Here is a 56,298-nt window from a genome sequence, read left to right on the forward strand (position 1 = left end):
CAGACCGCGCCAGAGCTGACGAATGGCCCGCCCACCAGCCCGGGCAGCGCCGGCGACGAAGCCGGCGAGGGCGGCGACGGTCTTGACCGCGGCACGGCCCGCGTCGCCAAGGTGCTGGCGCGTGACCGGAGACTTCGGCATCGACCACGACCGCGGCTGGGCCGGCGACGTGACCGGAGCCTCTGGTGCGGCCTCGGACGGGAGTTCGGCCTTGGCCGCATCGTTCGCGACGGGTGGGTCGGCCGGCGCCGCAGCCTCAGTTTCCGCTTCAGTCACATTTGTCTCAGCAGTCACACTGGCATCATCGCGCACCTGCGGCCGATACTCACCCTGGCGCGCCGACGCCCAGGGCCGTTCTCGCACCCATCGCCCACCCGACTACAGCTTCTGACGGCGGACACCCGAGCGACTACCATCGAGAACGATAGTTCTCGTCGAAGGAGACAGGCGTGGCTGACGAAACAGACAAGAGTCGGGTACTCGCCGCGGCGACCGAACTGTTCAACGAACGCGGCGTCCAAGCGGTGGGGATGGACGCGATCCGCGACGCCGCCGGGATCCCGCTGAAACGGCTCTACTCCTACTTCCCATCCAAGGCCGCGCTCATCTCCGCGGTGCTGAAGCAGCGCGACCGCGCGACGCAACAGGCGATGGCCAACTTCGTCGAACAGCGCACCGACGACCCACGAGAACGGATCCTCGCGGTCTTCGACTATCTCGGCAGCTGGTTCGCCGAAACCGACTTCCGGGGCTGCATGTTCATCAACTCCGTTGGGGAGCTCGGCGGCACGTCGCCTGAGGTCCGACGGATCGCCCGGGCCAACAAGGTGGCGCTGCGCGACTACCTCGCCGACCTGGTGGCCGCAGCCGGACTGCCCTCCGCATACGCCGACGAGCTGGCCATCTTGGCCAACGGAGCGATTGTTGCCGCGACGATCTACGGCGACGGTCCAGAGGCGGCCGGCTCGGCCCGACACGCCGCGACGACGATCCTGGCGTCCGCCTAGCACTTGCGCGAAGAACGATCGTTCTCTACGCTTGGCTCCACGCCGTAGAACGATCGTTCTCGGGCATTCAGGAGGAGCAGACGTGACGGTTTTCGACACCCGGTACAAGACAACAACGGTCGACGGTTGGGAGGTGTTCTACCGCGAAGCGGGCGATCCCGATAATCCGACGTTGGTGCTGCTGCACGGGTTCCCGAGCAGCTCGCACATGTACCGCAACCTCATCGCCGAACTGTCGGACACCTATCACCTGATCGCGCCCGACTATCTGGGCTTCGGGAACTCGGCAGCGCCTTCGGTCGAAGAATTCGAGTACAGCTTCGACGCGCTGGCCACCATCGTGACGGGATTGCTCGACCAACTGGGCGCGGACCGGTTCGCCATCTACGTCCAGGACTATGGCTCACCGATCGGACTGCGCATCGCCACCCGAGTCCCGGAGCGGGTGACCGCGCTGATCACCCAGAACGGCAACGCCTATGTCGAGGGGTTCACGCCCTTCTGGGACGTCCTGTTCGCCCACGCCAAGGATCGCGCCGCCAATGCCGCTGCCGCGCGGGAATTCTTGCAGCCGAAAGCGACTCACTGGCAATACACCCATGGCGTCCCTGCGCACCGGCTGGACCGCATCGCGCCGGAAACGTGGCGACTCGACCAGACCGGGCTGGACCGGCCCGGTAATGCGGACATCCAATTGCAGCTCTTCTGGGACTACCAGTTCAATGTCGAAGCCTATCCAGCGTTCCAGCAGTACTTCCGCGACCATCAGCCACCGACCCTGGTGGTGTGGGGACGCAATGACGAGATCTTCGCCCCAGCAGGCGCCGAGGCCTTTCAACGCGATCTCCCCAATGCCCAGATCCACCTGCTCGATGCCGGGCACTTCGCGCTCGAAACACACGGCCCGGAGATCGCGGCGCTGATCCGTTCGTTCCTCGGCGAGTTGACCGCCTGACTGATGATGGACCTTACTTCGCAGCCGTGATTGCGCAGCTGACGACAGGCCCAAGCTGGTCACCGCTTGACGGTGGCCTCACCGCGCCAGATGTCGCCCTCCAGCGGACCGGGCAGGCCGGCATCCTCGGCGACGAAGACCGGGTCGAGTCCCGCTTCAGTCTGGCGGTGGAAGTCCTTGATCGCAGCGAACGCCCACTTGCCGAGCAACACAATCGCCACCAGGTTTACCAGCGCCATCAGCCCCATCGCCACGTCCGCCAGCGCCCACACCGCCGTCAACTGCGAGACACCGCCCACCCCGATCGCCATCAGAACGAACACTCGGAACACGTTGATCGACTTGCGGCCGGCGCCCAGGAAGAACAGGTTGATCTCGGCGTAGACATAGTTTCCGAGGACCGAGGAGAACGCGAAGACGAACACCAGCAGCGTCATCAGCCACACCGTCCAGGTGCCCAGGCTGTCGGCGATCGCCGCCTGAGTCAGCGTGGCGCCTTCCACCCGCGTGGGTGTAGATGGATCGTAGATGGTGGGGCCGGAGACCATGATGATGAATGCGGTCGCGGTGCAGATCACCATCGTGTCGACGAACACGGCTACCGATTGAATGAGTCCCTGTTTCACCGGATGTGAAACAGTCGCCGTCGCCGCGACGTTCGGCACGCTGCCCATGCCGGCCTCGTTGGAGAACAACCCGCGTTTGACGCCGTTGAGCAGCGCTGCGGCGATACCGCCGGTGAATCCGCCGGCGAGTTCGGTCAAACCGAAGGCGCCGCCGATGATCTGGGTCAGCACCTCGGGCAGGTAGTCGATGTTGAGCGCGACGATCACCAGCGCCAGCAGTCCGTAAACAATCGCCATCAGCGGCAACACCACTTCGGCGACGCGTGCGACCCGCCGCACACCGCCGAACAGCACGGGCGCGGCCAGGATGACCAGTCCGGCAGTGATCCACCGGACGTCCACGGCATACGCACCGTTGACGACATCACTGATCGCGTTGGCCTGCACCATGTTGAACGCGATACCGAAAGTGAAAATCAGCAGGATCGCAAAGACGATGCCGCCCGCACGCGACCCCAGGCCGCGCTGGATGTAGAAGGCTGGGCCGCCGCGGAACGAACCATCGTCAGCGCGGACCTTGAAGATCTGACCCAGTGTCGCCTCGATCAGTGCGGTGGCCATCCCGATAGCGGCGACCACCCACATCCAGAAGATCGCCCCCGGCCCGCCGATGGTCAGCGCGATCGCCACGCCAGCGATATTGCCGGTACCGACCCGGGAGGCCAGCCCGACGCAGAACGCCTGGAACGGAGACACGCCGTCGCAGTGGGTTCGGGAGTGGGTGAGTTGCTTGATCATCCGGGTGAAGTAGCGCACTTGGATGAAGCGGGTGCGGACCGTGAAGTAGATGCCCACGCCCACCAGCAGGTAGACCAGGATGTAGCTGTACAGCAGTTCGCTGACGGGGTCGATCAGGTGCTGCTGGATGAACTCCACAACAACTCCCGGTTTCTCGTCGGTGACAATGGTCGTGCGTCATCGTGTCACTGTCACGCCGACGGCGCGCGCCAATGCCGATAGTCCGCAGGGTCGCTAGGGCGGGCCGGGCGGGACCAGAGGGTCAGACTGCGGACACCCCAGGAGGAAGCCCTGGCCGTACTCGATGCCTAGCCGCGTCAACGTCTCGAGCTCGTCGGTTGTCTCCACAGCTTCGGCCACGACCGTGGCACCTAACTCAGCACCCAAGGCGTTCAACGCCGTGACAAACGCTCGTTTGACGGGATCCTGGTCGATGCCTTCGATCAACTCACCGTCGATCTTGATGATGTCGGGGCGTAGACGCATCAGCTGAGTGAAGCTGGCATACCCGGCGCCCGCATCATCGATGGCCACCGATGCACCGCTACTGCGAAGCGGAGCGAGATCAGCGGTGAGGGACTCCGGAAATGGTTCGTGCTCAGTAATTTCCACGATCAGCGGACGGACCTGGCTGATCAGCAACTCTTGAATCGAGTGATCCCGCACTGCGCTGGGGCTCAAGTTGACCGCCACCGGATATCCGTCGGGGATGTGGCACGCAGCGGCAAGGACTGCCCGCACAGCGGCGTGCTCGAAGGCGACACCCTGGCCCAGGCGCCGGGCGGTAGTGAACCATTGCTTCGGAGTCAGCGCCGAGGTGACGGGAAAGCGCGACAACCCCTCGTAGGCGATAGGCCTGCCGGTGGCCAGATGGACAATCGGCTGGAACACCACGCTGGGAACATCCGCCGCAGCGAGCAACCCATTCAGTTCGGCTTGGAGTCCTTCTACTTCGGCAGCCTCGGGCAGCATCACCGAGGCGACGAATCGCGCCGTGAGGGCGCGTTGTCCGCGCTCATCACTGTCTGTCAGCACTTGGGTCAACAACGTCGAGATCTGCGCGCTGGCGCCGATCAGGGCGGAGATGAACTCGCTGATCGCAAGCATAGGTTCGACATCCGCGTCGGTGAACGCACCAGATTCCTTCGCGGCCAGCAGTAGTGAACCGATATCGCAATCGTTGTACTCCAGGGGAATAGCCGCCCAGGAACGAGTGCCCCACTGCTTATTCATGGCGCGCACAAGCGGAGACAGGCGTTGGTCCGCCAACGCGTCGTCTATCAGCTTCGGCCGCTTCTCCTTGGCCGCCATGCCTTGAAAGCTGGTCTCCTTGGGTACCACGAAGCCGACAGCAGTGGAGAGCACACCGCACGCAGAAATGGTCACGTATGCGTTGTCCGAGGCGCGCAGCAGCGTCACGGCCGCACCATCGGCATTCTGTGTGAACGCACATGCCTGTTCGGCGATGCGGCCCATCAATGACACCGGTTCCATCGATTTGACCAGTGCCTGAACTAGCCTCTCCACCCTCCCCCCGTCCTTCGGTCGATCGACCGACTGCGGCGCTCAGGCAACTTCGTCGCCATGGTGACGCGATGTGCTCATCGGCGCCGACAGGTTCGCGGGCATTACGCTACCCAATCTCCAGGCGCGACGGGCGAACTTCATGGGCAACTCGCCGGTGCGGCGGGCACCACTGAACCTGCCGCTTTCGAACGAATCGGACCGAGTGATTGCTCAGCGTGTCGGCTCGAATCGAAAGTCTTTACAGGACTTGGCTGCGCAGATGTCGTATCAGCCCATCAGAAATCGCACCACGCACTTCGAGTATCGCTCTCGAACACGTGTGCCCTGGCTCAGAGGTTGCCGATGCCAACGAACCTGCAGGCATGGCATGGAAACTGCATTACCGTTGCCAGCGGCCCATCGGACCGTGAAAGGAATGCCATGCGAGTGCCGCGGAGAGTCGCGGAATTCAACAGACGAGTCACCAATCCACTGGCCCGCTCGGCCACACCCTGGCTGCCCGGATTGGGGACGCTCGAGCACGTCGGACGCAAATCGGGTAGGCGGTACCGAACGCCCCTTCTTGTCTTCAGGACCCAAGACGGCTTCGCCATCCTCATCGGCTACGGACTCGAAACGGATTGGCTGAAGAACGTCCTTGCCGGTGGACCCACGGTGCTCCACAAGCGTGGCCAGGCCATCGCGCTGTCGAATCCCGAAGTGATGACCAAGGCCGAGGCCGAACCCCTCGTCACGGCCCGTTCCAAGCTGTTCTACCGCCTGTTTCCCTATAACGAGGCAGCCCTGATCCTCACACGGGTGCATTAGGCACGCTGAGATGCGAAACATCGCATTGCCCGCGGTGACGGTGGCAGGTCGTCACTGGCATGGCACGCTAAATCTGTTCTGGTGCAACGGTTATCGGAGAGCGCTCTCGGCAGGGCTATTGTGAATAAATGGCGCGCATCCTGCGGCCGGTGATCATGGCCGCGATAGTGGGACTGGCCTCCACCACCCTGGGGGTCGGACCGGCAGCGGCTGCACCCGAGCAGAACCCTCCGGGCCCTCCGGCAATCCCGGCACCGGCCCTTCCGGCGCTACCGCTGCCGGTCCTACCCTTCCCGGCCGGGCTGCCGCCATTCCCCTATCCCGCTGACGTCCCGGTCGTCGAGCTCCCGGCGGACATTCCCAGGATCGAGTTCCCGTCCACGGTGCCGCCGGTGTCCTTTCCCGCCCCCATCCCCGAGGTCCGCTTGCCTGCCGACATTCCCCCGATCCAGCTGCCGGCGCCGATCCCACGCGGCTTGCTGTAGTCGGGCCGGCAGCGGTCGTCACCACGGTGGTCTCGCAAGCCGCGATGGTGGCGGCCACGTACCGTTGAGGGCATGGTGCTGTCGCGGGAAGTGGCTGCGATCAGGAGCGGCTTGGGTCGCGCAGTGTTCGGGATGGTCGCGGGCCCGGACGGGCCGGACAACCGCGCCCGGATTCATGGCACACCGGGTCCTCGGTGGTTCGCCGAGGACCGCCCGATCCGGCGCGTCCACGCCGACGCGTCGATGTTCGTCGGAGGATTGCGCGCGTTGTTGCTGCAGTCCTTGCATCCCTTGGCGATGGCAGGGGTCGCCGCCCACTCTGACTACCGCGCCGATCCGTGGGGACGCCTGCAACGCACCAGCACTTTTCTCGCGGTGACGACCTTCGGAGCCGACGCCGACGCGCAACGGGCCGTCGACAGGGTCCGCGGCATCCACCGCCGGGTGCGCGGGGTGGCGCCGGACGGCACCCCGTATGACGCGGACGATCCCCACCTTCTCGAATGGGTGCACATCGCCGAGATCGACAGCTTCCTCCTGGCACACCAGCTCTACGGGGCCCGGCCGCTGGATCAGGCCGGCCGCGACGCCTACGTCGCCGACGCCGCCCGCGTCGCAACCGCCCTGGGCGTGCTGGACCCACCCCGCACCGAGGATGAATTGCGCGTGCGGATCAACGAATACCGACCGGAGCTGCGCGGCACCGCTGCCGCCCGCGACGCCGCGCGATTCTTGCTGTTGACGCCGCCGTTGCCGTTAGCCGCACGCGCACCGTACGGGGTGCTGGCTGCCAGCGCGGTGGCGATGCTGCCTGGGTGGGCGCGAAAGCCTCTGTGGCTACCGTATTTGCCGCCCCTGGAAGCCACCGCAGTGCGGGCGGCGGGACGAGTGCTCATCGGTGGGATCCGGTGGGTCATGACGGCCCGTCACGATGAACACGCCCCGGAGAGTCCGGCTTCAGCAGCTCGGTGAAGTGATCGCGCGTCCGGATCCGGGCAGTGACGTTGGGCGAAGGCGGCGTCTCGGAATCGTCAGGCGGCTCGACCGTCCGGTGGCGCGGGTCCGCCAGGTTCGTGGGGCTCGTCGTTGGGGAGGACGGGCGACTTTTCGGCGTGGTCGAACCCATCCTGTTCTGCATCGGCAACCGCTCCAACACTTTGGTCGCCTTGTGGAAGTGGCTCGTCGTCGGGTGGTCTGAGGAGCCGTTCGGGTCGGTGGTAGTAGTTGATGCGAGCTTGTCCGGTGTCCAGGCCGGGCGGCGGGATCCATTCGACCTCGCCGCGTTCGTTCATCCTGGTGGTCCATCCGTCGGTCCCCACGCTGCGGTTGTCGGGTCCGCAGGCCAGGCCGAGCTCGTCAACATTGGTGTTGCCACCGTCGGCCCAATCGGCGGTGACATGATGCACCTGGGAGCCATAGGCGCCGACGGTGCAGCAGGGTTTGGTGCAGCCGCCGTCGCGTGCGATCAACATGATCCGCTGCGCCGGCGACGCGATTCGCTTGGCGCGGAACAGCTCCAGCGCCGAACCGGTGGCTCGGTCGAACACAGCCAGGTAGTGATTGGCGTGGGCAGCCATCCTGATCACCTCAGCGATCGGTATCACCGTCCCCGCGCCGCTGACGCCGACACCGGCGCGGGACTCCAGATCCTGCAGGGTGGTACGAATGATCACCGACACCGGCAACCCGTTGAGCTTCCCGAGCTCACCACTCATCAGCGCGATCCGGCCGGCGGCGAGCAGGGCGTCATGCTGACGCTGACCCAAGCTACGTCCGTCGTTGTCAATCTGGGCCTGGGACGGGGTTCCTGAGGTGCAGGGGTGAGGATCGTCGGGATTACACATCCCGGGCGCAGCGAATCTGGCCAGGATCGGTTCCCACACCGCCCAGGCCTCCGGCGTCAGCGTGGCGCGCAGATCGATCATTCCGTCAGAGCGCTGTCTGCTCGCCAATACCGAGCGTTTACGGGCGCGTTCGGTGTCATCCGGTTCCGGACCGTCCTGATCGAGCAAAAACAGCGTCCGCTCGGCGCAGTCTTTGAGTTCTCGGGGACCGTGCTTGACTGCGGTACCGACCAACTGGATCTCGAACTGTTCCCGGGTAACGGGGTCGACGAAACCCGGCAGATTGTCGACGGCTTTGCGGATGACCGCGACGTGCTCGTCATTGATCACCCCGAGAGCCTGGGCGGACGCGGTGGCGGATAACGCGGGCGGCAACGGAGATCCGGTCAATGCCTGCCGGGGCGCCAACAGGGAGGCTTCGGTCAACCGACGATGGGCCTCGCCGGCCGAGATCCGCCACCGCACCGAGAGCACCTGTTTCCAGGACTTGGCGCCCATCTCCTTCGGTGTCGCCTCCTTCTGCAACCGGGCCAACATCCGGTTCCTGACCGAAGGCATCTGGCACCACAGGGTTTCGAGCTCATCGAGCGCACCGACGAGATCTGTACGGGTTAGTAGATCCACATCGCAGCCAGCCAATTCATCGAAGGCAGCGCGTACCGCCGCAACCGCGGCCTGCACTCCACCTGTCGACATACTTCGAACATACATTCGACCACCGACAAGTTGTTGCGACCATCACCTCCGGGCGCCGACCCCTCCGAGATCCGCACGAAATCCCGGATACGTTGACCAACTCGTTTTTTGGGCCATCGCGGAGCCGCACGGGAAGTCGAGCCTGCGGGGCCCTCTGAGTTGCATTCTTAGAGGGTTCGTGCTGACTCCGTCAGCGGTCTTCCCTTCCGCATTGCGTGCGCCGCTGCCCCCGTCAGCGGACCCCTTCTTGTTTTCTCCCCTGGCGGTCGCCCATCTCCTCGAACTTGCACTTCAAGGTTGCGCGAACGACCTCATTCTGCCGCCAACATCGAGGGACGGACGACTTCGTTGCCCCCACTTCGACACGCGGCTGCCTGGGCTACACCGAGGCGGCGGCGACTACGGTTTCGCCGACTCTGCGCTGGAGGCCACCGCGACCGACTCACGCGCGCCCATGTCGAGCCGCAACGGTGGGTATTCGTCGCACATCAACGAGGTGTAGGCCTGCACCCGGACGGACCATCGGTGGACGCCGACGATGAGGTCGAACAGCCCGCGCGGATAGCGGGCGGTGAACAGCAACGCCACCGCAGCGATGATCAGGAGGATCGCCATCAACGACAGCATCAGGCCGCCCTGACCGTCGTCCGCACCCAACTGCACGGACGCGAAGAACGCCATGAGGACAAGATAGTGCGGAATTGCCAAGAGCCACCACTTGATCAGAACCAGTCCGCGATGCAGGCGCTGCGGGTAATCGACCTCCATGTCGGCCGGGTAAGTGGGATCGCTGTCGAGGCTGAACGGCGGGTACTTGTCGGTGCCGAGGACTCCGAATGCGTAGAAGGTCACGCGCCAGCGCCACCGCAGGACACCGACATTGAATTCGAACAACCCCCGCGGGTAGTTGCCGGTGAAGAGGATCGAGAAGAACGCGATGACCGTGACGACTACGTAGGCGAGGTGCAGGAAAACCAAGACGATGTAATGCGGTATTGCGAGAAACCACTTCACCATCCACTGCCAGCGGGAAAGCTGGGGGTCGAGGTCACCACGGAGGCGTACCGGATAGCGCCGAGTGTCTTCGTTGCGATACACGGTTGTTCCCGACGTCGGGTTTTCCGCGGAGGGTGCGGTACTCATCGGATGCTCGACTCCTGCGGCTCGGCGTTCGCCTTGATCGTCTCGAGAGTGGCGCGCATGATGTGGCCGACGAACGGTCTGATCAGCCACCAATAGAGCAGGAACCGTTGTCGCGATGCCGGATCGGTGATGACGGTGCGGCATTCGTAGCTGAGCAGTGTCGAGCGTTCCCCGTACGGGGTCACGGTGAAGTTGGCGGCGATCTTGCCCCACCCCGGTTCGTCGAAAGCGCCGAAGTCTTCGACCGGGACATCACGCCACCGGATGGTGGGCTGCCAGAACGTACCCACAGCGCCGAATGCGATCTCGCGCTCTGGCCGCTCACCGAGCAGAAGCCACCCGGGAAGACCCATTTCGGGCACGAGGGTCAGGCGCTGCGGTGGCGCGGCGCGCCGGCGGTGCCAGCGCTCCGGCAGGCCCCGGATCCACATCGAAAGCGTCAGCAGCGGCGTACGAACGGTGAGAAAGTCAAGCGCCCGTGCGGCGCCGAAGGTGGCGGCCGGGTCAGCGTCGACCACGACGTGTTCGACCATACGAACGTCGAAGTCAGGCATCACCGTCTCGATAAGCATGCGAACGCCTCGTGCACGAGTTTCGTCGGCCAGTGGTATCGCTGGGTCGGCCTGCTCCGAAACGCCAGCCATGTGGGTCCTTTCGACGGACTGAGTTCTCCTGAACGCTAATGTGCGGCGCCTGCGTGCAACAGGGACCAAGGTCCCTGTTCCCCTCTTCGGACGCGGCCGCCTGTCAGCGCTCCAGAACTGATTGACGCAGCGTCCGCCCGACGGGATACCGGTCTCCGTGAAGCTCGAGTGGATGTCCTTCATCGGAAGTCATCGCCCGTCCCGTGACGCGGGACGGGAGGCTTTCATGAGCAGCACTGAGCATCCTCAATGATCGCGGTCACGCGTACACGAAACGCCCGCTACGGTCGTCCCCGGCCCGATAAAACGCCTCTACCCGGAGATATGTGGTCCCCCAGTCGGACTCGAACCGATTTCGACGTGCACGTCAGAGCGTCGAAACCCCCTCTGAAATGGGAATTAACCTCTGCGGATCTACCCAAATCGACCTGTTTCTACAGAAAATGTGCCCAAATGTGCCCAAGGTGAATGCCCGCTCAGTCGGCGATGCCGAACCCGTGCGCGGCCAGTGCCGCAGGGTCGTCACCGTCGACCTCGACCAACGTCCACCAGCAGGCGATCTAGACCGGATGCCCCTCCGGCCTCGACAGACGAACTCGACTCCTGTGGCTATCAGGCCCACTCAGATCGCCTTCGGTGCGGGCCAGTGCTTTCGCGCAAGGTACTTCGCCGACTTCAACGTTCGATTCTGATTGAGAGCGACCTTGACTCGCTCAGCAGGAATCCCCAACTGTTGCAACAGATTGAGGATTACCACAGCATTTGTGGTGGTGACGATAGCGCTGAGCAGTGGAACATCGCGGGTCATGTCCTGACCGCCATGCGCCACCGCATTGCGCTCATCCTTGGCCGCCTTAGCCCACGCCCCAGGATCGGGCAAAATCTCAGCCATAATCTCTGGATACGGGATGTTTGCGAGGTCCATTAGCCGCTGCCGAAGTACGTGCTCGTTCGTGCCGAGTTTTCGGTGAAGCCATTCACGCTGATCTTTCGGCGTGCAGTCCATCAAACGCTTCCGCCGTTGGACGAACTCTTCGTCGGGGATGGGAGGGTCGAGCTTCAGCGCCGCGTGCAGCGACTCGGCCGCAGCCACTGCCGTGATCAACTCCGTCTGCAAGTAGCCGCCCTTTACATACTTCATTCCGAAAAGCATGTCGCAGGTCGTTCGGAAGTCGACATGGATCCGCAGCCACTCGGAGACAATCCTGGCGAAGTCCACGCCCTCGGATCCGAGCGTGAACAGCGCTTTGCGGTTCTCCGCACCATCGACATCGCGCTCACCTAGGAGGATATGCTCTCCGAAGACATCAATCATTTTCCGCGCTCGTGCCGATTCGCTCTCCAGCAACGGCGCGGACGCAATCAGCGACTCGCTCAGCATTGCGCACGGAGCGTCCATGGCGAGAGTGATCAGATCCTGGAATGCTTTCGTGACCTCAAACCATTCATCCATCGACCTTGGTGCCGACGCGTTGATGCTGAGATAGGTGAAGGTCGAAACTGTGGCGTCCACACGATCCCTGCGCAAATCAAATCTCGGCTGCCGATACTGCCGTACAAGCTTGATCGTCAGTTCCCCGACCGATGCACTGAGCGGCTGCAGCGGGTTGACGTGTACACGCCAGTTCTCGCGGCGCGGCGAGTCCTCGGAGGGATCAAAGAAGATCGTCATCTCATCATGGCGATCCCACTCGGTTAGATTCTCTACTTCGATGCAAACACCCGAGAAGACCGGACTATCAGCGCGACTGAGGAGAACACCAGTCAGCACCCGATCCGCCGAGATGTCTTGATTCCGAATGCCGCCTGTCGGAAACCCCGACTGCTGGCGTACAACTTGGCAGTCAACAAGCGTTACGGCGGTAGCCGCACCGTCGACAGCACCGTGAATGAGGGGGAAACGACGGGAACCTGAAGTCACCCGGTACCCCGTCGGCGACGTTGCGGTTATCGTCCGATCATCGAACCCCGACACGAACTTGAGCGTGACGCCGTCGTTGGGTTCGTAGGTCAAGAACCCTTCCAACACCTCATCGGGTTTATCGGGAAGCCAAAAGGTGCCGCGCCAAGCCTGCTTGCTCGTGAGGTCATCGCTGCTCAAGAAACACACCCCCGTGGCTCGTTTCCACGCCGGAACGACCAGCCGAAGTCACCGACGAGATCAGCTTTCCACCCGGCGCATGCTTCCGCTTTGAGTTCGACGCGGTGTTGCATTCAGCCGGGCTGTCGCGGCGCCCGGCCACTTCGACGAGCGTCGTTCCGATCGCCTCAGCCCACGGTTGCCTTCCGGTTCAGCTCGGCAGTGGTCATCGACCCCAGCGACTGGCCCGCGGCGTCGACAACATCGACGCGCTGCACGGTTTGGCGAAGCCATACGCCATCGTCGTCGTTGAACGCCGCTGGGGTACCGAAAAGCTCGGCGTAGTTGTCGAACGGGCTCAGCTCTAGCAGCACGGGGTCGGCGTCCATCGTCACCGTGACCACACCGTCAGCTGAGGTGACTGATGTGACCGCCTCTGCCAGCATCACGCCAGCTGCGGCGCGTTCATCGACGTAGGCCTGGAACGCTTCGACCACCTCGGCATCGGTCGGCGCGGGACGAGCATCCGGTTCCGGTTCAGGTGACGCGGCCGGCGCCGCGGTGGTGGTAGTGGTTGTGGTCGTCACGGCCGCGGTTTCCTCGTCGGAAGTGCCGCACGCGCCTGTCAGAGCAAGCAGCGGCGCGACCGCGACCGCAGCGATGCCCGACCTCCGCCTGTGTGCCTGTGCCGTCCCCATTCGTGATCCTCCTTGTCGACCGTCGATGTCCCCGATGAAGTTATCGGGCGGCGACCTTGATTGGGAGCAATTCAGGAGCCGGAAAGCACAGGGTGTGCAGGTTGTCCTCCGTGGACATTCCTCCCCGGGATACGGGGATGATGTGATCCACTTCGAGCAAGAGATGGGGCTCGGCCGCGAGCGAGACTTTGCAGTACCGGCAGGTGTGTTTGTCCCGTGCCTTGATGAAGTTGCGGAGCCTGGTGGTCATCAAAGCTCGCTGGCCTGCAGCGCTCTTCTTCCAGCGGATCTTTTGGGACAAAGTCTCGACCAGTGCGTCGATCGTCGGGGTGTTCAAGGTTAATGTCGTTCGCTGCGAGCTGTTCCCGCCCGCACTGACGTACTCGAAAATGTAGACGGGGTACGGAACGGTGATCGGCGACAGCTCGACGCCAACCTGCTTCATGAAATCCTTTGCGAAGAATTTCAGAATGAACGCAGGCGGATTAACCGCCGCGGTAATGCTTGCCTCGCGTTGCTGGAAGTTACTGATGGCTTCCTCTAAGCGGCCAATGCTCTCGCCGAGATCTTCCACGTTGGCGAGATGAGCCTCGTCGGCTTTGATGCCGAAATACTTCATTACGTACTTGATGGGGTCTGCGCTGGCGTTGCGAACCACCTGCAGTGAGCAATTGTGCACATTCGGGGCTTGGTAGTTGGCGACGTTGCGGTCCCGGCGATAGTTCCAATGGCTGGTGTTCTGAAACGATGCAAGATGCACTTGACCGCCCGCGGCTGACGCACCTAGTTCGAACGTCCCACGGCTGCGGATCTCTGCCACGTAGCCGGCGATCGCGTTGTGTTCGGCATCGAACGATGCGATCGCTTTCTTGTGGGCTAGGAACTCATCGCTGGCGAAGTAGCGCACCTGGAGGATGTAAGGATGGCGCAAGCCAAGCCGGGGCCAACGTGAAGGCGTTCAGCGGATGCTCGGGCACGCCAGCGCGGCGATGACGCTGGACACCTACGCCGACCTGTTCGACACCGACGCCGACGCCGTGGCCGATGTCATGGGCGCGATGTGGGAGAAACGTGCCCAAAGTGTGCCCACGGGTGCTGAAAAAGCCGAGCAATAACGCCTCGACCTGCATCGATGCTCGTGCCCCCAGTCGGACTCGAACCGATTTCGCCGTGCTGCTAGAGCACTCGAATACCGATCTACCTGCACAAATACATGACAGTGATTCACCGGAGTTATCTGTAACTGTGGGCAGAATGTGGGCAATTTGGGGGCGGTCCGGCGCAGGATGCCGCTCGGGAGGTCTCCGTCGTGGTGGCACCTTGCCCAGGAGATACCAGTGCCGTAAAGCGCGTCGGGTTTGACGCCGGACCGCCCTGGTTTTACTGAGCCCGCACCCGGTACCGGTTTAGGACGATCTGCTCGGCGAGGGTCCACCCGAACGTGCCGCGCAGGGTGTACTCGTATTCGACGTCGTCGACCTTTTTGCGGGCGAGTTGTTCGCCGTTGACGGCCAGTCGTGCCGCAGCGGTGGCGATGACGGCGGCGATCTCGTCGTTGGGTTCACCGGCGTCGAATCCTCGGCCCCTGGTGTAGGCGCGGGCCATGGTGGTGACTATGGGCACGACCGTGGTCACGTCCCCCGCGGCGAGGGACGTGACCGTGGCCGGGTTGACGTCAGCCACTAGCTTCCGGCTTCGGTGAGCAGGGTGACGGCCTCGGGCTGCAGCAGGGCGGTATCCCAGCGGGACACGACCCTGATTCCGATGGAGTCGTAGTCTCCCCAGGTCTGGTCGAGGATCTTGACTTCGGCGTCGACGTCGCGGGCCACGACGACCTTGGACATGTCGACCAGGGCGACGCGGGCGGCCGCCTCGTCGGGGATGTTGTCGGTGATCACAACAGGCAGGCCGAGCAGTCGGAACGTGGTGCCGTTCTGGATGGTCTGCGGGTCGATCACGTAACGGCGGTCCCCGGTACCCACCTTGACCTTACGGATCTCGGCGAACGACGCGGAGGTCATCACCCAATGGGTCGGGTTGACCTTGTTTCCCTGGGCGAGGGCCAGGCCATCGATCAGGGAGTCGGGGTCGGCGAGGTCGAGGTCGCCGGTGGCGATGCCCGACTGACGGAGGATGCCCTTGATGGTGTTGCTGGTGCCGGTGCCGTCCCAGAGGGCGGCGTCGAGGGCGTGGGCGACGTCGGTGACGAGGCGGGTCCGCAGCACGGACTCCAGCCCGACCACGCTGGTGCGGATCAACTCGTTTGAGAGCTTCACCAGAACCTTGAGGCCCTTGAGGGTCGACGGGAGCAAGGTCACCTCATCGAATGCGACGTCCCCGTCACTGATCTGGGCCCCCTCGGCGACGAACCCGGCAGTGACGCCGCTGGCGACGCGGGGCACCCGGACGGGGCTGGAGGAGTCCAGTACGACGGGGCCGGCAGCCAGGAACGTCGATGCCTGTTCGAGGGGCTGAACGAGCAGGTTGGCTACCTGCGACTGAATGAGGGTGGAATTAGCGGAGGTGACTTCGATGGCCACGATTGAGTCCTAACGTTGTGTCGTTGATGGGGTTTCGACACGTCGCCAGGACGTCAATCGGGGGTGCTACCGGGCGCCAGGCCCTCGTTGTGCGAGTTTACCGCCTATGTGCGCTCTTTCAGAAGACCAAGCAGGCTGAACGGTTCCGAGGTTGAGCCGCGGTTACCTTGCCCAATGTCTCCGGTGGGGCGGCGGCTGGCCAAATGCGGCTTGCGGTCGAGGAGTTCGTCGATCGCTGCGGTGAGGGCTTCGGGGTCGTCGAGGTGGTCCTCGGCGAACTCCAGATCGGTGGGGTCGGCCAATCGGCCTGTGGCCCGGACCAACTCGGTGTGCAGGCGGCGGGCCACCTTCTGGGCGCGCTGGCGGTGCTTGCCGTTCTCGCGGCGCAGTTCCTCGACGACCTCGCGGGGGAACACGTCGGGGTCGGATTCCGAATCTGACCCTTCCGGGTTTCCCGATTCCAAATCGGACTCGTCAGGGGTACGCATTGTTTCGTCTCCCTTCTCCTGCGATGGCAGAGAAGGATCCTCTGCCTCGGCCGCGTTGGTGGGTTCGGTTGTCTCGGTGGTGGTGTTGTCGGTCATTGTTGGTTCTCCTGTGCTCTGAGTCGGCTTACTGCGTCGGCTAGGTCGGTGGCGAGTGCGATGGCCTCGGCGGGGGTCATCATGTAGGTCAATGCGCCGGTGCGCATTCGAATGGGGCGGCCAGTCTCGGGTGCCACGGTCACGGACGGGTCGAGGTCACGTGCGGCCAGGCGCATCACGCCACCTGCCGGGCCGGGGTGGCTGCGCTGATCTTGGCGATCTCGTCGTCGGAGTATCCGAGCTTGCCCAACGCGTAGGCGGCAGGCAGTAGACCGGCCTGGTAGAGCTTGACCACGGCGTCGGCTTCCTGGGCGACGGATCGGGTCGCGGCGTCGGCCCAGTGGATGCGGATGTCGTCGATCAGGTTGGGGTCACGGCCATCCCGTACCGCGATCATCAGTCGGGCGACCTGTTCCCAAGCCCTGCCGAAGGTGGCTTGTCGCGCCTCGGCCCGCGCGGTCAGTGATGCCTCGGCGGCCCGGAGCGCGTCGGCGGATGCCGGGTTGTCGCTGAACACCCCGACGTAGTGCGCCGGCAAGGTGGACACGGCCATGATCTGTCCGAGGATGACCCGAACCGACGCCTCGTAGCCCGACAGGTCAGCGGCATTCAACTGCCCGAACTTCGCTTCGCTGCTTTCCGAGATCATCGCCCGGTGCCCTTCCGGGATCGGGTTGACTTCCCGCATCACAGGCTGGTTGTCGTCGTCGAGGACCGGGTTGCCGTCGCCGTCGAGGACGGGTTCCTCGGTGAGTTCGATTCCGGTGGCCCAGCGGCGCGGCCGGCCCACGTACTCGCTCGTGACCATCATGTCGGCCAGCGACTTGTTCAAAGCGTCGACCAACGGCTTGAGGTCGTCGATTTCGGAGTTCCCGAAGTCGCCGAGGATGTAGTCGGTGTTGCGCAGGTTCACCACCGGGACGACACCGAGCGGATTGCTGATTGTGTCGACGGGGGTGAATCCGGTGACGGCTCCGACCTGTTGGGCGGTCAGTTTGGTGATCTTGTCGGGCTGGTAGAGCACCGCGTGAGTGGTGTTGCGGTCCTTGTCTTCCCACCTCTTGATGGCAGCGATGGTTTCCCGGCTTCCGGGGTCGGTGAGCACGGCGACCTGCTTGGCGGACTCCACGGTGACCTGGGGGCGGCCGAAGCGGTCAGCCCACACGATCACATACGAGTCACCGAGCAGCAGGGCCTCCCGGTGCGCCACACCCGAGGTTTGGTCGAGGTCGTTGCGAATCCAGTCGGCCCACAGGCCGGCGTCTCCGGTGAACCCGGTGATCCGTAGCCGCTCCGCCAGCGCCGTGACGGCCAGGCGGGGAATGTTGGAGGCCATCACACCGAACCTGTTGCCCAGAGCGGTTTTCGCTTCCGGGGACAGGAACGCCAGCGGTTGCTTGCCGTCGTAGTAGCGGCCCAGATCGGCGTAGCGGGCCAATGGTTCGTTGAGTCGGCGGATCAGCAGGGTTAGCAGTTCATCTTGTGTCATGAGGCAAAGCTCCTTACTCGTTTACGGTTTCGTTGTTGATGCCAGGCCGCCCGGTCGTAGGCGACGATGGCGGCCACGGCGGCGTCGATCTTGCGGGGTGACCCGCGCTTGTCCTTGGAGACGAGGTCCCCTTGCGGGGTGGACTTGGCCACGCAGTGCGCGACATGGTTGGCCATCCTCGAATCCCCGTCATGGGTCACGGCGTTCGTGACGACGGCTTGATACAGGCGGTCGGTGGCCGGGGCCATCCGGGCGGCGTGGGCGGTGTTCCACTCGACGACCCGGCGCTCCCCGTGCCGTTTTGCCCAGTCCTCGATCTCGGACCGCCATCCCCACGGGTCGCACGCCAGCTCGGCGACGTCGTACTTGGTGAACGCCACATCCACGGCGCGGGTCACGTCTTCCCGCGGGACACGCCAGCCACGATCGCCGGGGTTCTCCCAGATCCCTTCCAGCCAGATATGCCCGTCGAGGGTGCAACCCACCAAGGCGGTGGAGTCACCCGAGGCGGACCCGTCGAAGGCTAGGACGACCCGCTCACGAGGTCGCACGACCCGATCTGTCGCGCAGTCCGCCCAGGCGCCCCACGGCAGCCACGCCTCCACGCCGGTGACCCACTGGCCCAACCGGAGCTGGCGGAACACCGGCTCCCGCAACGTCCGGCGGGCAGCCTCGAGTCCATCCTCGGCGAGGAATGGCTCCTCGCACGCCAACGCCGGGTTGGCCTGCCGCCACGCGTCCCGATCATCGGTCGGGCAGCCATCCGGGGCGGCGAACTCCTTGAGGTAGAACGCCGGATCGTCGCCGTCACGACCGTGTTCGACGAGCCGCCACATGATGCAGTCCGGTGATGACGAGGGCGTCGAGATCGCCAGTGTCAGCGACTCTGGGCGTTTCCCCGACACGCTGGTGACCGCTTCCCAGGTGGCCTCGGTGACGACGTGCAGCTCGTCGACGATCAGCAGCGAAGGATCATGCCCGTGCAGCGCACCCGGCTCCGCGGGCAGCGGCAACAGCAGGCTGTCGTTGTGCGGGACCACGATCCGATCCGCGAAGATCTGCGCCCGCTTCTCCAGCTCCGGGTTCAGCTCGATCATCCGCTTGGCCATCCGCAACGTGATGTTCGCCTGCCGCTGATCCGACGCCACGACCAACACCTCGGCGGAAGCGTCCCCGACGAACAACTCAGCGACCGCCAGCATCGCCGCCAACCCGGTCTTGCCGTTAGCACGGGCCACCGACACCAAACCGGTGCGGATGCCCGGCGCGAACGCCCCTTCGATTATCTCCGTCTGGAATGGCCTCAGCCGCACCGGCTCCCCCGCCCCGACACCCTTCGGAACCACCAGGTACTCCGCGATGAACGCCAGCCGGCGGCCCGCACGGTCCCCAGGCAGCGCGGAGAAGTCCAGCGGCGCGGCCTTGATTTGGCCCTTCGGTCCGGCCTTCATGGGAGACTCCGAGGGTGTCTATAGAGGTCAAACTCACGGAAGACAGCTCCTCGCAACTTCTTAGTGACGAGGGCGATTGGTACGACTTCCTCCCCAGTGGGGTGCTTGCGTTGCACTTCGGCAACGGCATCCAAGCGCCGCAGTACTACTCCCCACATGCCTGGGAGTACGTCTCCTCGGAGCAACCGCCCGGACAGCCCGGAAGTCCGCAGGTCTACTGACTTCAAGCCGCACCTCGCGGTGTGAGACGCAAACTTTGCCTGGCCCGGGGTCTGGGAGGGGTCGCGGTGGGGTCCATCCCCCTGGTGGCTGATGGGCCGCGTGCGGCTCCTCGGGCGATGTTGCAGGGTCCGCAGACGACGTCGACCATGGTGAGCTTGATGGGCTTGCCAGCGGCCTTGGCGGCCCATGCCTCGGGCAGGTGGTCGGCCTGCAATCCCTCGGTGGCTCCGCAGTCGGTGCAGAAGGGTTGGAGTCGTCGGGCTCTGCGGGACAGGCGGTCCCAGGCGGCGTCGTAGCCGCGGTTGGTGGCGGTGCTTTTGGTGTCGTGTTCGGGGCAGCGTGGTCCGTCGCAGGGTTCTCCGCACTGGAGGCAGGTTCGGAGGGTCACTGGTCGCCCTCGGCTTCCATGCCCGTCAGCATTCGGAGGCCGTGGGTTATGACTTGGGAGCCGGTGTGGGTAGCTAGTGCTGGGCACGCGGCGGCGTAGGCGTCGATGATGGATAGCACGACTGGCGTGACGTTGTCGTCGCCCTCCTCGATGACCCGGTGCATCTCCGAGGTGTCCTTGGCGTGGCAGGCGATGGTCAGGGCTGCGGCTCGTGTCCACTCGGTGGGTCGGGTCGGGTCGAAGTCGGTGCGCGTCCAGGCTTCGAGCCATTCGTTGAGGCCGTCGAGTCCGAGTGGTGTCAGCAATTGATCGGCGACGGCGTCGAGGGTGCCGATGAGGGCGACGATGAGGTTGGAGAGGCGGGCGACTTGGATGGTTTCTTCGAGGATGGCGTTGCAGCCGTCGACGTCGCGGGCGAGTCGGTGTTTGAGTAGTGCGCCGGCTCGTCGCCAGTCGCCGGTGGTGATGGTGGGGTTCACGCGGTTCTCCTTGGGTGTGGTCCAGAGTTCGGGGTCTACGAAGATGACGCGGTGTTTCATGAGGCGGCCTGTTGTTTGCTGCGGCATTCGTAGTGGGTGTCGGTGCCGTTGGATACGGACTGTCCGCAGATCGTGCAGTTGGGGTAGCTGGAGGTTGGTTTTCCTTTGATGGTGCGGGCGCGTCGGCTGGTGATGAGGGCTGGCGGGTGGGCGTGGCTGGCCATCGCATTGGGCGACGGCGCGGGCGGATCTGCTTGTGCCTGACCAAGGGGGCGGTCCGGCGCACCCTGCTCCCTTGGTCGATTCTCGGCCTCCCGCACCCCTTCTGAAGTGCAAGGGAGCAAGGGAGCACTGTTTTGGGTGTCCGGGGTGCTCCCTTGGTCGGTCGCTCCCTTGGCTGGGAGCTTCCAGAACCACGGTCCGTCGCCGGTTTCCCTGACGGCGAGGACGCCGAGTCGCTTCTTGGCGCGCTTGGCTTGATCCTTCGAGTAGCCGGCCGCATCAGCCCCGGAATAGACCTCGTTGGCCTTCTTAGAACCGTTTGCCAGGAACTCACTCAGCCATTGGTCGACGTCGTGGCGATCCTCGTCTGGGGCCGATCCTGCGAGGAGCCGGTGGGCGTCGTATCCGGTGACGCCTTCCCACTCCACGCGGGCGACGCCGAGGTCGGGGCAATCGACGAGTCGGTAGGCCAACGAGTCGGGCATTTGGCCCAGGTTGGATTTCACACACGCCAGAACCCGGCGCGTCGGGTCGTCCGGGTCGGCGGCCACCAACAAGCCGGCGCGGGCAGCACCGACAATGCCGATCGACCCGCCACCTCGGTAGAGCGGATCACCGCCCTTGGCCTTGTTCAGGTGGCGCAGCAGGAGCACTGTGCAGTCATTGCGCTCTGCTGCTGCGGACAGGGCCGATAGCACGCGACGGATGTCCTGGTCCTTATGCGAGTCCGTGCCGTTCGAAAGAAAAGCCATCAGGACGTCGACGACTAGCAACCGTGCGCTGACGAGTTTCATCGCACGTTCCAGGTCGGCTATGTCGGCCAGGGTGAGCGGCCGGAGGTATCGCTCGCCGGTCTCGGCGTCGAGGTAGGACTTGCCTTCGATTGCATGCACGCGGGTGACGTCTGCCCCCGCGGCGTCGAGGCGCGGCCGCACCGTGTCGGCTAGGCCATCCTCTGCCGAGAGGAGGAGCACGTCGCCGGGGTGCTCACAGCGCCCTCCGTCTGGCCAGCTTCCTCCGTTGGAGACGGTCGCAGCGATCTTCAGTGCAAGCGTGGACTTGCCGAGGCCAGGATCACCGTCGAGGGTCACAGGTTTACCGACGGGTAGCCGACCATGCCACAGCCATTCGACGCGTTCCGGCAACACGTCTGACAGTCGAGTCAGCGTCAGTTGGGGGTCGGATGCTGTCCCCCAGTTGATCTCCGTCACGACGCTCTCCTGATCTCGTCAATTTCGTGACGACGCGTAAAAGTCCGTGCAGCTTCGGACCAGTCGGCGCCGCCCCAGATGTCTTCGGCGGCTTGGGCGCGCTGCTCTTGCCCGATCTGCATGCGCAGCACCCAATGCTCGCCGGCGGCGGCGAGCGCCAACAGCTTTCGCGGGTCGCCGTCGGCCAGGGCGGACCATGCCGGTGTGCCGGCGACCGGAATGGGGCCACAATTGGCTTGGGCTACTGCGGCTTCGATGAACAGGTGTGTGGCCCACCAGTTGACTTCGCGGGAGGAACCCGCCGCGTCGAGGCGGCGGGTCTCCACGATCTTCTTGTCGGTCACTTGTCCGCGCCATCCATGAGGATTTTCAGGTGGCCACTCGCCGAGGTGAGGAGCTCGGCGATGTGCGTGGCGCGTTTGCGTCGTTCCCCGCTGCTGCGCAAGATGATGCGCCCGACGAAGTGTTGAGCCTCCTGGCAATGCTGCAGAGCGCGCTCGGGGGCTTCGATGATCCGGCCGGCCATTAGTTGGCCTCCGCGGCTTCGAGGGTGTCGTTGGCCTTGTCGAGTAGCACCGAGGCGTTTCTCAGGTTCCACAGAGCGTTGACGATGTCGACGAGCGCGAACATGGGGACGTCGTCGGGGAGGTCGCGGATGACGGCGTTGATGTCGGCGCGGATGCTGTCGATTCGCGCCACGGCGGCGTCAAGGTGGTCGACTGGTTCGGGTGATCGCGTCGGCGGCACGTAAGTGCGGCAGAATCGGCACACGTCGGTGCCGTCAGTTGTGGGCACTGTGCAGTGTCGGCAGGATGTGTGTGTAATCATGGGGGTTACCTACTTTCTGGTGAGAGTTGGTTCGGAAGCCCTCGGAGCTGCAACTTCGGGGGCTTCGCTTTTTCCGGGCCGAAGGTCCGGGGTCTTGTCGGCTGTGGGATCAAGGCCGAGGTCTTCGAACTGCGGGTAGACGCGCATCAGGCGGCCCCTCGCGGGTCGTCGGTGCGTTGGCACGTATTGGCCGCGAGGAACTCCTCGACGCTGTGCCGGGTGTAGATCACCTTGCGGGGACCCGCTTTCACGAACTTTGGCCCTACGCCGCGGTACCTCATCTGCGCCAGTCCGGCCTCGGACGTGTGCAGGATCGCCGCAACCTGTTTGGCTGTCAGTGTGTCCAGTGGATTCGTCATGTCACTCCTTTCATGTGGCTGGAAGGTCAGGCCCGAGTTCCGTTCCCTCACATCCCCGACGCTGTCGGCAGCCGATGTGGTGTGGGTGCCGCGCTACTGGCTCCCGTATCTGCGCTCGTGCCCTGTATGGAGATTTCAAATGGCTGTGCCGCAGTACGGTTACCGGCGAGCCTCCCGACAGGCTCGGCGGGGTCCAATCCACACGGCCTGCCAGGTCGCACTCGACGTGCCTAACTTTGGCGATCTACTGTCATCTTTAGGCAGTACGCTTACAGAAAATCACATGGGGTGACCCTTGTCAAGGATGTCGATTGACTGCCATGTTTCGACAGGCCACTATGGGTCCATGGCAGGTAAGGAATCGGCACGCGGGCCAACTGCGGAGACAGTGGCCGCAAACATCACGGCACTTCGGGAGTCGCAGAACCTCAACTACACACAAGTCTCGGAACGGCTTTTCGACGTGGGGCGCAAGATCAGCGCAGTTGGCGTTCGTCGAATCGAGTCTGGCGAACGTCGTGTCGACGTCGACGATCTGATTGCACTGGCCCTGGCGCTCAGAACCTCCCCCGCGTCCCTCTTGATGCCCGGACTCGGCCATGTCGGACCAGGTGACAGGGTTCAGATAGCAGAAGTTGCTTCCACCGTTGAAGCTAACGACGTCTGGTCCTGGCTCACCGCGCAACGTGCAATCGACCCCTCTGTCGACTATCTCGAGTTTGGGTCACGGTCGTGGCCGAAGTGGGTTCTGAGCGATGTCGAGCGGATGGTGGGTAGGACACGCGAGGAGCGGGCCCGAATCCGCGAAGGGGTCGAGGAAGATCTGAACCGCCACGGATGGTCTTGATGGCGAAAGTTGATGCGTACGAGACGAAGTCGGGTAAGCGTTGGCGCGTCCGTTATCGGACTCCCGATCGCCGGCAGACGGATAAACGGGGGTTCCGGACGAAGCGGGACGCCGAGCAGTGGCTGTCGGAGAACGAGGTGTCGAAGCTGCGCGGCGAGTACGTCGCACCATCGCTCGGTAAGGCCACGGTGGCGGATCTCGGTGCGCTGTGGCTGGAGCGCCAGCAGGGCGTGATGAAACCCTCGGCGTTTCACTCCGTCGAATCAGCTTGGCGCGTGCATGTTCTCCCCCACTGGGGCTCCACGTCGATCGCGGATATCAGCTACTCGGGTGTACAGGCGTGGGTGACCGAGCTGGCCGGCCGACGGAAGGGGACGCTGGTCGCTACCGCGTACTCAGTGCTGGCTCGAATCCTCGATGACGCGGTGCGGGATCGGCGCCTGTCCGCGAATCCAGCCCGCGGGGTGAAGCTCCCGGCGCGCGCGAAACGGAAGAACATCTACTTGACCGCGGAGCAGCTTCACGACCTGGCGGTCGAGTCGGGCCGGTACGGCTCGCTGGTTCTGCTACTGGGCACCGCGGGTCTGCGGTGGGGCGAGGCGGCGGCGCTGCGGGTTGGTGACATCGACTTTCTGAAGCGTCGGGTGACGTTGCACGAGAACGCCGTAACAGTCGGCGGCGATGTGCACCTCGGCTCGCTCAAATCTGGGAAGTCCCGGACAGTGGTCCTGCCTGAGTTCGTGGTCGAGGAGTTGTCGAAGACGTGCCGGGGCAAGGCACACGGCAATCTGATTTGGCCGGCGCGGGACGGTGGTTACCTCGGCCCCCCGTCGTCGCACGATTCCTGGCTGTCCGGCGCTGTCGACCGGTGCCAGAAGGCGGCTGCGACAGCTCGGGCGAGGGAGGGTGACGAGCCGACCACGCCTGTGTTCCCGAGGGTGACGGCCCACGCACTTCGGCACACGGCGGCGTCGTTGGCGATCTCGGCGGGCGCGAACGTGAAGGTGGTTCAGCGGATGTTGGGACACGCGTCGGCGGCCATGACGTTGGACGTCTATGCCGACCTTTTCGATGATGATCTCACTGGAGTTGCCGACAAGTTAGATGTAACTGTGGGCAAAGTGTGGGCAAAACGGTCGTCCGCCAGCGGCTAGCACTCGGTATGGCGGCTTTACCAGTGCATATGCCGGGCAAGGTCGTGTGCCCCCAGTCGGATTCGAACCGACACTGGACGGATTTTAAGTCCGCTGCCTCTGCCAATTGGGCTATGGGGGCTTTGCAGCTCAGAGCGTACTTTAGGCCGTATCAGCCTTCCTCTGACGTCCTGAATACCGCAGTGATACCGCAGTGCTGTCTATAGCCTTACCCAGCGCGTCTGCCACACCGCTCAAATCGTCGTTGAGTAGGTGCCCATAACGGTCGAGCGTCATGGCCGCCGTTGCATGCCCCAGGAGTCTCTGCACGACCTTGACGTTAGCGCCTGCACTGATCGCCAGTGACGCCGTGGTGTGCCTGAGGCCGTGAGGTACCAGCCCTTCGATGCCGACGTCTTCACACGCGTTGTCGAATGCCCAGCGGTACTCACCGAGTGGCAGGAACCCGCCCTTCCGACTAGGAAACACCAGCGCGTTCGGATCGGCAGGCAACTCAGCCTTGAGTTTCTTCCAGACAGGTTCGGGCACGGGCACGTGGCGATCCCGCTTCGTCTTGGTCGTCGACTCCACGATGCCCTTACCAGTGACCGCGGTTGCCGACGAGCGCACCGTCAGCACCCGATCCCCCACATGCCTGCGTCTCAACGCAACGGCTTCGCCGAACCGCAGCCCGCAGTACCCCAGGACCAGCGTCAGCGTCTCGAACCGATCCGCAGCCTTGGCCAGCACCAACAACTCGGCATGGCTCAGGTAGCGCCGCTCACGCTCGGCTTGCTCGGGAAGATCCTCGTCCCGCTTGATCTCCAACGCGACGTTCTTCGCCACCTTGCCAGTCCGTTGGGCGTATTTCAGGACAGCACCTACCAGCTGATGCGCTTGGGTGATCCGACTTGCCGACAAACCGGCTCCACGTTGCCCACCATCGACCGACAGCGACCCCAGCCACGTCGAATAGGACTCGTAGTCAAGCCTTTTCAGCGGAACACCATCCCACTTCGGCAAGACTACGGTGTCGAGCAACGAGCGATATCCTGCAACGGTTTTCGGCTTTCGGTGCTGTTTGGTGGCGAACCATTGCTCCGCCACCGACCCGAACGTCTCCGCACTCTTCCTCGGATCGACATACTCACCGCGCTGAAGGTCGGCGGTCAGGCCGTTGAGGTATGCCTGCGCATCCGGCTTGCGTTGGAAACTCTTGGTCCGTTCAGCGCCTGTGCTGTCGACCCATCTGACACGCCAGCGCGAGACCTTGCCGTATACCGCAGACCGCTCCGTACGCATCGCGCCGTCCGGCGCCTTGACTCGTTTGTGCCAGCGGTCGTCAATTCCCGCTCGCTCGTTCCGAGTCGTCATACGCTGAAAGTACCGCAGTATTCCGCTCCCCTCATCCGCTTCGTTGTCCGGAGGCCGGACTATGAGCCCGCCGAAGACGTCACGACCCCCGAGTCATTGAAAGGCTTTTCTTCAAGTGAATGTGGCTGTGGTCGTGGACAGACCGTCAAGTCACCAGTCACTGTTGGCTCAGGCGAACCGACCATAGCTGAGGAGTAATTTGATGGATTTGCTAGGAGCGAAGGAAGTTTCGGACATCACTGGAGTTCCGATGGGGACGCTGAGGTACTGGCGGCATTCGAATATTGGGCCGGCGAGTTTCACCTTGGGACGCCGAGTCGTTTATCGGAGGGCCGAGGTATTGCGCTGGATATCGGAGCGAGAGAGCGCAACCCGCCGCGGAGGCGGCGACGCCGCTTAGTGCCTGCGCACGAAAAAGACCTCGGGGACTAGCCGAGGCCTTCGTTCGAACCACCCGATCACGCCACACGGAAGTTCCTCATGAGAATAGCGCAGCATGCCCATAATCGACAGCACCACGGGCAGGAAATCCCTTGAGCGGCAGGGGGGAGGGGGACAAGAAGTCAGTCGCGGCACGCTTAGTCGATATGGCCCGGGAACGCTATGTTCTCGGAGTCTCCAAGGACGGCGAACCATTTGGCGCCGAACGCAGTCGACCCCACCTCGCGATACTCCTGCGTGGTGGGAGGGCTGGCCTACGGGCAGATCTCGCCGCTCGCTACTTCACCGAGACCGGTGCGGTCGCCGGGGGCCAAGCACTTACCGACGCCACACTGATTTTGGAAGGTCTGGCGGCCACGCAGGCACCCGACAAGTTGAACCTACGCGTTGCCGACCACCACGGGACGATCTACATCGACACTGGAGATCCAAACGGTCAAGTAATCAAAGTCTGCGACGGAAGGTGGTCGATGGCTCCCACTGCGCCGGTGCGGTTCCTCCGAAATACGAAGCTGACGGGGGCGATGCCGGCACCAAGCCCCCGCGGGGATGTGACGAAGCTCTGGGAGTTCGTCAATGTCGCCGTTGAGGACCGCCCAGTTCTTCTCGCGTTCCTAGTAGCTGCTTTGGTTCAGTGCGACGTCCCGCATCCGGTACTAGCCCTGTTTGGCGAGCAAGGTAGCGCTAAAACGACATCGACACGGAGCTTGGTCGAACTCATCGATCCTTCGCCCGCCCCCTTTCGTCAGGCGCCGCGGGACGCGGACTCATGGGCGGTTGCCGCTTCTGGATCGTGGGTCGTTGCTCTGGACAACCTGTCGGCCATCCCGCCGTGGCTGTCGGACTCGTTATGCCGCGCTGCGACAGGCGACGCCATGGTGAAACGGTCTCTATATACCGATGCCGATCTGGCTGTCATCAAGTTTCGTCGATGCGTGATTATCAACGGAATCGACGTCGGCGCCATCCGACCCGATCTGGCAGAGCGGCTAGCGATCGTCGAGCTGCGACGCATCGACCCCAGAATGCGACAGTCAGAGGCCGAGATGCGACAGCGGTGGGAAGCAGCTCTACCAGGTATTTTTGGCGGACTACTTGACTTGGCTGCCTCCGTTCACCATCGGTTGGAGACCATCACAGTTGAGGACTCGCCCAGGATGGCGGACTTCTGTCGCACGCTGGCGGCCGTGGACGAGATCTTGTCGACTAATGGCGTACGCCGGTACATGTCGCGCGCCAATCAGTTGTCTGAGGATAGTTTGTCCGTCGACCCGTTTATCGAACAGCTTCGCTCGCGGACATTAGAACCTGCTGTTGGTCAATCCGGCAGTGATTTGCTGATGCTGCTCACACCGGTCAACGACGACTGGCAACGACCGAGGGACTGGCCGAAGAACGGTCGCGACGTTTCTGGGCTGCTGCGTAGGCACGCACCCGCTCTACGCAACCTCGGATGGGTGATCGAAGATGATGGCGCGCGCAACCGCAGGAACGTACTGCTGTGGACAATCTATCCGCCGTACAAAGATGTTGTGGCTCAGCGAGCCTCGCAACCCTCGCGTCTCTCGCTTACGCAGATCAGCGAGAACGCGAACTTCGACCGGAGTCAGCAGAAAGTTTTGAATGCCGACGCGAAGGCTGGCGAGGGTCGCACGGCGGCAGCGTCTTGACCGTGCGCTGTGGTGCAGGGAAACAGGTGCCCAGATAGTTGATCGCATACCGTTTCATCCGGTCTGATGATGCGTCAACACCGGCGAAGCGTCGACATGTGGCAGCTCGCCTCGGTGGGGTGGCTGGGTCCTAGAGCTCATCCTGAATCGGCAGCAGCAGGGCGATGGCGTGACCATCCTCCGCCCGGCTTTCGAATGAATCCCCTCGTTCGACGCTCAAGAGCACTTCGTCGAAGTTCTCTAGGAGGTCCTGCATTGCAATGATCTTCACGATTGGTCCAAGAGTATGAGGTCACCGGTTACATGCCCGAGAGCAGTGAAGCACCGTGAGGCCAAAGACTGCCGCAGGCGCCACTCTGGCATTTGCGTCGGTCTTGTATCAGCCGGCGGAGCAGGTCAGGGCGTGGGAGGGCACCAAACTTCCTGGACTGCTCTGCAATCCGCGACAGCTTGCGGGTCTACGACCTCGATGTCGCGAAGCACGGAATCACAATCACCCAAGGAGCACCCATGGTCGGTCAGTGCCTTCATCCAACTCACCAGCACGGTCATTGAACGAGTTCCATCCTCGGAAGATCCGGTAGCCCACGCACGACCAAACGTGGCGGCCGCACTGTCGAGAAACGCTCTGTGCACCACTCGATATGCTTTGTCGAACTCCGATCGAGCCATCCAACCGTAGGCAACTAGTTGCGGCACACCGATTTCGCGTTCGATGATGCTTGGGCTCGCAAGGCGAAGGGCAGCGCTCCACTGTTCACGAGCGGTAGCCGGGTATCCGGGTGGCGAAGTGGGCTGAAGCATCAGCAGGTACCGACCGCCTTCCGAGTAATCGGCCCGTCGCCAATCTGGGTCTCGCCCGGGCACCGCTATAGCCGGGGGCGCATGCAGGGTCGTGCGGTCCCAGGTCGGCGGCGGAGGCTGTAGCGAAGCAATTGCGCACACTCTTTTTAGTGCTGAGCTGAGCTGTCTCAGCCTGTTCGCGTAGTCCAGCAGGGGATAACTCTTTAGTGAGGTGTAGTTGCCACACAGCTCAACCCCAGTTTGCACGTGGAACTCGCGCGTCCAGGCACATGCTTGATCGACGACGTTCGCCAGATACGTATGCTGCCGCGCGAGCTCGGCGCGCCAAGCTTCACCATCTACCTCCTGAGGGAGCGAATCCATTATCAGGATGAACCGCCTGCAGCGTCGAAAATTGCAGTGATCCAGCCGGTTCCCCGACTGTCGAGGTAGGCATGTGCTGCGGCGTAGATCATGTCTTCCAGCGGCAGGTCCGCCTGCATTGCCCCGCAGTTGTCGTCAGCTATCCACCCCAGGACCACCTCAAGCGCCCGGCAAATAAGCCATTGCCCCCTGTACTCTGCACAGACGGTGTCAGTGCGTTCATCTTCCCAACCCGGCTGCACCATTCCGATGCTGAACCATTGCTGCTGAACCGCTTCGGCGAAACGGGCGCGATCCGAAGCGTCTACTCTGCCGTCAGCTGCAGCCGGCCACACCGAGTCGAAGTTCGGCGGAATTCGGGGGCCACCGTCGGCGACGATCGCAAGGCGCGCGTCGGAAACGATTGCTTCCGTGACCAGTTTGGCGGCTCGCTGGGTAAGCCCTCTGGCACGAAGTTGCGCTACACGCTCGAAAAGGTCGGGGTACTCCCGCTCCAATCGGTGCGGAGTATTCGCGTTGGCGATAGCGTCACGTTTTCCGATTGAGGCGGGCATGGACATACCGGAGCAGGTGGCCCATTCAGTGCCCCAGCGTTGCGCGGCAGTCATGAGCGCTGTTACGTCCGACCAGGTGGTCGCTGCAGCGGCTAAGCGCCAGCCAGCCGGCTCCGCGGCCTTGACTTCTGCGAAGGCGATCAGTGTCGCAGCCGGATCGAGATTTCCGATCCATCGGCTACGAAAGCCCTCTCCAATAGCTTGGTCAGACCAGAGCATCCGCACGCCCTTAGGGACCACAATCCCCGCGGGGACGTAACCCGCACCGTGATGTGTCAGCGCCACAACATGCCGATCGCCAGCCGCTGAATACATCAGGCCGACGGCCCACAGTGCGAAGGTTCGGCAGGATTCGGTGGCGTACAACAGTTCCCACGCCAACCATTTAACCGTCTGTAGATCACTCGACTCGTTGCGCCGCCGTTCCAAGTCCCGGGCCGCCGCGGCCGCTACCCGGGACGGCAGCGTCGCGGCGGGAGTTGTCAACGCTGCCGTCGCGACCGATGCGCCGGCAGGCGCCATTGAGGTGTGAGCGCCGCCAATCAATGGGACAGCACCGGCGGCCGGTGGAATTGCGGCCGGAACTGAAGGCGGCGGACCCAGCGGCCCCGGGGGCAGCAAGGGTGCTGAAACCGCTGGATAGGGATTAGTACTCGACACTACCTGCGGCCCGGCAATAGACGCTGGCACGGCACCCGTGGTCGCTCCTATTAACGGATGCCAGATTCCACTCGGAGATGCCGCCGGCTGCGCCGGCGTCGCAGTGGCTACGACAGCAGGGAAGCTAGTCGTCTGAGCGCCGGTGACCGATGACAGCGGCGCAGGACCACTTGCAGGCATGACCCCTTGCAGCGCGACAGCAGGAGACGGCGATGCAGATACTGCCGGCCGTACCAAACCCGACTGCGACATTCCTCCAGTGCCCGATCCCGATAGCGGAGATGCTGAACTTCCGAACGCGGCCAACGAGCCGATGGATGAGGAACGTCCTGGTCCGGCGAGGCCTACCCCACTGCTTCCGATGTCACCAACCGCGGCTACGGACGCAGGACTGGCGCTCTGCGCCGGGGGGTGCGGTGACAGCGATGAAGAACCAGGGGTAGGCCCGGTGCTGACCCGCGGCGCAGTGTTACCAGACCTGGATTCGGCATCAGACGGGTCTGGCACCGAAAGACGAGGCTGCGTATCACCGGTCTCCACTGCCACCTCGGGTGGACGCTCAGGCGATTCGTCGGATCGCTTATCGGTCGACCGATCGTCATCGCCGGTACTAAACGGATCGCCATTCGGGGGTCCCTCCGGCAGAGGCGTAAATCCCTGGACGAATTGCACAGTTAGAGCGCGGATCTCATCGGCTGCCCCTACTGCGATTCCTCGCGCCCGCGCAGCAGCACTGGTGATGATGTTGATAGCGGTGGGACTTCTGCTCGGCACGTGTACCAGTTGTTGATGTGCCTCAGCATCAATCGTGTCAATCATCAGCTCAGCACTCATCTGGATCGCCGCAACACTCTGCATCAGATCAGCGGCAGCCTTATCCGCGTCGGCCTTATCGTCGGCCCGAACCTGAATACGCCTGTAGGCAGCGTGCATTGCTTCGAAACCATTTGACTGCGCCACACCGACAACCTGCAAGCCGTGCAAGGCGACCCGGTGAGCATCTACTGCAGCCGCAGTCGCCATCGCCAGACGACGTTGAGCAGCAGCCCGTCCTTCAGATTGCTCGCGGGTGACCGGCCATACATCGGGCGCCACGATGAAGCGTGAATAGCTACGAGCGGGTGGTGGAGCGGCCATTAGCCGGCCCCCGTTTCTTCGCAGGCACTTTCAGCGGCCCGCAGGGCACTCGAGTACTGATCAACCATGTCGTTGGAAACGGATGCGGGTTCACGGCGCAAATCTGCGTCGACCACAGCCACGATCGACCGCCGGACATCAGCGAGCGCATCAACAATTTCTCGTGGTACGCCTGGACCTAGCCGGGTGGCCATATAGTTCAACTCCGCACCCACCGCGCTGAAGTAGTAGCCCTGCACCCCCAGGCTTTGTGATGACTCCCAGTCATTGGCCCGGTCGACGCGATCGATGAAGGCGCCACGCGCAATCCCAACACCGCTCTTGAAGTTCCTCAGGCCAACACACGCCTCAATTGCTGCGTCGCGCTTTTCTGAGGGCTCCGCAGCAGACGTGGACGAGGTCGACGGCCTTATCGCGTGTTCAGACTGCCCACTTGGGAAGATCTTGAGACTCACAGCGAGTGACATGATGGCAACGACGGTGCTAACGACCGCGAGGTAGAACGCCAGCTTGCTCACAGTCACTCCACCACGGAACGAAGCTGTGTCGCGTTCAGTTCATCAACGACAACAAGGGAATTCACTGCTGCGGCCGCTGCAGTGCTTAATGCTTCAACCCGCAGAAGGAGCCCCGCCGCGTGACCCTGCTGGGCAGCGACAGAAGTGAAGTCTGCGAGGCCGGCTGCGGCGTCGATGATGGACAGACTGCCGCTAGCGATTGGACCGGCCGGTTCAACAGACGCGGCGTCTGAACCGGCCACGCCAGCTGCCGCAATTCCGCCCCACGCGGTGGCCGGCTGCAGATCTAGACGCTCCATGACCCATAAAGTACCGCTTCGCACAGACACTTCGCCACAGCTGAGCACACATTCGTTTAGCGGATACTCCCAGTTCAGTGGGCTGATCTGCAATTTCAAGCAAACAGGACACTGGCAGCCGCGTCATGTCCAGAACGTTTGATTCCAGCCGAACTCTCATATGTCAGGATCAGTCACGCTGGAATTGATGCCGCCGCCTGTTTGCATGGCCAGCAATGCCCCATCAAGTGAAGGCGGAACACGACATGCGTCGCATCTGACGGGGTAGCGCCGAGCCAGGGTACGCGTTAATTCCTATTTGGATAGACCACTTTGGCGAGTTCTCGGGCGGCCTCAAATGTGCTGCGGTCCAACTCTTTACGCCGTGCCCGCTCAGCCACACTCGACAATAATATCTTCATGGCATCCGCGTTTCGGAGCGCGAATTCTACCGCGTCGCATGCGGAACGAATTACCGGAGCGGTGGCACCGTGTTGCTGTGTACCCGATGCACTTCGGACGGCAGCACGAGGAACCTCGACGATGCGAATCGGTTCTCCGTGCCGCTGTGCTGCTGTACGCGCGGCCGAGGCGTCTCTGCGGCACGTGTCAGAGCAATAGCGACGCGGACGCCCCCGCCGGGAAGTGACTTCGGGATCTAGCATGACCGCGTCGCAACGGACGCACCGGTTCGGATCTGATGTCGGGTAGTTGTCCGCTGCGATCGGTTGATGATGGTCAACGCCAACTGCGCTATGGCTCCCCAGACTTGCGCCGTTTGCGCGGAGGGCCGCGGCGTTTCGAGACTCCGTTGCACGCTGCGCGCCGCCCTCGTCAGCACGCGCTCTGCGAAGGACATTTTGGAGGTCGCGAACCTCGACCTCAGCGAGAGTAGCGATCGACGCGATCGTCTGACCGCGGTCCCTCATCCGCCCAGTAACCGTTTGCAGGTTGACGAAATGACTCACACGCTTGCGGGCTGCGTCCGTGCGCACGTTTTCATTCACTTGATCGAGGCGCGCACTCTCCCAAGCGTCAACGGCGCCCAGCCGCTGGAGCAGCACACGAACCGAGGCGGCATCGTCTACATTGGCACGTTCAAGGCTCGCGCGTTTCTCGTTCGCCCTGCGCTGCGCTTCCACCGCACGCTTGCGCGCCCGTAACTTCTCACTTCCGCTCATAGACGCAAACGTAGGACGAGCCGCGCGCTATCGTCCACCACCACAGCCAAATTCGCGAGCAACTAGGGGCTGGCTGCTCGGAATGATCCGAACTGCCCACGATGCCACCGCGCCGTCCACGCAGGGAGAGTCGGTTACTACACCAATCAGCGGCAAGCCGTTTAACCGTCAGTCGTCGACGGTTGTTCGCCCTCACGGCGGCTTATGTAGTTGCCGCGCGCCGCGCGCCTCTCTGCGTCGGCGACGTCAGCGTTGAATGTGGCGGCGAACTCTGTGTACTTGACGTCGAGCAGGTGCTCGTCAGGCGGCGCGGGTTGCACGGCGGCTGGATTTGTGAGGGCGTAGTAGGCGTAGCGGCTGTCGAGACGGTTTTCCGGCACCAAAGTGATTAGCCTTGGGGTGAGTCCGCACTCTGCCGCCAGGTTCCAAAACTCTTCAATGGTGAAGGTGGTGGTCGATGCGAGGTTTCGGTCGTAGGCCGTCCCGGCGAAGCCGCGGGTCCGACGATCGCTGGTGTGGTACTTGATCTGGACCAACGCCATGCCTTCGGGAGCCAACACGGTGCGGGCGATTTCAAGGATGGCCCGTACCGCGTCGGTGTCGGTCGTTAATTCGATCACGTATAGACACAGGAAGACGTCGCTGCTGCCCGCCAATCCGACGGTGGCTTGTTCGGGGCAGGTGAGGTCGATGCGCCGTGTCTCGACGGGTGTCGTGCAAGTTGCGCGGACTTGTCGGACGCATTCGTCGAGGTTTTCTTCGGAGATGTCGGCGGCGATGAAGCGCTGCGCATGGGGGGCGAAAGCCACGGCGTTGGCCCCGCCGCCGGCGCCCCACTCCATCACCGTGTTCGGGCTGGGCGAATTAAGGGCTCGGGCGAAGGTCTCATAGATCTTCCAATGGTCGTCACCAACCTCCAGCCAGGCTTGATCGCCGATTCCGTTGCGCCAGTGCGAGTTCGCTTCCCAGGCCGATCCTGTGGGCGCCGACCAGTAGCGGGCGGCTTGCCCGGCGATCCGGTTCCGGAATCGCCGACTTCCCGCTGCTGCCAGCGCTGCAGCCAGGATTCGCTCCCCTCGCACTGCCACGTCAATACCTCCGGTCAAAAACTTGTTTCCGGTTGCGCTGACAGTAACCGGCCTTACGTTGAAATGGCCGCCTTCGACGCCGGACCGACCCGGCCCGACGCGACGCCGCCCACTAACGACGCCAGTGATGAGCTGGGTGTCGGCGGCGAAGCATTTGCTGATTACAGATAGCGAAGGTGCTCCTGATTTCGGGCGCGGCGGGAAGAGTTGCAGACGGTTGACCGGCAAGTGGCGATGGTGCTTGACCGCGTGGCGACCTCTTCCGATTCAGCGGCGGGTGTCAACCGTCGTCATAGGAGCCCAGGGCAAGGCCATGTCGATCGGCTTCTGACATCATCTACTATCTCGGTACGTAGGTTGTAGACGCGAGGCGATTACTTTGCCGGGCCCCACGGTAGGGAGTAGATGTGCTCAAGTTCTGTTTGATGGCGGTATTGGCTGTGATGGCGCCGATGGCGGGACTGGGCTCGGCTGGGGCGGCGTCGGCGGCGGAGCACTGTTTGCACCGCTTTGGAGCGCATCAGCAGGTAGCGGACGGTGGTGGCATTCAGAGTTGGTCGGTCGCGGATCTGAAGAAAAGCGGTGATGTGCCTGACTTCCCGGTGGCCGGCCAGCTGTGGGAAGCGACCGCGACGGTGACGGCGATCTTGGGCACTTCGACACCGGTAATCCCCAACTTCGCCGCAACCTCTGTAGGCGCCCGCTACCCAGCGCTGTGGCAGATGGCCAGCCCGCGGGGAATTTCCCCGGCCACCTTGACTCAAGGGCAGACGGCCACCGGCAAGATCTACTTTGACGTCACCAGCGAGTACCCCATGGCGGTCACGTACACCGCCGGTGGCGCCAGGCCACTGATGTGGTGCTGCGGCGAGACGATGATGGCGATGCCGATGGACGCATGCCCTTGCTGCGCCAACATGAAGGAACCGTGCCCCTGCTGTGCGGGAAAGATGTAGGGACGAGCAGCCATTGTCTGGCGGCCGACCCGTGTGGCGGGCGGGCCAGACGGTGAAACCATGGGTCACGCGCTGCAGGTCTGCCAGGTTGCGATGAAAGCGAGCCAGGGATCTGATAAACCAGGCCGAATATTCTTAAGGGTCTTCTTTCCACGCCCTTGCCACGTGAGGCAACCGATGCCGTTCAGTAGATACGAGACAGACGTCTATCCGCGCACCAAAGCCTGGTCAAGCGCTGTGGAGAGGTCTTCATAACTGCGCGGCTGGATGCGTTCGCCGTTGAGGAAGAAGGTCGGGGTTCCTTGCACGCCTAATGCGGTGCCGTCGGCGATGTCGAGCTGGATGCGTTCCAGGGTGGCCGGGTCGTTGTAGGTGTCGTCGAATGCGCTCATGTCCAGGCCGAGTTGCTGGGCGAAGCCGCGGAATACGTCGTCGGCGGGAGTCTGCTGCTCGCCCCATTCTGCTTGTGTCTCATACATTTTCCGGTACATGGGTTCGAGTTGGCCTTGTTGGGCGGCGGCCTCGACCGCGCGTGCGGCGCGCTCGGCGTTGAAGTGCGAGCGCAGCGGGAAGTAGCGCAGCACGAAGTTCACCCGATCGCCGTACTCGGCGCGCAGCTGCTCAATGGCGGGATACACCGCGCGACAGCCCTCGCACTCGAAATCGAGGAATTCCACGAAGTAGGCGTCGCTGTCGGGTACCGAGTTGAGCCGGTGACTGTTGTCTCGGACCGTCTGTCCGGCTGCCCCATCAAGTTGAATCGGAGGCGCCGAGTCGGTTCCTCGGACCGAGAGGAACACCGCGGTCCCGATCGTTGCTAACGCGATAACGAAGACGGTCAGCAGAACGCGGGTGTTGGTCAGGATCGCTCCGAGACCTTTCATGTTCATATCGACGTACTTTAGTATATGGATATGAGTGAACCGGTGGATACCTGCGATCTGCTCTGCCTGAACCTGCCCCACGCGGAGTCCATTCGCGCCACGGTGCCCGACAGCGCCACCGTCCAGGCCGCCGCCGCGGCGGCGCGCGGCCTCAGCGATGCGACCCGGTTGTCCATTGCGGCCGCCCTGGCGGCCGGCGACGAATTGTGCGTGTGCGATATGGCCTGGGTGGTCGGACAGCCGCAAGGCTTGGTGTCCCACCATCTGCGCCAGCTCAAGAACGCGGCGCTGGTGTCGTCGCGCCGTCAGGGCAAGTTGGTCATGTATCAGCTGACCGAGCGCGGACGCGAGTTAACCGCAGCTGTTTTGCCGAGCGTGGCCGCAACTAGCGCTAAGGAAGCCAATCGTGTCTGATGCGTGCTGCGGGCCACGCAACGACGTCGAACCCGACGCGGGTCCCGAAAGGCTTTGGCAAATACGGGAATTGCAGTTCGCGGCGCTGGCCGCGGTGCTGCTCGCTGTGAGCTGGATTGCCGGGCGGGTCGGCTACGAGGGCATCGCACACGCCGTCGAGCTGGCTGCAGTCGCTGCCGGCGCGATCACGTTCGTGCCCGATGCGGTGCGTAATCTGCGGCATGGCCGTATCGGGGTCGGCACGTTGATGACGATCGCCGCGATCGGCGCAGTCGCGTTGGGTCAGTTCGCCGAGGCCGCCTTGCTGGGCATCCTGTTCTCGATCGCCGAGGGCTTGGAGCACTACGCCGTCAGCCGGACCCGTCGCGGGCTGCGCTCCCTGTTGTCGCTGGTGCCGCCGAAGGCCTCGGTGCTGCGGGACGGCATCGAGACGACCGTTGCCCCCCAGGATCTCGTCATCGGTGACGTCATGGTGATCCGTCCCGGTGAACGCGCCGCCACCGATGGCACCATCCGAGCCGGTCAGACGAGCCTGGACCTGTCGGCGATCACCGGCGAATCGGTGCCCGTGGAAGCCGGGCCCGGCAGCGACGTGTTCGCCGGTGCCATCAACGGCGGCGGAGCGATAGAGGTCGAGGTCACCGCCCCGGCCGCCGACAGTTCCCTGGCGCGGATCGTGCACATCGTCGAGCAAGCCCAGGAACGCAAGGGCGCCGGGCAACGAATGGCGGATCGGATCGCCCGTCCGCTGGTGCCGGCGATCATGGCGTTGGCCGCGGTGATCGCCGCGGTGGGCGCGGTGTTGGGTGATCCGATGCTGTGGCTGGAACGGGCACTGGTGGTGCTCGTGGCCGCCTCACCGTGCGCACTGGCGATCGCGGTCCCGTTGACCGTGGTCGCGGCCATCGGGGCCGCCACCCGCCACGGCGCCCTGATCAAGGGTGGCGCGGCGGTGGAAGAACTTGGCCGCATCACCGTCGTCGCCCTCGACAAGACCGGCACGCTCACCCGCAACCAGCCCCGCGTCGTCGAGGTGATCACCACCGACGACCTCAGCGACGCCGACGCCCTGCGGTGGGCAGCGGCCCTGGAGATGCGCAGCGAACACCCACTGGCTCAAGCGATCCTGACCGCCGCCGGCGACTCGCCGGCCGCCAGCGATGTGACCGCACTGGCTGGCCACGGCCTGCACGGTGACCTCGACGGCCACCGGCTGCGCCTGGGGAAACCCTCCTGGGTCGCCCCCGGACCACTCGCCGCTGACGTGGAGCGGTTGCAGGCCGCCGGCGCCACCGTGGTGGTGCTCGCCCGCGACGACCAGCCGGTCGCCGCCATCGCCGTGCGCGATGAACTTCGCCCCGAAGCCGCCGAAGCCGTCCGTCTGTTGAAGCGAATGGGCATCACGGTGGCCATGCTCACCGGCGACAACACCCGCACCGCGGACACGGTGGCCGCCGACGCCGGCATCACCACCGTGCACTCCGAGCTGCTACCCGAAGACAAGGCAGCCCTGCTGCCGACCCTCTCCACGGGCCGACCCATCGCCATGGTCGGCGACGGCATCAACGACGCCCCCGCGCTGGCCACCGCCGACATCGGCATCGCCATGGGCGCCATGGGCACCGACGTCGCCATCGAAACCGCCGACGTCGCCCTGATGGGCGAGGACCTTCGGCACCTACCCCAGGTGCTGGCCCACTCGCGCCACGCCCGCCGGATCATGGTGCAGAACATCGCGTTCTCGCTGGCCATCATCGCCGTCCTGATACCGCTGGCCGCCTTCGGCGTCCTGGGCCTGGCCACCGTGGTCCTGATCCACGAAACCACCGAAATATTCGTCATCCTCAACGCCATCCGCTCCGCCCGCATCACCGCCCTTCCCGGCGTCACAGCGACAACCCCGCGAACCACAACCCACACCCTCGACATCGGCCCAGCACCCGTCCTCGACGACCCCTGCTGCAGCCCTCTACAGTCCGCGCAGACCCCCGCCACCAGCATCAGCCTTTCCCTGATCACCCCAGCCCCGGCACAGGATGAGCACGGGTGCGACTGCTGCGCCCCCACCGCATCTCCACCGGCCGTCAACGGCACGACCGCACCCACCAAGCGGACCAGCCGCCGATAGCCCCACCAAGCTCATCCCCACGACAGGAGCCAACTCAATGCCACGAATCAGTGAGCAGGCCCGCAAGGTCTACCGAGCGGAAATGACCGCCGCGAAACACGCCGCAGACCCCGCGACCCGGTGGCGACACTTGGAGCGGGCACACATCGTCTCCCAACCAAGTCCCTGGTTGCACACCTGCAACCACGCCGCCATGCTGGCGCTCGCACTTCGCCAACACGACCGCCGCGAAGCCATCGGCCAAGTCCTGCGCCTCATCGTCGCCGCCCCCGGCTCGATGACTGGCCGCTACCCGGTCGGCAACACCGGCCGCGTCAACGCGGGCCTCATGACACCCATGCCCATCCCAGACGACCTCGCCGCCGCCATCAAGCAACGGGTGAAGCCGAGACCCGTTCGAGACGACAGGGGTCTAATCTTCGTCTCGATGAATCAAGACAGTGAATCGTCCCGGGTTTGATGCCGCTTCCTTCTGTGAGAAGGATGGCGAGTATGGCCAAGCATTACCCGGTCGAGCAGCGTGAGCGTGCGGTGAGGATGGTGCTCGATCACCTCGGTGAATACCGGTCCGTGTATGCCGCGTGCGCGGCGATCGGCCCGAAGGTCGGCGTCGGCAAGGAATCGCTTCGCCGGTGGGTGTTGCAGGCCCAGGTCGATGCTGAGCAGCGGCCCGGTGTAACAACTGCCGAGCAGCAGCGCATCCGCGAGCTCGAGCGGGAGAACCGGGATCTCAAAGAGGCCAACGAGATTCTGAAAGCTGCCTCCATTTTCTTCGCGCGGGAGCTCGACCCGCGCAACCGCTGATCTGCGGATTCATCGACCAGATGCGGACGGCCGGCTACCGGGTCGAGTCGATCTGCACGATCCTGCGTGAGCAGGGTCTGCAGGTCGCCCCACGGACCTACCGCAACTGGAAGACCGCTCAGCCCTCGGCGCGCACCATCACCGATGCACACCTGACCGACGCACTGCTGAGCACCGTCGGCAGCCCCGAGGGCATGTACGGGCGGCGCAAGATGACCGCTCACCTGCGACGAGAAGGCCATCAGGTGGCCGCCTGCACGGTGGACCGGCTGATGCGCGACGAGGGACTGTCCGGAATCACGCGAGGCCGGCGGCATCGCACCACGATCCCGGACAAGGGAGCGGCCCGGGCGACGGACCTGCTCGACCGCGACTTCACCGCCACCGCCCCCAACCGCAAGTGGGTCACCGACTTCACCTACGTGCCGACCTGGTCGGGGTTCGTCTACGTGGCATTGGTGATCGACTGTTTCTCGCGGGCCATCGTCGGCTGGCAGGTATCCAAGACCAAAGACACCGCGATGGTCACCACCGCGCTGAAGATGGCACTGTGGCGCCGTGACCATCACGGCCACACCGTCGGTCAAGGATTGATCCATCACAGCGACGCCGGATCCCAGTACACCTCGATCGCGTTCGCCGAAACCCTTGTCCTGGAAGGGATTGCAGCCTCCATCGGCAGTGTCGGGGATGCCTACGACAATGCATTGGCCGAGACCACCATCGGGTTGTTCAAGACCGAAGCGATCGGGGCGGGTAGCCCGTTTCGGCCCGGGCCTTTGCGAAACCTCGACGACGTCGAGTACCCGACGATGGAATGGGTCGACTGGTACAACAACCGCCGCCTGCACAGCGTCTTGGACTACGTCCCACCCGCCGAATACGAGACCGCCTACTACGCTCAACTCCGGGCATCCCAGCCGGCGATGTCTCAAACATGAAGCCGGCATCAAACCCGGGACGGTTCACAGGAACTGATTGGTCTCAAATTTTCAGAAACGAGACAGTCAACTAGTGACGTTCTTGCTCGGCGTCGTAGTAGTCGCGCGAAGCGGCCTCTCGATCGGAAGTGGCCGCTCTGCGATGACGTTGAGCTTTGGCCTTGTGCGCAGTGACGTCTCCGACGCCTGCTGACGGTGCTTGGTCGTGAACCTCGGCTGCCCGCTGATGTGCGTCGCCGGCCTGTTCGTGGAGATGGGCTGCGGACAGGTGGGCGTTTCGGCGCGCTGTCTCGCTTCCTCGGCGCGCTGTGTCGCGTGGTCGACGTCCTCAGAAGTGACCGAGTGTCCAGCTCCAAGATCGGCTCGCCGGTGGGCACGGCATCAACGCCAAGTGCGGCAGAAGAAACTCCATGCACTTTCGTCGATGTCGGCGGTCATCAGCGTCTTTGTCGACGTGAACCACGACGAAACCGGTGACCGGAAGGCCTGTCACGGCCGCGACCAGCTCGACACCTCAGCGCTGCTGCCGTGCCAACGCAGCTTCGCCTCACCGACACGCAGAGCGTCGCGGGGCCTGCTGTCCGGAACTAGACCAACGCCGACGAGCGTGACCGCCCGGCGCACCAATACGCCTCTGAGACACTCCCGGGTAGCTGGCGACAAGCCACCCGTGCGATCAGTGGCCGCAGGGCGGTCGAAGAACACTACGGCAGAACTCGGACAACTATCTGAGCGCTGTTGGCGCTGCTAGCGGGCACGACACAGTACGGCGCCGAACCCGCGGTGGTGAACGCATCTGCAATGATCGAGCGAGCGCATTGCGCAAGGAGGGGCCACATGGCGAGGTCTGACCTAGTGATTGATCTGGTCGAGGCGCAGCAGCGTGGCGACGTCGCCCGCTTTCGCATGCTGGTGGAGGCGATCATCGCCGAGGAGCGCAACAATCAGCACCATCTTGTGGCTGATCGTCTGTCCGAATTGATCACCACTGCCGGTGCTCGCAGCCTGCTCGCCCGTGATGACACCGCCCGCCAGGTCGCTGATCTGGTCACCGAAATTGTGCCTAAACGGCGATTGTCAGAGGTGCATCTGGCGCCTGCCGTCACGGCGGCGGTGAACGAGATCATCGAGGAGCATCACCGTAGCGAGCTTCTCCGCAGCCACGGCCTGGAACCGCGTAACCGCATCCTTTTGGAAGGTCCGCCTGGTAACGGTAAAACCTCGCTTGCTGAAGTGTTGGCAGCGGAGTTGATGGTGCCGTTCTACGCCGTGCGTTACGAGGGAGTTGTATCTAGCTTTCTTGGAGAGACAACGAGTCGAATCGATCACGTTTTCGAGTTCGCAAGGACTCGGCGCTGCGTGCTCTTTTTCGACGAGTTCGACACCATCGCCAAGGAGCGCTCCGACGCGCACGAAACCGGCGAGATCAAGCGCGTCGTTTCGACGCTGCTCCTACAGATCGATCGCTTGCCCTCCCACGTCGTCGCCGTCTGCGCGACCAACCATGGCGAACTGCTCGACCGCGCGGCATGGCGCCGCTTTCAGGTGCGGTTAGCACTGCATCCCCCGTCGCGCATACAGGCCACGACTTTTCTCGAGCAGCTGCGTATGCGGCTCGGCGGGAACCTCGGTATGGCGCCGCGCACCCTCGCCGACAAGCTTGCCGGTGCCAGCTACGCCGACATTGAGGAGTTTGCGCTGGATGTCATGCGGCGCTATGTGTTGTCGCTACCCGATGGCCGTATCGAGGATGTGGTGCGCGAACAGCTCAAGCAGCGCAACGCCATGAGGCAGATGTGACCTCTGTCCTTCGGCGCCCCGCACGGTGACGCGCGTAGTCCCGTCGACAATCTGAGCCAGTTCCGGACGCGAACAGCGACGTGCGCTACTGCCGCATCGGCGAGGTCTCAAGAGAAGCCCGGTGTTGGTTATCGCCAAACGGCGGTGGTTGAGACTCGCAGACGAAGGGTCGCATCGATCCATCTACGTAGGACGGCAGTAGTTGATGACGAATGAATCTCGGTCGGGTTGAGATGTGGCCTCGTGCAGCCAGTGGAGCAATGATCAGAACCTGTGGATGAGCCTCGGTGAGGGGGCGTGAAAGTGGGCGCACCTTCCCGAGGATGATCTGAATATCCGAAGGTCCGATCATGAGCCGGCGTTGGCGCGCTGGTTCGGGAAGGTACGCCCATGCTCACCGTAGTTCACGATGCCATCGAGGCCAACGAAAGCACTGGCGGTGCTGGTCGGTCGTTGTTGGACGAGATCGTCCGCGACGGCGCCCGTCAGATGCTGGCCGCCGCGTTGAAGGCTGAGGTCGCCGCCTACGTGGCCCAGTTCGCCGATCAGCTCGATGAGAAGGGGCATCGGCTGGTGGTCCGCAACGGCTATCACCAGGCCCGCGAGGTGCTGACGGCAGCCGGGGCAGTTGAGGTGAAAGCACCGCGAGTCAACGACAAACGCGTCGACCCCGACACCGGTGAGCGGAAACGGTTTTCCTCGGCGATCCTGCCGGCCTGGGCACGCAAGTCACCGCAGATGAGCGAAGTGCTGCCGCTGCTGTACCTGCACGGGCTGTCCACCAGCGACTTCACCCCCGCTCTGGAGCAGTTCCTGGGCTCGGGTGCCGGGCTCTCGGCCACCACGATCACCCGGCTGACCAGCCAGTGGCAGGACGAGGCCCGCGCGTTCGCCGCCCGGGACCTGTCGGGCACCGATTACGTCTACCTGTGGGTCGACGGCATCCACCTCAAGGTCCGCCTGGACCAGGAAAAGCTGTGTCTGCTGGTGATGCTCGGCGTGCGCGCGGACGGCCGCAAAGAGCTCGTGGCGATCACCGACGGCTACCGGGAATCGACCGAGTCGTGGGCTGATCTGCTGCGCGACTGTAAACGACGCGGCATGACCGCACCCGTGCTCGCCGTCGGCGATGGCGCACTCGGCTTCTGGAAAGCGGTACGCGAGGTGTTCCCGGCCACCAAAGAACAGCGGTGCTGGTTTCATAAGCAAGCCAATGTGCTTGCCGCCCTGCCGAAATCAGCGCACGCGTCGGCGTTGTCGGCGCTCAAGGAGATCTACAACGCCGAGGATATCGACAAGGCCCAGGTCGCGGTCAAGGCCTTCACGGTCGACTTCGGGGCCAAGTACCCCAAGGCGGTCGCCAAGATCACCGACGATCTGGACACCCTACTGGAGTTCTACCACTATCCCGCCGAGCACTGGATCCACCTACGCACGACAAATCCGATCGAAAGCACCTTTGCCACAGTACGTTTGAGAACCAAGGTCACCAAGGGGCCGGGATCACGTGCGGCTGGTCTGGCCATGGCCTACAAGCTCATCGACGCCGCCGCGGCCCGCTGGCGTGCCGTCAACGCACCACACCTGGTCGCCCTGGTCCGCGCCGGCGCGGTCTTCCACAAGGGCAAACTGCTCGAACGCCCCACCGAAATCACCCCACCGACACCGCCCTCAGACGGCGATCAGCAAGCCGGAACGGAGGTCGCCTGAAACACGCCGATCCACAGGTATTGACAATTCCTCCAGCCAGTGTCTAGGGTGGCGCTGTCATCCTTGTTCGGTGGCGCCTAGGACAGCGAAGAAGACCGACAGCCGGTTAGCGGCTCGGCTTGCCGCGCTCGCCTCACTAGGCGCTTCTGTAATCCACTTCGCCGTCGTTCCCACGCACTGGCAGGAATGGATGCCAGCGGGCCTGTTTTTTACGGCAATCGCGCTGTTCCAACTGTTGTGGGCGCGGCTAGTACTCACCCGTACCACCACCCCGGTGCTAGCTCTTGGCATCATGGTCAACCTTGCCGTTATTGCGCTTTGGTCCGTGTCGAGAACCGCGGGAGCGCCGCTCGGGCCCCACGCCGGTCAAGCCGAACTGATCCAAGCCGCGGACCTATGCGCGTTGCTGCTTCAGATCTATGTCGTCATGGGCGCTGGCTGGGTCTGGCACCGCGGCCTTCAAGGAGAACCGGTGCCCGCCTTCGGCAGTGCCATGGTGCTCCTGGGCGCGATTGGGATCGTCACGTTGGCGTCCACAGTGGGCGCTGCCTCTGGTCTACGGCACGGCCACCACGCCCCAGCCGGCGCTGAAGCAGGGGCTCATCACCACGGACCTGGTGCAGAGCAGACTGACGACCATCACAGCCATCCTGAACCATCCCCTGCAGCGCCCGCTGGGGAGCCCGCCTCCGATGATCACGGAACCGGTGCAGAACACGTCGACGACCATCACAATTACGATTTGGAGCCGACGTCTTCCCCGCCTGCCGTGCGCCCAGTCGAAGCTCCTGCACCAGGCGCTGGCTCTGGCGGCGCGCCTGAGCAGGCTACGCCCGTGCCCATCAGCGAGCCGCTTCCAGCGGCGACGCCGCTAGACGACCACCAAGACCACGACCATGTGCATTGACCTACGTCTGTATGGCCAATCCACGGCCTGACGGCTAGTTTCCGCCCGTCAGGTCTGCCCGCCCGATGGCGTCGCCCGGATGACGCACGATGTCGAGGGCCGACATTCCGATGCCGTAGGTGGATAACCATCGCCTCGGCCGGACTGCGATGAAGCACAGCTCAGCACGCTGAGAGACGATGCGCTCCTCGGCGGCGAGAATGCGACGGAGAAACCAGTCCGCGTGGAATGCCCCTCGCGCGTCGGCGTTTTCGTGGTTCAGTATTGTGGCCGACCCCGCAAACTGCACAGCTGCCGGCGGCATCATGGGGAGAAAGCGGTGCGGCACGGGAATGACGAAGGCTACCTGTGGGCGTCGTCGAATGTTTTTAACCTTGACGTTCGTAGTACGGGTCGTGATGTACAACGTCAGGTTTGTGCCTTCACCGGCCGCTGCGTACGTGACGGCCGTCGCGTGGGGGTTGCCGCTGCTATCGAGCGTCGACAGGGTGCCGAACGACCGTCGTCGAATCGAATTTTCGACAGTGGCGAGGTCGGTCACTGGTGCTCCTTCCTCCGCTTCCCCGGCTCCGATTGGGTGGCTTGTCGCTCAGCTACACGCCGTCTACGGCGCATCCGAAGGTACCGGCGGTCGACGGATAATTGAGAATTCGACCGGCGACTGCATTTGCTTTCTTCGTGCGAAGCTCCACATGGTTGGGAGCGGCGATTCGAACTTCACATGGTCGCCGGATGCTCCACATGGTGGGCCGTCCCCTAACGGTTGAGAACGGCGCGGGTGCTCGCCTCGGGCGTCAAATCGAGGCGGCGCAGAAGTTGCGCGTTGAGCGCGACGACGATCGTTGACAGTGACATGAGGATGGCGCCGACCGACATGGGCAGCACGATGCCGATGGGTGCCAGCACACCAGCAGCCAGGGGCACAGAGATGAGGTTGTACCCGGCGCCCCACCAGAGATTCTGTTTCATCTTGCGGTAGCTGGCGCGGGACAGCTCGATGACCGACAGCACCGAGCGGGGGTCGGAACTGGCCAGGATGACACCGGCGGAAGCGATGGCGACGTCAGTGCCGGCACCGATGGCGATGCCGACATCGGCCTGCGCCAAGGCGGGGGCATCGTTGACTCCATCGCCGACCATGGCAACCTTCTTGCCCTCGTGTTGCAGGGCAGCAACTTTCGACGCCTTGTCTTCGGGGCGCACCCCCGCGAACACCCGGTCGATGCCCAGCTGGTGGCCGACACTATTGGCGACGGCTTCGGCGTCGCCGGTGATCATGACGACTTGCACGCCAAGCTTGTGAAGCGCATCGACGGCTTCGCGGGATTCGGGGCGGATCTCGTCGGCCAAGCGCAGGCCGCCGAGCACCTCTCCGTCGCGGATGACGTGCAGAATGATGGCGCCTTCGCCGCGCCACGCGGTGGCCGCGGGGACCTCCTGGGCGCCGACTTCTTCGAGAAGTCGGGGGCCGCCCACTCGGATTTCGTGCCCGTCGACCGTCGCAGTCACACCGACGGCAGGAGAGGACGAGAAGCCGCTGGCGCGCGGCACCGTTAATCCCCTATCCTCGGCGGCTTTCACGATGGCCCGCGCCAGGGGGTGTTCACTGTCGGTCTCGGCGGCGGCGGCGAGCGCGAGCACGATGTCGCCGTCGTCGTCTCCGGTCGCCTCGACGGCGGTGACGGTGGGTTCGCCTTTCGTCAGGGTGCCGGTCTTGTCGAACAGCACGGCGTCGACAGTGCGCATACCTTCCAGGGCCAGCCGATCTTTGATCAAGACGCCGCCTCTGGCGGCGCGTTCGGTGGCGATGGACACGACCAGTGGTATCGCCAGGCCCAGCGCATGAGGGCAGGCGATGACCAGCACGGTGATCGCTCTTACCACCGAGGCATCGGGATTGCCGACGATTGTCCATGCCGCCGCGGTGATCGCGGCGGTGATCAGGGCGAACCAGAACAGCCAGCCGGCGGCCTTGTCAGCAAGGCGCTGGGCACGCGAGGACGAATTCTGCGCTTCGGTGACTAGGCGTTGGATGCCTGCTAGGGCGGTGTCGTCGCCGGTGGCGGTGATCTCGACCCGAAGCCCGGAATCGGTGGCGACGGTGCCGGCTGTGACGGGATCCCCGACGCCGCGGGTAACGGGCCGGGATTCGCCGGTCACCATGGACTCGTCCATGTCGGCGCGTCCGTCGACGATCTTGCCGTCGGCAGGGATGCTGCCGCCGGGTCGGACTACAACGACATCGCCGACGTGCAGGTCGGTCGGCGAGACGGTGACGGTGCGGTCGCCGTCGATCTTCTCGGCTTCGTCGGGAAGTAGTGCGGCCAGTGAGTCCAGCGCTGAGGTGGTCTGGGCCAGCGAGCGCATTTCTACCCAGTGGCCGAGCAGCATGATGACGATGAGAAGGGCGAGTTCCCACCAGAATTCCAGCTCGTGGTGGAGCAGGCCCAAGCTCGCGCCCCAGGACGCGAAAAAGGCGACGGTGATCGCCAGTCCGATCAGGAGCATCATTCCTGGTTTGCGGGAACGGACCTCGTTCAGCGCACCGGTGAGGAAGGGGCGGCCACCGACGACGTACATCACTGTCCCGAGCAGGGGCGCGATCCAGCGTGCGCCGGGGAAGTCGGGGACGTCGTAACCGAGCAGCATCGCGAACATGGTCGAGAACGCGACGACCGGTATGGCGATGATCAGGTTGATCCAGAAGAGCTTGCGGAATTGGGCCACGTGGTCACCGCCGTGGCCGCTATGGCCAGTGTGGCCGGTGTGATTGTCATGGCCGTGGTGTTCGCCGTGTGGGTGGGTGTCAGGGTGTGCGCTGGGGAATTGGTGGTGGGCGTGCCCGCCAGGGTGGGATGTTGCTACGCCGTGGTCATCGCGGTTTGTCATGTTCTTTCCTTAGGGGACTTCGCGTTTCAGTCGACGCGCATTGATGATGTGGGTGTTAGGAACGCACCAAGCGGGCGATGGCTTCAGAGGCTTCTGTGAGTTTGGCGTCAGCGGCCGGTCCGCCGGTGGCGGCGGCGTCACGGACGCAGTGGCGAAGATGGTCGTCAAGCAGTGCCAGCGCGACGCCTTGGAGGGCTTTGGTGAGCGCGTCTGTTTGGGTCAGGATGTCGATGCAGTACCGCTCCTCTTCGATCATTCTGCTGATGCCGCGGGCTTGGCCTTCGATGCGCTTCAACCGCTTGAGGTATTTGTCTTTATCGGTGATGTAGCCGTGGTGGGTGGTGCCTGTTGAGGGGCAGTGCCTGGTGTTGTCGGCGTGGGTCATGACGCTTTCCTTGTGCGTGGTGGTGACTAACTTCGGGTGCCCGGCGAGGAGTGCGCGACGAGGGTCGCGGTCATGCGGCGGAGGCATACTTGTCGGGGTCGCGGTCGAAACGTGGTCCGCATCCCTTGCAGCAGAACCAGTAACGCCGACCGCGATAGTCACGGAATAGTCCCGCCGCTTCGGCGACCGTCTTGTTCACCGGCGTGCCGGGCATCACGGGGCAGGTGGTCTCGTTCTGCGATCCGAGGTCAAGCAGGTTCCTCGCCGTAGGGTCGATGGGTGAGGTATCGATTTTGTCGGCTGCGCCGCTGCAGCAGCAGGCTGACGTGCGGTTCTGATTCTCGGACATTGGTTCTCCTCACAGGTGGCGGTGATTTAACTGGTGGTGTCGGCGGAAGTGGTTTTGAAGCGGCGCAGGCGCAGGCTGTTGCCCACCACGAAGACGCTGGAGAATGCCATTGCGGCTCCGGCCAGCATCGGATTGAGCATGCCCAGTGCTGCGACGGGGATCGCTGCGACGTTGTAGGCGAACGCCCAGAACAGGTTGGTTTTGATCGTCGACAGTGTTTCGCGGGACAGCCTGATCGCGTCAACGGCGCTGCGCAGATCACCGCGCACCAGGGTGATGTCGGAGGCCTCGATGGCGACGTCGGTGCCGGTGCCCATCGCCAGACCGAGGTCGGCTTGGGCGAGGGCGGGCGCGTCGTTGACTCCGTCGCCGACCATGGCGACCGTCTTGCCTTCGGCTTGGAGGCGTGCGATGACGTCAACCTTGCCTTCGGGCATGACTTCGGCGATGACGTCGTCGATGCCGACTTCGGCGGCGATCTGTCGAGCGACGGCTTGGTTGTCGCCGGTGAGCAACACGGGGGTCAGCCCAATGTCACGCATCTGCGAGATTGCCTGTGCGCTCGTCGATTTCACGGTGTCAGCGATGACGAGTACACCGCGCGCCTGCCCGTCCCACCCGACCGCTACCACGGTCTTTCCCTGGGCTTGCGCGCGGGCCTTGGCGTGGGACAGATCCGGGCTGAGGTGTTGCGCCCAGTCGGACAGCAGTGATTCGCGCCCAACGATGACGGCGTGTCCATCCACGATGCCGTGGACGCCTTTACCTTCGACATTCGCGAAGTCCTCCGGAACGGGCAGGGCCTGGAGTTCCTCGGCCGCCGCGGCGGCGACGGCTTGGGCGATGGGGTGCTCGGAGGCGTTCTCCAGGGCGCCGGCCAGTCGAAGCAGCTCCGCGCGTTCGGTTTCCGGCGCTGTGATGACATCGACCAGCGTCATTTTGCCGGTGGTGACGGTTCCGGTCTTATCCAGCACCACGGTGTCAACCTTGCGGGTGGATTCGAGCACCTCGGGACCTTTGATCAGCACGCCGATTTGTGCGCCGCGACCGGTGCCCACCAGCAGGGCGGTGGGCGTGGCCAGCCCGAGGGCGCAGGGGCAGGCGATGACGAGGACCGCGACCGCTGCGGTGAACGCGGCGGCGACTGAGAATCCCGCGCCCAGCCAGGCGCCGAGGGTGATCACGGCGATAGCGATGACGATCGGTACGAAGACGCCGGAAATGCGATCGGCCAGGCGTTGCACTTCGGCCTTGCCGGTCTGGGCGCGTTCGACCAGCTGGGCCATCTGCGCGAGCTGGGTGTCCGAGCCGACGCGAGTGGCCTGCACCACCAGCCGACCGCCGGCGTTGACGGTGGCACCGACCACGGTGTCGCCGGTAGCGACTTCCACGGGTACCGCTTCGCCGGTCAGCATCGAGGCGTCGACAGCCGAGGAACCGGACACCACCACGCCGTCGGTGGCGATCTTCTCCCCCGGGCGCACGATGAACTCGTCGCCAACCACGAGTTCTTCGATGGCGATCTTGGTTTCCGTCCCGTCGCGCAGGACGGATACGTCTTTGGCGCCTAGGTCGAGTAGGGCTCGTAGTGCCGCTCCGGCCTGCCGTTTGGACCGCTTCTCGAAGTAGCGTCCGGCCAGGATGAACGTGGTTACGCCGGCGGCGACTTCGAGGTAGATGTTGGCGGCGCCATGCGACGGCGCCAGGGTGAACGCGAAGGGATGCTTCATACCCGGCGTGCCGGCGCTGCCCAGAAACAGCGCATACAGCGACCACAGGAACGCTGACACGGTGCCCAGCGAAATGAGCGTATCCATGGTCGCGGTGCCGTGTCGCAGGTTGGCCCAGGCGGCCCGGTGGAATGGCCATGCTGCCCACACGACGACGGGGGCCGCCAGCGTGAGCGACGCCCACTGCCAGTACGTGAACTGCAGCGCCGGGATCATCGCCATCGCGACGACCGGCACCGTCAGGACGGCCGAGGCCCTCAGGCGGTGCCGCAGCGAGGCCAGTTCGGGGTCGGCGGTGTCCGCGGCGTGCGGGGTGTCACCGGATGCGTCGGAGGGCATCGGCGTGCGCGGTGTCGGGAGCGCGGCGGTGTAGCCCGTCTTCTCCACCTCGGCGATCAGCAGCGCCGGATCGTATCCGTCAGGCACCGTGACGGTGGCCTTTTCCGTCGCGTAATTGACTGTCGCGGCCACGCCGTCGAGCTTGTTGAGCTTGCGCTCGATGCGGTTGGCGCAGGAGGCGCAGGTCATTCCCCCGATGCGAAGTTCCACACTCGGGCCAGACACCGGTGTCGATGTCGTCATGAAGCCACTGCCTTTCAGTTTCTGATTCGGACGGGATAGCTCAGTGCCCGCCGGCATGGCCGGCGTCACGCGATGGCTCTGGCGCGGGCTCGTTGGTGCCACCGGGTGCGGCGTCGACGACGAAGCTGGCGGTGTGCACGGTGTCCTGGACTTTGAAGTCGAGGTAGAGCAGGTAGCGCCCCGCTGTGGGTGCGGTTGCCGCGAACGACACCGCAGGCCCACCGGTGCCGCCCGGTACCGGCTCGGCCCCCTCAGGGTGCACATGTAGATACGCCAGGTCTCCCTCACGCAAGGCGACGAGATGGCCGTAAGCCCCCAGGTAGGGCTGCAAGGTCATCACCGGCCGGCCGTCGCGCGTGACTGTCGCGGTGAGTTGGTGGGAGACGCCCGCGGTGAGTGCACCGTCCAGTTTCACGGTGTATCCGGCGATGTCATCCACGGTGCGTGTGGCACTCGCCACCGCCGGGACGAACGCGCCGGCCACCTGCACGGTTCGGGTGAGGGTGAGTTTGGCGCTGCCCGCCCCTGCGGGTTGGAAGTCGGCGAACACGCGGTAGGTGCCGGCGGCGTTCCACGTCCACGGCGTTGACCACGTGCCGGTGGCCGCGTCCAGCCTTGGGTGTACATGGGCGAAGTGCTGGCCGTCGGAACGGACCACGATGAGGTGCAGTTGCTTGTCGTGCACGGTCGCGTAGTCCAGCAGCGGCGTGCCGCCCGGGTCGACGATGGTGAAGCTCATCGTTCCCCGATCGTTGGGTGCGCTGGGGGACCGCACCGGGCTCAGGACGTATCCGTCTTCGGCCAACGACAACCCCGGCGGGTCGGCGAAGGGATCGACTGGCGACGCCTGCTCGGTCGGCGGCGCGCTGTGATCCGCTGCAGCATCGGAAGTTTGGGTCTGGGGAGATGTCGCCGCGGTATCAGGGACGACCGCTGCGGCGGTGACGTATGCAGCCGTGAACGCCACTGCCAGTCCGGCGCCAAACGCTGTCAATCGTCCCGCGGCGTTCATGCGACACGCACCGCCGAGTAGCCGGCCTCGTCGACGGCGTTGAGGATCTGCGCGTCGTCGACGGGACGGCTCGACGTCACGATCAGGGTGCCGGTTTTGGCGCTAACTTCGACGTCTTCAACTCCGGCGACCTCGCTGACCTCTTCGCGCACCGACAGCTCGCAATGTCCGCAAGTCATTCCTGTGACGGCGTACGTGCTCGTGCTCATCACCAATCTCCTATCCTCGACGGGTGTAGATACCCCTACCGGGTATACGTAAGAGAGCATATACCCCTTGGGGGTATGCTTCAAGGGTTACTTTCCGGGGTCATTGGTTTGGTGTCGACGCGCGTAGCGCTATCCCGGAACGACGGGAGGGATCAGTTGGTGGTGCGCGCGTTGCACGTCGGAGATGATGGCTGGCCCCTCATGGGGGAGGTCGTCGGGCGCGGCGAACTGATCATCATGCTTCATGGTGGGGGTCCGGATCACTACAGCATGCGACCGCTTGCTGACCGGCTCGCTGGCCGGTATCGCGTTGCGTTGCCTGACATTCGAGGGTACGGAGCATCGCGTTGTCCCGACCCGACGTTGCACCGATGGGATCAGTACGTCAGCGACGTCATTGCGATCGTTCACGCGCTCGATGACACCTGCGCCCACCTTGTCGGCGCCGGACTGGGCGGCACCATCGTTTTGCGGACGTGCCTCCAGCACCCCCGTATCGCCCGGTCGGCGGTGGTCATCAGTGCTGAAGCGATAGAGGACGATGCGGACAAAGCCGCAGACACCGATCTGATGGATCGTTTCGCCGAGCATGCCCGTTCCCGCGGTCTGCAGGCCGCCTGGGAATTGTTCATTCCTGATCTTCAGCCGCTGATCGCCAACCTGGTCGCTGAGGCTATTCCGCGCGCTGACGCCCACAGTGCGGCGGCCGCGGCGTCAATCGGTCATGACCGCGCCTTTGCAACGGTCGAGGACCTCCGGCGCATCGACACTGCGACGCTCGTCATCGCCGGCGACGACATCCGTCACCCCGAGTGCTTGGCCCACAGCCTCGCCGATGTCCTTCCACGAGGGGTCCTCGCCGAAGTTTCGATGTCCCGCCAATTCGTCAACGCTGAGGACATGGCACACGCTTTCGGCCCAGCGATCGAGAACTTCCTTCGCAGAACATCGGACCGGGACACTCGGGTCCATAAAGACTAGGCACTAAGGACGGCGGCAGCAGTGAGGGGCCTCACGCTCCGGCGGCAAGCCGCTCGGGGGCAGCCTGTCGCGGTGCTGTCAGCCGCAGCAGGACTTTCCCTCGCCGGCCTTGCCTGAGCGGCGCCCACTAGTGACACGACCCACCGCGCACAAAGCGATGCATTTGGCGATCGACCGTGCGGTCTGGCTTTGCACGAGCTGCCGAAATCTTTCTTGTACGCTCACCAGCGATACGCCTTCCAGTCGTCGGGCTACCCGCCCCGGGTGATACAACGAAGGTACCCCTGAGGGGTATACGGTACAAGGGCAGCCCGAGCTAGGCGCGGCGGTGGGTGACTGGCCCACGGCGCATATCCTGCATTACCCGTGGCGGCGGATGGCTCCACGCCTGATTCGATGTTCCCCGTTGCTGGCGCCGCGGTAAGTCGATTAATGGAAGGCCGTAGCATCGATTCGTGGCGATGATGCGGGATGGCGGTGGTATCACCGGTGAACCGCACTGGGGCGGGACTGCACTGCTGCGACCTGGGGTGTTGGCGTTCACCGGATCGATTGGCACCACCGATCTACACGCCCACCATGCCGTCCAGATTGTCACCGCAACAACACCTTTCACGATGCGTGACGAGCACGGCAACCAGCATCGCGGCACCAAGGTGGTCGTGCCCGCCGATGCGCCACACCGAGTCGAAGTCGGCGCGCCGGAGGGCACCGTAGTGTTCTTGGAACCGGAGTCTGCCCCAGGGCGCTCGGCGCACCTGCGCGCGCTTCGGTCCGGCTGGACTGTTGCTCCGGTGTTGACGTTCACCCGCCGACGTCCGTTGGCCGTCGTGGTCGACGAGCTGATCGATGTCCGTTCTCATTGAATCTGGGGCACATTTACTAGTCTGACCTGCATTGCCCCAGATTGGATGAGAATTTCGATCGCGACGTTTCTCATTGAATCTGGGGCTACCCTGCTTCCGCGCCCGGCTGCGAGCGCAGCAGGGTAGCCGGAATGGTCTCCTGTCGATTCCGTTGGCTCGGGTACGTCTTCGGTATAACTACTGTGATCGTGTCTCTCGTGACACACGATCATGATTCTGTGGTGCGCTCGCTCGTGTTGGTAGTTCGGGTGCCGGCTGCGGCCTTTGAGCACCTTGGCCACCGCCCGTTTTAGATTGTCATAGCGGATACGGGCCGGGACATCACCAAAGTGGTTGAACGCCAACACATGCCGATGCAGGAGCGCCTCCTGGCCCTGAGTGGTGAAGTTGCTCCGAGCTAGAGGGCGAACGCTCCGCCTTTGATGAGGATGAGGGCCCCGATTGTGATCAGTGCAACGGGCAGAACGATGTGGCCCCAGCGTGAGAGTGCTTTGGCGATGATCGGGTGGGAGGCGAAATATCGGCCGGCCGCGCACCAGATGGCCACACCGATGAGGAACACGATGATGTAAACACCGATGGTGGCGATCGTTGAGACGGCGAAGATCGGAACGTACACGCCGATGTTGTCGCCGCCGTTGGCGAAGGTGATGACTGCGACCTGCCAGGTGCCAGGCGTCAACAGTGTTGCGGGATCATCGGTCGGCGCCGGTTGGGTGCGGCGATCCCGCCAGGCCAGCCATGCCGCCCGCAGCCCCAACACGATGGGCAGCAGCCCGAAGTACGGCAGTGCGGCTGGAGGAAGCAGCGTGGCACCCAGGAGTGCGCCGCCGACCGAAACTGCCAAGATGGCGGTGAAGCCGAGGTACTGACCGGCGGTCACTCGGATGGCTGCGCCACGATGACCGGGCGCCTGGCCGAACATCACCGCGAGGACCACGATGTCGTCGATATTGGTGATGGCGAAGGTGGCGATCGCCTGAACGAGTGTGGCTGGGCTCAGCACGGCCAATGCGACCAGCTTCGAGTGAAATCCCACCGCATCGGGTGAGCCTACTGCTCAGCAGGCCCCGCGCTCCCGCGCACCAACGACCTCCAGTGGGGCGGAAATTCATGACGACTGCCGGGGTCAACGGACTTGACGAAATACATGCCTCCGGTGCCACGGAGGTGGCTCCTAGAGGTATCGACATACGTCATCGGCGCTGCATGATTCCGGGTCGACGCTTTCGGCGCCCTGCCGCAGCCGGGCGATGGTCTCGCGCAGTGCCACCAGTGCGCTGATCTGCTCGTCGAGGTCGGTCAGTCGGATGTCGAGCAGGTCGCGCACGTGCGTGCACGGCGCGTGGCCGCTGTCACGGATGTCGAGGATCTGCCGAATCTGGGCGAGGCTGAACCCGGCGGCCTGTCCCCGTCGGATGAAGCCGACCCGGGCGATCGTGTCGGCGGCATAGTCGCGATACCCCGCCGGGGAACGTTCGGCGGGCGGGAGCAGGCCTTCGTCTTCGTAGTAGCGCAGCGTCGCGGTGGTGGCCCCGGTCGCCTCGGCGAGCTTCCCGATTCTCACGATGTCTCCTCAGAACACTTGACCTTCAAGCCTACTTGAAGGTCAAGGATGGGTGCATGAGTCAGGGATTGGACCTCGCGGTCATCGGTTCCGGCGGCGCGGCGATGGCCGCG

Annotated in this window: 59 protein-coding genes, 1 tRNA gene and 2 pseudogenes (2 of these 62 only partly in view); 24 read left to right on the forward strand and 38 right to left on the reverse strand. The window is 64.0% G+C overall.

Annotation, left to right across the window (positions count from 1 at the left end):
* Window positions 1–276, reverse strand: partial view of a hypothetical protein gene (locus KXD98_RS20040; RefSeq protein WP_260760071.1) — the 5' portion only. 492 nt of this gene lie to the left of the window's left edge; 276 of the gene's 768 nt are visible here — the first part of the coding sequence; the start codon lies at window positions 274–276; its stop codon lies beyond the left edge, outside the window.
* A gap of 173 nt (window positions 277–449) precedes the next feature.
* On the opposite strand from KXD98_RS20040, the gene KXD98_RS20045 reads away from it, so the two are divergent.
* The gene (locus KXD98_RS20045; protein ID WP_260760072.1) at window positions 450–1,007 is read left to right on the forward strand and encodes a TetR/AcrR family transcriptional regulator; all 558 of its coding nucleotides are present in this window, start codon (window positions 450–452) and stop codon (window positions 1,005–1,007) included.
* An 82-nt stretch (window positions 1,008–1,089) separates the two neighbouring features.
* Window positions 1,090–1,962 carry an alpha/beta fold hydrolase gene (locus KXD98_RS20050; protein WP_260760073.1) on the forward strand — a complete coding sequence of 291 codons (873 nt, stop codon included), beginning with the start codon at window positions 1,090–1,092 and terminating at the stop codon, window positions 1,960–1,962.
* 59 nt (window positions 1,963–2,021) lie between these two features.
* Here KXD98_RS20050 and KXD98_RS20055 read toward each other — a convergent pair whose 3' ends face one another.
* On the reverse strand, window positions 2,022–3,464 hold the full coding sequence (locus tag KXD98_RS20055) for a sodium:alanine symporter family protein (RefSeq protein WP_260760074.1): 1,443 nt from the start codon (window positions 3,462–3,464) through the stop codon (window positions 2,022–2,024).
* Window positions 3,465–3,560: 96 nt separating this feature from the next.
* Window positions 3,561–4,802, reverse strand: a complete 1,242-nt coding sequence (locus tag KXD98_RS20060; protein WP_260760075.1) for an EAL domain-containing protein — start codon at window positions 4,800–4,802, stop codon at window positions 3,561–3,563.
* A gap of 471 nt (window positions 4,803–5,273) precedes the next feature.
* Here KXD98_RS20060 and KXD98_RS20065 point away from each other — a divergent pair, with 471 nt between their 5' ends.
* The 3 genes from KXD98_RS20065 to KXD98_RS20075 all read left to right on the forward strand — a co-directional run bounded on the left by KXD98_RS20065 (window position 5,274) and on the right by KXD98_RS20075 (window position 7,117).
* Complete coding sequence (locus tag KXD98_RS20065; RefSeq protein ID WP_260765325.1) at window positions 5,274–5,660, forward strand: nitroreductase family deazaflavin-dependent oxidoreductase; 387 nt, start codon at window positions 5,274–5,276, stop codon at window positions 5,658–5,660.
* A gap of 128 nt (window positions 5,661–5,788) precedes the next feature.
* Window positions 5,789–6,145, forward strand: coding sequence for a hypothetical protein (locus KXD98_RS20070; protein ID WP_260760076.1), 357 nt, complete (start codon window positions 5,789–5,791; stop codon window positions 6,143–6,145).
* A gap of 72 nt (window positions 6,146–6,217) precedes the next feature.
* Complete coding sequence (locus KXD98_RS20075; RefSeq protein ID WP_260760077.1) at window positions 6,218–7,117, forward strand: oxygenase MpaB family protein; 900 nt, start codon at window positions 6,218–6,220, stop codon at window positions 7,115–7,117.
* 59 nt (window positions 7,118–7,176) lie between these two features.
* On the opposite strand, the gene KXD98_RS20080 is transcribed toward KXD98_RS20075, so the two are convergent.
* The 6 genes from KXD98_RS20080 to KXD98_RS20105 all read right to left on the reverse strand — a co-directional run bounded on the left by KXD98_RS20080 (window position 7,177) and on the right by KXD98_RS20105 (window position 14,157).
* Complete coding sequence (locus tag KXD98_RS20080) at window positions 7,177–8,700, reverse strand: HNH endonuclease signature motif containing protein (protein WP_260760078.1); 1,524 nt, start codon at window positions 8,698–8,700, stop codon at window positions 7,177–7,179.
* 384 nt (window positions 8,701–9,084) lie between these two features.
* Complete coding sequence (locus KXD98_RS20085; RefSeq protein ID WP_260760079.1) at window positions 9,085–9,828, reverse strand: DUF4389 domain-containing protein; 744 nt, start codon at window positions 9,826–9,828, stop codon at window positions 9,085–9,087.
* On the reverse strand, window positions 9,825–10,400 hold the full coding sequence (locus tag KXD98_RS20090; protein ID WP_260760080.1) for a hypothetical protein: 576 nt from the start codon (window positions 10,398–10,400) through the stop codon (window positions 9,825–9,827). The genes KXD98_RS20085 and KXD98_RS20090 overlap by 4 nt, the downstream gene beginning before the upstream one ends.
* A gap of 694 nt (window positions 10,401–11,094) precedes the next feature.
* A complete protein-coding gene (locus tag KXD98_RS20095) occupies window positions 11,095–12,573 on the reverse strand; it encodes a HEPN domain-containing protein (RefSeq protein WP_260760081.1) in 1,479 nt (492 codons plus the stop codon).
* Window positions 12,574–12,740: 167 nt separating this feature from the next.
* Window positions 12,741–13,139, reverse strand: coding sequence for a hypothetical protein (locus KXD98_RS20100; RefSeq protein ID WP_260760082.1), 399 nt, complete (start codon window positions 13,137–13,139; stop codon window positions 12,741–12,743).
* 151 nt (window positions 13,140–13,290) lie between these two features.
* Window positions 13,291–14,157 carry an HNH endonuclease gene (locus KXD98_RS20105; RefSeq protein ID WP_260760083.1) on the reverse strand — a complete coding sequence of 289 codons (867 nt, stop codon included), beginning with the start codon at window positions 14,155–14,157 and terminating at the stop codon, window positions 13,291–13,293.
* A 58-nt stretch (window positions 14,158–14,215) separates the two neighbouring features.
* Here KXD98_RS20105 and KXD98_RS20110 point away from each other — a divergent pair, with 58 nt between their 5' ends.
* Window positions 14,216–14,365 (forward strand): hypothetical protein, encoded by a 150-nt coding sequence (locus KXD98_RS20110; RefSeq protein WP_396881706.1) that lies wholly within the window; start codon window positions 14,216–14,218, stop codon window positions 14,363–14,365.
* Between the two features lie 265 nt (window positions 14,366–14,630).
* On the opposite strand, the gene KXD98_RS20115 is transcribed toward KXD98_RS20110, so the two are convergent.
* From KXD98_RS20115 to KXD98_RS20140, 6 genes are all read right to left on the reverse strand, one after another.
* Window positions 14,631–14,933 (reverse strand): hypothetical protein, encoded by a 303-nt coding sequence (locus KXD98_RS20115; protein WP_260760084.1) that lies wholly within the window; start codon window positions 14,931–14,933, stop codon window positions 14,631–14,633.
* Entirely contained in the window at window positions 14,933–15,790 is an 858-nt protein-coding gene (locus tag KXD98_RS20120; RefSeq protein ID WP_260760085.1) for a phage major capsid protein, read from the reverse strand. Before KXD98_RS20120 ends, KXD98_RS20115 begins: the two co-directional genes overlap by 1 nt.
* A 104-nt stretch (window positions 15,791–15,894) precedes the next feature.
* Window positions 15,895–16,374, reverse strand: coding sequence for a hypothetical protein (locus KXD98_RS20125; protein WP_396881709.1), 480 nt, complete (start codon window positions 16,372–16,374; stop codon window positions 15,895–15,897).
* Window positions 16,371–16,550, reverse strand: coding sequence for a hypothetical protein (locus KXD98_RS20130; protein ID WP_260760086.1), 180 nt, complete (start codon window positions 16,548–16,550; stop codon window positions 16,371–16,373). Before KXD98_RS20130 ends, KXD98_RS20125 begins: the two co-directional genes overlap by 4 nt.
* Complete coding sequence (locus KXD98_RS20135) at window positions 16,550–17,863, reverse strand: phage portal protein (RefSeq protein ID WP_260760087.1); 1,314 nt, start codon at window positions 17,861–17,863, stop codon at window positions 16,550–16,552. Before KXD98_RS20135 ends, KXD98_RS20130 begins: the two co-directional genes overlap by 1 nt.
* Window positions 17,860–19,314, reverse strand: coding sequence for a phage terminase family protein (locus KXD98_RS20140; RefSeq protein ID WP_260760088.1), 1,455 nt, complete (start codon window positions 19,312–19,314; stop codon window positions 17,860–17,862). The genes KXD98_RS20135 and KXD98_RS20140 overlap by 4 nt, the downstream gene beginning before the upstream one ends.
* A gap of 14 nt (window positions 19,315–19,328) precedes the next feature.
* On the opposite strand from KXD98_RS20140, the gene KXD98_RS20145 reads away from it, so the two are divergent.
* On the forward strand, window positions 19,329–19,535 hold the full coding sequence (locus tag KXD98_RS20145; RefSeq protein WP_260760089.1) for a hypothetical protein: 207 nt from the start codon (window positions 19,329–19,331) through the stop codon (window positions 19,533–19,535).
* A gap of 385 nt (window positions 19,536–19,920) precedes the next feature.
* On the opposite strand, the gene KXD98_RS20150 is transcribed toward KXD98_RS20145, so the two are convergent.
* From KXD98_RS20150 to KXD98_RS20175, 6 genes are all read right to left on the reverse strand, one after another.
* Window positions 19,921–20,463, reverse strand: coding sequence for a hypothetical protein (locus KXD98_RS20150; protein ID WP_260760090.1), 543 nt, complete (start codon window positions 20,461–20,463; stop codon window positions 19,921–19,923).
* On the reverse strand, window positions 20,460–21,836 hold the full coding sequence (locus KXD98_RS20155) for an AAA family ATPase (RefSeq protein WP_260760092.1): 1,377 nt from the start codon (window positions 21,834–21,836) through the stop codon (window positions 20,460–20,462). The genes KXD98_RS20150 and KXD98_RS20155 overlap by 4 nt, the downstream gene beginning before the upstream one ends.
* Window positions 21,833–22,180 (reverse strand): DUF2742 domain-containing protein, encoded by a 348-nt coding sequence (locus KXD98_RS20160; protein WP_260760093.1) that lies wholly within the window; start codon window positions 22,178–22,180, stop codon window positions 21,833–21,835. Before KXD98_RS20160 ends, KXD98_RS20155 begins: the two co-directional genes overlap by 4 nt.
* Window positions 22,177–22,362 carry a hypothetical protein gene (locus KXD98_RS20165; RefSeq protein ID WP_260760094.1) on the reverse strand — a complete coding sequence of 62 codons (186 nt, stop codon included), beginning with the start codon at window positions 22,360–22,362 and terminating at the stop codon, window positions 22,177–22,179. Before KXD98_RS20165 ends, KXD98_RS20160 begins: the two co-directional genes overlap by 4 nt.
* Window positions 22,362–22,535, reverse strand: coding sequence for a hypothetical protein (locus tag KXD98_RS20170; protein ID WP_260760095.1), 174 nt, complete (start codon window positions 22,533–22,535; stop codon window positions 22,362–22,364). The genes KXD98_RS20165 and KXD98_RS20170 overlap by 1 nt, the downstream gene beginning before the upstream one ends.
* Window positions 22,536–22,810: 275 nt before the next feature.
* A complete protein-coding gene (locus KXD98_RS20175) occupies window positions 22,811–23,023 on the reverse strand; it encodes an AlpA family transcriptional regulator (RefSeq protein WP_036370960.1) in 213 nt (70 codons plus the stop codon).
* Between the two features lie 346 nt (window positions 23,024–23,369).
* On the opposite strand from KXD98_RS20175, the gene KXD98_RS20180 reads away from it, so the two are divergent.
* Window positions 23,370–23,870, forward strand: coding sequence for a helix-turn-helix domain-containing protein (locus KXD98_RS20180; RefSeq protein ID WP_199558934.1), 501 nt, complete (start codon window positions 23,370–23,372; stop codon window positions 23,868–23,870).
* A complete protein-coding gene (locus KXD98_RS20185) occupies window positions 23,870–25,024 on the forward strand; it encodes a tyrosine-type recombinase/integrase (protein ID WP_036371399.1) in 1,155 nt (384 codons plus the stop codon). The genes KXD98_RS20180 and KXD98_RS20185 overlap by 1 nt, the downstream gene beginning before the upstream one ends.
* 47 nt (window positions 25,025–25,071) lie before the next feature.
* On the opposite strand, the gene KXD98_RS20190 is transcribed toward KXD98_RS20185, so the two are convergent.
* Window positions 25,072–25,145, reverse strand: a tRNA-Leu gene (locus tag KXD98_RS20190).
* A gap of 20 nt (window positions 25,146–25,165) precedes the next feature.
* Window positions 25,166–26,377, reverse strand: a complete 1,212-nt coding sequence (locus KXD98_RS20195) for a site-specific integrase (RefSeq protein ID WP_064280677.1) — start codon at window positions 26,375–26,377, stop codon at window positions 25,166–25,168.
* 202 nt (window positions 26,378–26,579) lie between these two features.
* On the opposite strand from KXD98_RS20195, the gene KXD98_RS20200 reads away from it, so the two are divergent.
* Together KXD98_RS20200 and KXD98_RS20205 are read left to right on the forward strand one after the other, a co-directional pair.
* Window positions 26,580–26,777, forward strand: coding sequence for an AlpA family transcriptional regulator (locus KXD98_RS20200; RefSeq protein WP_011856752.1), 198 nt, complete (start codon window positions 26,580–26,582; stop codon window positions 26,775–26,777).
* A 187-nt stretch (window positions 26,778–26,964) separates the two neighbouring features.
* Window positions 26,965–28,488 carry an ATP-binding protein gene (locus KXD98_RS20205; protein WP_234788705.1) on the forward strand — a complete coding sequence of 508 codons (1,524 nt, stop codon included), beginning with the start codon at window positions 26,965–26,967 and terminating at the stop codon, window positions 28,486–28,488.
* A gap of 130 nt (window positions 28,489–28,618) precedes the next feature.
* On the opposite strand, the gene KXD98_RS20210 is transcribed toward KXD98_RS20205, so the two are convergent.
* Complete coding sequence (locus KXD98_RS20210) at window positions 28,619–28,759, reverse strand: hypothetical protein (protein WP_260760096.1); 141 nt, start codon at window positions 28,757–28,759, stop codon at window positions 28,619–28,621.
* A gap of 898 nt (window positions 28,760–29,657) precedes the next feature.
* Window positions 29,658–30,590, reverse strand: coding sequence for a hypothetical protein (locus KXD98_RS20215; protein ID WP_234788706.1), 933 nt, complete (start codon window positions 30,588–30,590; stop codon window positions 29,658–29,660).
* Between the two features lie 1,053 nt (window positions 30,591–31,643).
* On the opposite strand from KXD98_RS20215, the gene KXD98_RS20220 reads away from it, so the two are divergent.
* Window positions 31,644–31,820, forward strand: a complete 177-nt coding sequence (locus KXD98_RS20220) for a hypothetical protein (protein WP_185292653.1) — start codon at window positions 31,644–31,646, stop codon at window positions 31,818–31,820.
* Window positions 31,821–32,005: 185 nt separating this feature from the next.
* On the opposite strand, the gene KXD98_RS20225 is transcribed toward KXD98_RS20220, so the two are convergent.
* Together KXD98_RS20225 and KXD98_RS20230 are read right to left on the reverse strand one after the other, a co-directional pair.
* Entirely contained in the window at window positions 32,006–32,524 is a 519-nt protein-coding gene (locus KXD98_RS20225; protein WP_234788707.1) for a hypothetical protein, read from the reverse strand.
* Window positions 32,525–32,526: 2 nt separating this feature from the next.
* The gene (locus KXD98_RS20230; protein ID WP_234788708.1) at window positions 32,527–32,922 is read right to left on the reverse strand and encodes a hypothetical protein; all 396 of its coding nucleotides are present in this window, start codon (window positions 32,920–32,922) and stop codon (window positions 32,527–32,529) included.
* Between the two features lie 611 nt (window positions 32,923–33,533).
* Between KXD98_RS20230 and KXD98_RS20235 the strand changes: the two genes are divergently transcribed.
* Window positions 33,534–33,965, forward strand: a complete 432-nt coding sequence (locus KXD98_RS20235) for a hypothetical protein (RefSeq protein WP_064280681.1) — start codon at window positions 33,534–33,536, stop codon at window positions 33,963–33,965.
* 179 nt (window positions 33,966–34,144) lie between these two features.
* Here KXD98_RS20235 and KXD98_RS20240 read toward each other — a convergent pair whose 3' ends face one another.
* Window positions 34,145–35,299 (reverse strand): methyltransferase domain-containing protein, encoded by a 1,155-nt coding sequence (locus tag KXD98_RS20240; RefSeq protein ID WP_235716664.1) that lies wholly within the window; start codon window positions 35,297–35,299, stop codon window positions 34,145–34,147.
* Window positions 35,300–35,496: 197 nt separating this feature from the next.
* Between KXD98_RS20240 and KXD98_RS20245 the strand changes: the two genes are divergently transcribed.
* On the forward strand, window positions 35,497–36,027 hold the full coding sequence (locus KXD98_RS20245) for a DUF1942 domain-containing protein (protein ID WP_064280705.1): 531 nt from the start codon (window positions 35,497–35,499) through the stop codon (window positions 36,025–36,027).
* 206 nt (window positions 36,028–36,233) lie between these two features.
* On the opposite strand, the gene KXD98_RS20250 is transcribed toward KXD98_RS20245, so the two are convergent.
* Window positions 36,234–36,917 carry a thioredoxin domain-containing protein gene (locus KXD98_RS20250; protein ID WP_064280682.1) on the reverse strand — a complete coding sequence of 228 codons (684 nt, stop codon included), beginning with the start codon at window positions 36,915–36,917 and terminating at the stop codon, window positions 36,234–36,236.
* A gap of 24 nt (window positions 36,918–36,941) precedes the next feature.
* Between KXD98_RS20250 and KXD98_RS20255 the strand changes: the two genes are divergently transcribed.
* The 7 genes and pseudogenes from KXD98_RS20255 to KXD98_RS20285 all read left to right on the forward strand — a co-directional run bounded on the left by KXD98_RS20255 (window position 36,942) and on the right by KXD98_RS20285 (window position 45,615).
* Entirely contained in the window at window positions 36,942–37,325 is a 384-nt protein-coding gene (locus KXD98_RS20255; RefSeq protein ID WP_064280706.1) for a metalloregulator ArsR/SmtB family transcription factor, read from the forward strand.
* A complete protein-coding gene (locus tag KXD98_RS20260; protein ID WP_064280683.1) occupies window positions 37,318–39,453 on the forward strand; it encodes a cation-translocating P-type ATPase in 2,136 nt (711 codons plus the stop codon). The genes KXD98_RS20255 and KXD98_RS20260 overlap by 8 nt, the downstream gene beginning before the upstream one ends.
* Before the next feature lie 37 nt (window positions 39,454–39,490).
* A pseudogene (locus tag KXD98_RS20265) lies at window positions 39,491–39,823 on the forward strand (DUF3703 domain-containing protein); the annotation flags it as partial.
* A gap of 122 nt (window positions 39,824–39,945) precedes the next feature.
* Window positions 39,946–41,198 (forward strand): IS3 family transposase gene (locus KXD98_RS20270; protein WP_260760098.1). Its coding sequence is split into 2 segments (ribosomal slippage): window positions 39,946–40,219 and window positions 40,219–41,198, totalling 1,254 coding nucleotides; the frame shifts between segments, so codons are not numbered across the junction.
* 837 nt (window positions 41,199–42,035) lie between these two features.
* On the forward strand, window positions 42,036–42,998 hold the full coding sequence (locus KXD98_RS20275; RefSeq protein WP_064280684.1) for an AAA family ATPase: 963 nt from the start codon (window positions 42,036–42,038) through the stop codon (window positions 42,996–42,998).
* Between the two features lie 390 nt (window positions 42,999–43,388).
* A complete protein-coding gene (locus tag KXD98_RS20280; protein ID WP_064961518.1) occupies window positions 43,389–44,708 on the forward strand; it encodes an IS256 family transposase in 1,320 nt (439 codons plus the stop codon).
* Between the two features lie 70 nt (window positions 44,709–44,778).
* The gene (locus KXD98_RS20285) at window positions 44,779–45,615 is read left to right on the forward strand and encodes a hypothetical protein (protein WP_260760100.1); all 837 of its coding nucleotides are present in this window, start codon (window positions 44,779–44,781) and stop codon (window positions 45,613–45,615) included.
* Window positions 45,616–45,649: 34 nt separating this feature from the next.
* Here KXD98_RS20285 and KXD98_RS20290 read toward each other — a convergent pair whose 3' ends face one another.
* From KXD98_RS20290 to KXD98_RS20320, 7 genes are all read right to left on the reverse strand, one after another.
* On the reverse strand, window positions 45,650–46,156 hold the full coding sequence (locus KXD98_RS20290) for a pyridoxamine 5'-phosphate oxidase family protein (RefSeq protein ID WP_064280685.1): 507 nt from the start codon (window positions 46,154–46,156) through the stop codon (window positions 45,650–45,652).
* A gap of 215 nt (window positions 46,157–46,371) precedes the next feature.
* The gene (locus KXD98_RS20295; protein WP_024444590.1) at window positions 46,372–48,504 is read right to left on the reverse strand and encodes a heavy metal translocating P-type ATPase; all 2,133 of its coding nucleotides are present in this window, start codon (window positions 48,502–48,504) and stop codon (window positions 46,372–46,374) included.
* Between the two features lie 55 nt (window positions 48,505–48,559).
* Window positions 48,560–48,889, reverse strand: a complete 330-nt coding sequence (locus KXD98_RS20300; protein WP_011856766.1) for a metal-sensitive transcriptional regulator — start codon at window positions 48,887–48,889, stop codon at window positions 48,560–48,562.
* Between the two features lie 70 nt (window positions 48,890–48,959).
* The gene (locus KXD98_RS20305) at window positions 48,960–49,238 is read right to left on the reverse strand and encodes a YHS domain-containing protein (protein WP_024444591.1); all 279 of its coding nucleotides are present in this window, start codon (window positions 49,236–49,238) and stop codon (window positions 48,960–48,962) included.
* A gap of 26 nt (window positions 49,239–49,264) precedes the next feature.
* Complete coding sequence (locus KXD98_RS20310) at window positions 49,265–51,550, reverse strand: cation-translocating P-type ATPase (RefSeq protein ID WP_073683355.1); 2,286 nt, start codon at window positions 51,548–51,550, stop codon at window positions 49,265–49,267.
* 40 nt (window positions 51,551–51,590) lie between these two features.
* Window positions 51,591–52,562 (reverse strand): hypothetical protein, encoded by a 972-nt coding sequence (locus KXD98_RS20315; RefSeq protein ID WP_024444593.1) that lies wholly within the window; start codon window positions 52,560–52,562, stop codon window positions 51,591–51,593.
* Entirely contained in the window at window positions 52,559–52,771 is a 213-nt protein-coding gene (locus KXD98_RS20320) for a heavy-metal-associated domain-containing protein (RefSeq protein WP_011856847.1), read from the reverse strand. The genes KXD98_RS20315 and KXD98_RS20320 overlap by 4 nt, the downstream gene beginning before the upstream one ends.
* A gap of 270 nt (window positions 52,772–53,041) precedes the next feature.
* On the opposite strand from KXD98_RS20320, the gene KXD98_RS20325 reads away from it, so the two are divergent.
* Together KXD98_RS20325 and KXD98_RS20330 are read left to right on the forward strand one after the other, a co-directional pair.
* On the forward strand, window positions 53,042–53,752 hold the full coding sequence (locus KXD98_RS20325; RefSeq protein ID WP_234788713.1) for an alpha/beta fold hydrolase: 711 nt from the start codon (window positions 53,042–53,044) through the stop codon (window positions 53,750–53,752).
* A gap of 461 nt (window positions 53,753–54,213) precedes the next feature.
* Window positions 54,214–54,603, forward strand: a pseudogene (locus KXD98_RS20330) (AraC family transcriptional regulator); the annotation flags it as partial.
* Window positions 54,604–55,015: 412 nt separating this feature from the next.
* Here the strand turns inward: KXD98_RS20330 and KXD98_RS20335 are convergent.
* Window positions 55,016–55,657, reverse strand: a complete 642-nt coding sequence (locus KXD98_RS20335) for a cadmium resistance transporter (protein ID WP_079481877.1) — start codon at window positions 55,655–55,657, stop codon at window positions 55,016–55,018.
* A 138-nt stretch (window positions 55,658–55,795) separates the two neighbouring features.
* Window positions 55,796–56,185, reverse strand: a complete 390-nt coding sequence (locus tag KXD98_RS20340; RefSeq protein ID WP_005148625.1) for a heavy metal-responsive transcriptional regulator — start codon at window positions 56,183–56,185, stop codon at window positions 55,796–55,798.
* A 56-nt stretch (window positions 56,186–56,241) separates the two neighbouring features.
* Here KXD98_RS20340 and merA point away from each other — a divergent pair, with 56 nt between their 5' ends.
* Window positions 56,242–56,298: the start of a mercury(II) reductase gene (merA, locus tag KXD98_RS20345; RefSeq protein ID WP_005148655.1), read on the forward strand. Its footprint extends 1,347 nt past the window's final position; 57 of the gene's 1,404 nt are visible here — the first part of the coding sequence; the start codon lies at window positions 56,242–56,244; the stop codon falls past the right edge of the window.

Source organism: Mycobacterium sp. SMC-4, assembly GCF_025263265.1.
Classification (GTDB): domain Bacteria; phylum Actinomycetota; class Actinomycetes; order Mycobacteriales; family Mycobacteriaceae; genus Mycobacterium.

Excerpts from the sequence above, each read along its gene's own strand:
- KXD98_RS20085 (WP_260760079.1), bottom strand. The coding sequence starts at position 9,828 with ATGAGTACCGCACCCTCCGCGGAAAACCCGACGTCGGGAACAACCGTG.
- KXD98_RS20110 (WP_396881706.1), top strand. The coding sequence starts at position 14,216 with ATGCTCGGGCACGCCAGCGCGGCGATGACGCTGGACACCTACGCCGAC.
- KXD98_RS20075 (WP_260760077.1), top strand. The coding sequence starts at position 6,218 with ATGGTGCTGTCGCGGGAAGTGGCTGCGATCAGGAGCGGCTTGGGTCGC.
- KXD98_RS20090 (WP_260760080.1), bottom strand. The coding sequence starts at position 10,400 with ATGCTTATCGAGACGGTGATGCCTGACTTCGACGTTCGTATGGTCGAA.
- KXD98_RS20060 (WP_260760075.1), bottom strand. The coding sequence starts at position 4,802 with ATGGGCCGCATCGCCGAACAGGCATGTGCGTTCACACAGAATGCCGAT.
- KXD98_RS20255 (WP_064280706.1), top strand. The coding sequence starts at position 36,942 with ATGAGTGAACCGGTGGATACCTGCGATCTGCTCTGCCTGAACCTGCCC.
- KXD98_RS20250 (WP_064280682.1), bottom strand. The coding sequence starts at position 36,917 with ATGAACATGAAAGGTCTCGGAGCGATCCTGACCAACACCCGCGTTCTG.
- KXD98_RS20205 (WP_234788705.1), top strand. The coding sequence starts at position 26,965 with ATGGCCCGGGAACGCTATGTTCTCGGAGTCTCCAAGGACGGCGAACCA.
- KXD98_RS20295 (WP_024444590.1), bottom strand. The coding sequence starts at position 48,504 with ATGACAAACCGCGATGACCACGGCGTAGCAACATCCCACCCTGGCGGG.
- KXD98_RS20125 (WP_396881709.1), bottom strand. The coding sequence starts at position 16,374 with ATGACCGACAACACCACCACCGAGACAACCGAACCCACCAACGCGGCC.
- KXD98_RS20300 (WP_011856766.1), bottom strand. The coding sequence starts at position 48,889 with ATGACCCACGCCGACAACACCAGGCACTGCCCCTCAACAGGCACCACC.
- KXD98_RS20325 (WP_234788713.1), top strand. The coding sequence starts at position 53,042 with ATGCGACCGCTTGCTGACCGGCTCGCTGGCCGGTATCGCGTTGCGTTG.
- KXD98_RS20195 (WP_064280677.1), bottom strand. The coding sequence starts at position 26,377 with ATGACGACTCGGAACGAGCGAGCGGGAATTGACGACCGCTGGCACAAA.
- KXD98_RS20065 (WP_260765325.1), top strand. The coding sequence starts at position 5,274 with ATGCGAGTGCCGCGGAGAGTCGCGGAATTCAACAGACGAGTCACCAAT.
- KXD98_RS20070 (WP_260760076.1), top strand. The coding sequence starts at position 5,789 with ATGGCGCGCATCCTGCGGCCGGTGATCATGGCCGCGATAGTGGGACTG.
- KXD98_RS20235 (WP_064280681.1), top strand. The coding sequence starts at position 33,534 with ATGATGGTCAACGCCAACTGCGCTATGGCTCCCCAGACTTGCGCCGTT.
- KXD98_RS20275 (WP_064280684.1), top strand. The coding sequence starts at position 42,036 with ATGGCGAGGTCTGACCTAGTGATTGATCTGGTCGAGGCGCAGCAGCGT.
- KXD98_RS20310 (WP_073683355.1), bottom strand. The coding sequence starts at position 51,550 with ATGACGACATCGACACCGGTGTCTGGCCCGAGTGTGGAACTTCGCATC.
- KXD98_RS20245 (WP_064280705.1), top strand. The coding sequence starts at position 35,497 with ATGGCGGTATTGGCTGTGATGGCGCCGATGGCGGGACTGGGCTCGGCT.
- KXD98_RS20175 (WP_036370960.1), bottom strand. The coding sequence starts at position 23,023 with ATGACGAATCCACTGGACACACTGACAGCCAAACAGGTTGCGGCGATC.
- KXD98_RS20150 (WP_260760090.1), bottom strand. The coding sequence starts at position 20,463 with ATGAAACACCGCGTCATCTTCGTAGACCCCGAACTCTGGACCACACCC.
- KXD98_RS20305 (WP_024444591.1), bottom strand. The coding sequence starts at position 49,238 with ATGTCCGAGAATCAGAACCGCACGTCAGCCTGCTGCTGCAGCGGCGCA.
- KXD98_RS20130 (WP_260760086.1), bottom strand. The coding sequence starts at position 16,550 with ATGCGCCTGGCCGCACGTGACCTCGACCCGTCCGTGACCGTGGCACCC.
- KXD98_RS20185 (WP_036371399.1), top strand. The coding sequence starts at position 23,870 with ATGGCGAAAGTTGATGCGTACGAGACGAAGTCGGGTAAGCGTTGGCGC.
- KXD98_RS20280 (WP_064961518.1), top strand. The coding sequence starts at position 43,389 with ATGCTCACCGTAGTTCACGATGCCATCGAGGCCAACGAAAGCACTGGC.
- KXD98_RS20200 (WP_011856752.1), top strand. The coding sequence starts at position 26,580 with ATGGATTTGCTAGGAGCGAAGGAAGTTTCGGACATCACTGGAGTTCCG.
- KXD98_RS20315 (WP_024444593.1), bottom strand. The coding sequence starts at position 52,562 with ATGAACGCCGCGGGACGATTGACAGCGTTTGGCGCCGGACTGGCAGTG.
- KXD98_RS20165 (WP_260760094.1), bottom strand. The coding sequence starts at position 22,362 with ATGGCCGGCCGGATCATCGAAGCCCCCGAGCGCGCTCTGCAGCATTGC.
- KXD98_RS20140 (WP_260760088.1), bottom strand. The coding sequence starts at position 19,314 with ATGAAGGCCGGACCGAAGGGCCAAATCAAGGCCGCGCCGCTGGACTTC.
- KXD98_RS20135 (WP_260760087.1), bottom strand. The coding sequence starts at position 17,863 with ATGACACAAGATGAACTGCTAACCCTGCTGATCCGCCGACTCAACGAA.
- KXD98_RS20180 (WP_199558934.1), top strand. The coding sequence starts at position 23,370 with ATGGCAGGTAAGGAATCGGCACGCGGGCCAACTGCGGAGACAGTGGCC.
- KXD98_RS20320 (WP_011856847.1), bottom strand. The coding sequence starts at position 52,771 with ATGAGCACGAGCACGTACGCCGTCACAGGAATGACTTGCGGACATTGC.
- KXD98_RS20080 (WP_260760078.1), bottom strand. The coding sequence starts at position 8,700 with ATGTATGTTCGAAGTATGTCGACAGGTGGAGTGCAGGCCGCGGTTGCG.